At 60.1% G+C, this 50,733-nt stretch carries 44 protein-coding genes and 1 pseudogene; 17 read left to right on the top strand and 28 right to left on the bottom strand.

The annotated features are described in order from the left end of the window. Positions 1 to 313: 313 nt before the first annotated feature. A complete protein-coding gene (locus N554_RS0124840; protein ID WP_029585967.1) occupies positions 314 to 1,273 on the bottom strand; it encodes an alpha/beta fold hydrolase in 960 nt (319 codons plus the stop codon). A gap of 262 nt (positions 1,274 to 1,535) precedes the next feature. Between N554_RS0124840 and N554_RS0124835 the strand changes: the two genes are divergently transcribed. Beyond that, on the top strand, positions 1,536 to 1,718 hold the full coding sequence (locus tag N554_RS0124835; RefSeq protein WP_029585966.1) for a hypothetical protein: 183 nt from the start codon (positions 1,536 to 1,538) through the stop codon (positions 1,716 to 1,718). Here N554_RS0124835 and N554_RS42250 read toward each other — a convergent pair. The 3 genes and pseudogenes from N554_RS42250 to ykgO all read right to left on the bottom strand — a co-directional run bounded on the left by N554_RS42250 (position 1,715) and on the right by ykgO (position 2,952). Further along, positions 1,715 to 1,961, bottom strand: a pseudogene (locus N554_RS42250) (hypothetical protein). The gene N554_RS0124835 and the pseudogene N554_RS42250 overlap by 4 nt on opposite strands. Positions 1,962 to 2,063: 102 nt before the next feature. Beyond that, positions 2,064 to 2,717 carry a tetratricopeptide repeat protein gene (locus tag N554_RS0124825; protein WP_029585965.1) on the bottom strand — a complete coding sequence of 218 codons (654 nt, stop codon included), beginning with the start codon at positions 2,715 to 2,717 and terminating at the stop codon, positions 2,064 to 2,066. A gap of 109 nt (positions 2,718 to 2,826) precedes the next feature. Continuing rightward, positions 2,827 to 2,952, bottom strand: a complete 126-nt coding sequence (gene ykgO, locus N554_RS0124820; RefSeq protein WP_002718645.1) for a type B 50S ribosomal protein L36 — start codon at positions 2,950 to 2,952, stop codon at positions 2,827 to 2,829. Positions 2,953 to 3,267: 315 nt separating this feature from the next. Here ykgO and N554_RS0124815 point away from each other — a divergent pair, with 315 nt between their 5' ends. After that, entirely contained in the window at positions 3,268 to 4,299 is a 1,032-nt protein-coding gene (locus N554_RS0124815) for an acyl-CoA desaturase (RefSeq protein ID WP_081851401.1), read from the top strand. 167 nt (positions 4,300 to 4,466) lie between these two features. On the opposite strand, the gene N554_RS0124810 is transcribed toward N554_RS0124815, so the two are convergent. Continuing rightward, positions 4,467 to 5,534 carry a zinc-dependent alcohol dehydrogenase gene (locus N554_RS0124810; RefSeq protein WP_029585963.1) on the bottom strand — a complete coding sequence of 356 codons (1,068 nt, stop codon included), beginning with the start codon at positions 5,532 to 5,534 and terminating at the stop codon, positions 4,467 to 4,469. A gap of 148 nt (positions 5,535 to 5,682) precedes the next feature. On the opposite strand from N554_RS0124810, the gene N554_RS0124805 reads away from it, so the two are divergent. Together N554_RS0124805 and N554_RS0124800 are read left to right on the top strand one after the other, a co-directional pair. Then, on the top strand, positions 5,683 to 6,429 hold the full coding sequence (locus N554_RS0124805) for a haloacid dehalogenase type II (RefSeq protein ID WP_029585962.1): 747 nt from the start codon (positions 5,683 to 5,685) through the stop codon (positions 6,427 to 6,429). Continuing rightward, the gene (locus N554_RS0124800) at positions 6,419 to 6,886 is read left to right on the top strand and encodes a YbaK/EbsC family protein (RefSeq protein WP_029585961.1); all 468 of its coding nucleotides are present in this window, start codon (positions 6,419 to 6,421) and stop codon (positions 6,884 to 6,886) included. Before N554_RS0124805 ends, N554_RS0124800 begins: the two co-directional genes overlap by 11 nt. Before the next feature lie 508 nt (positions 6,887 to 7,394). Here the strand turns inward: N554_RS0124800 and N554_RS0124795 are convergent. Together N554_RS0124795 and N554_RS0124790 are read right to left on the bottom strand one after the other, a co-directional pair. Next, positions 7,395 to 8,384, bottom strand: a complete 990-nt coding sequence (locus tag N554_RS0124795; protein WP_029585960.1) for a tripartite tricarboxylate transporter substrate binding protein — start codon at positions 8,382 to 8,384, stop codon at positions 7,395 to 7,397. Positions 8,385 to 8,567: 183 nt separating this feature from the next. Further along, positions 8,568 to 9,485 (bottom strand): LysR family transcriptional regulator, encoded by a 918-nt coding sequence (locus N554_RS0124790; protein ID WP_029585959.1) that lies wholly within the window; start codon positions 9,483 to 9,485, stop codon positions 8,568 to 8,570. Between the two features lie 169 nt (positions 9,486 to 9,654). Here N554_RS0124790 and N554_RS0124785 point away from each other — a divergent pair, with 169 nt between their 5' ends. Next, positions 9,655 to 10,353: a pirin family protein gene (locus N554_RS0124785; protein ID WP_029585958.1), complete on the top strand. Its 699-nt coding sequence runs from the start codon at positions 9,655 to 9,657 to the stop codon at positions 10,351 to 10,353. A gap of 131 nt (positions 10,354 to 10,484) precedes the next feature. Next, positions 10,485 to 11,084, top strand: coding sequence for an NAD(P)H:quinone oxidoreductase (gene wrbA / locus N554_RS0124780; RefSeq protein WP_029585957.1), 600 nt, complete (start codon positions 10,485 to 10,487; stop codon positions 11,082 to 11,084). A gap of 84 nt (positions 11,085 to 11,168) precedes the next feature. Here the strand turns inward: wrbA and N554_RS40275 are convergent, their stop codons facing one another. Next, positions 11,169 to 11,363 carry a hypothetical protein gene (locus N554_RS40275; protein WP_156042085.1) on the bottom strand — a complete coding sequence of 65 codons (195 nt, stop codon included), beginning with the start codon at positions 11,361 to 11,363 and terminating at the stop codon, positions 11,169 to 11,171. Between the two features lie 2 nt (positions 11,364 to 11,365). On the opposite strand from N554_RS40275, the gene N554_RS0124775 reads away from it, so the two are divergent. Then, positions 11,366 to 12,313 carry a DUF5996 family protein gene (locus tag N554_RS0124775; protein ID WP_029585956.1) on the top strand — a complete coding sequence of 316 codons (948 nt, stop codon included), beginning with the start codon at positions 11,366 to 11,368 and terminating at the stop codon, positions 12,311 to 12,313. Between the two features lie 163 nt (positions 12,314 to 12,476). Here the strand turns inward: N554_RS0124775 and N554_RS0124770 are convergent, their stop codons facing one another. Together N554_RS0124770 and N554_RS0124765 are read right to left on the bottom strand one after the other, a co-directional pair. Further along, entirely contained in the window at positions 12,477 to 13,967 is a 1,491-nt protein-coding gene (locus N554_RS0124770) for a glucosamine inositolphosphorylceramide transferase family protein (protein ID WP_051677689.1), read from the bottom strand. Between the two features lie 30 nt (positions 13,968 to 13,997). Beyond that, complete coding sequence (locus N554_RS0124765; RefSeq protein ID WP_081851402.1) at positions 13,998 to 15,104, bottom strand: glycosyltransferase family 4 protein; 1,107 nt, start codon at positions 15,102 to 15,104, stop codon at positions 13,998 to 14,000. Between the two features lie 354 nt (positions 15,105 to 15,458). On the opposite strand from N554_RS0124765, the gene N554_RS0124760 reads away from it, so the two are divergent. Continuing rightward, the gene (locus N554_RS0124760; protein ID WP_029585953.1) at positions 15,459 to 17,573 is read left to right on the top strand and encodes a GumC family protein; all 2,115 of its coding nucleotides are present in this window, start codon (positions 15,459 to 15,461) and stop codon (positions 17,571 to 17,573) included. Between the two features lie 52 nt (positions 17,574 to 17,625). Then, complete coding sequence (locus N554_RS0124755) at positions 17,626 to 18,786, top strand: glycoside hydrolase family 5 protein (protein WP_371259518.1); 1,161 nt, start codon at positions 17,626 to 17,628, stop codon at positions 18,784 to 18,786. A 43-nt stretch (positions 18,787 to 18,829) separates the two neighbouring features. Here the strand turns inward: N554_RS0124755 and N554_RS0124750 are convergent, their stop codons facing one another. The 3 genes from N554_RS0124750 to N554_RS0124735 all read right to left on the bottom strand — a co-directional run bounded on the left by N554_RS0124750 (position 18,830) and on the right by N554_RS0124735 (position 22,975). Then, positions 18,830 to 20,203, bottom strand: coding sequence for a lipopolysaccharide biosynthesis protein (locus tag N554_RS0124750; protein ID WP_029585951.1), 1,374 nt, complete (start codon positions 20,201 to 20,203; stop codon positions 18,830 to 18,832). A gap of 202 nt (positions 20,204 to 20,405) precedes the next feature. Next, entirely contained in the window at positions 20,406 to 21,608 is a 1,203-nt protein-coding gene (locus N554_RS38755; RefSeq protein WP_197033730.1) for a GNAT family N-acetyltransferase, read from the bottom strand. Positions 21,609 to 21,853: 245 nt separating this feature from the next. Further along, positions 21,854 to 22,975: a GNAT family N-acetyltransferase gene (locus N554_RS0124735; protein ID WP_029585949.1), complete on the bottom strand. Its 1,122-nt coding sequence runs from the start codon at positions 22,973 to 22,975 to the stop codon at positions 21,854 to 21,856. A 420-nt stretch (positions 22,976 to 23,395) separates the two neighbouring features. Here N554_RS0124735 and N554_RS0124730 point away from each other — a divergent pair, with 420 nt between their 5' ends. The 3 genes from N554_RS0124730 (at position 23,396) to N554_RS0124715 (ending at position 27,773) form a co-directional block, all read left to right on the top strand. After that, complete coding sequence (locus N554_RS0124730) at positions 23,396 to 24,922, top strand: hypothetical protein (RefSeq protein WP_245283697.1); 1,527 nt, start codon at positions 23,396 to 23,398, stop codon at positions 24,920 to 24,922. Positions 24,923 to 25,279: 357 nt separating this feature from the next. Then, entirely contained in the window at positions 25,280 to 26,104 is an 825-nt protein-coding gene (locus N554_RS0124720; protein ID WP_029585946.1) for a WecB/TagA/CpsF family glycosyltransferase, read from the top strand. 136 nt (positions 26,105 to 26,240) lie between these two features. After that, positions 26,241 to 27,773 (top strand): MFS transporter, encoded by a 1,533-nt coding sequence (locus N554_RS0124715; RefSeq protein WP_051677688.1) that lies wholly within the window; start codon positions 26,241 to 26,243, stop codon positions 27,771 to 27,773. 99 nt (positions 27,774 to 27,872) lie between these two features. Here N554_RS0124715 and mctP read toward each other — a convergent pair whose 3' ends face one another. From mctP to N554_RS0124650, 12 genes are all read right to left on the bottom strand, one after another. Beyond that, complete coding sequence (gene mctP / locus N554_RS0124710; protein ID WP_029585944.1) at positions 27,873 to 29,375, bottom strand: monocarboxylate uptake permease MctP; 1,503 nt, start codon at positions 29,373 to 29,375, stop codon at positions 27,873 to 27,875. A gap of 20 nt (positions 29,376 to 29,395) precedes the next feature. Then, the gene (locus N554_RS0124705; RefSeq protein ID WP_029585943.1) at positions 29,396 to 29,575 is read right to left on the bottom strand and encodes a DUF3311 domain-containing protein; all 180 of its coding nucleotides are present in this window, start codon (positions 29,573 to 29,575) and stop codon (positions 29,396 to 29,398) included. A 153-nt stretch (positions 29,576 to 29,728) separates the two neighbouring features. After that, positions 29,729 to 30,916: an acyltransferase family protein gene (locus N554_RS0124700; RefSeq protein ID WP_029585942.1), complete on the bottom strand. Its 1,188-nt coding sequence runs from the start codon at positions 30,914 to 30,916 to the stop codon at positions 29,729 to 29,731. Between the two features lie 41 nt (positions 30,917 to 30,957). Further along, on the bottom strand, positions 30,958 to 32,220 hold the full coding sequence (locus tag N554_RS0124695; RefSeq protein ID WP_036053990.1) for a serine hydrolase domain-containing protein: 1,263 nt from the start codon (positions 32,218 to 32,220) through the stop codon (positions 30,958 to 30,960). 207 nt (positions 32,221 to 32,427) lie between these two features. Then, a complete protein-coding gene (locus N554_RS0124690; RefSeq protein ID WP_197033728.1) occupies positions 32,428 to 33,531 on the bottom strand; it encodes a TQO small subunit DoxD in 1,104 nt (367 codons plus the stop codon). A 38-nt stretch (positions 33,532 to 33,569) separates the two neighbouring features. Continuing rightward, positions 33,570 to 34,367 carry a thiosulfate dehydrogenase gene (locus N554_RS0124685; RefSeq protein ID WP_029585939.1) on the bottom strand — a complete coding sequence of 266 codons (798 nt, stop codon included), beginning with the start codon at positions 34,365 to 34,367 and terminating at the stop codon, positions 33,570 to 33,572. A gap of 305 nt (positions 34,368 to 34,672) precedes the next feature. After that, entirely contained in the window at positions 34,673 to 35,530 is an 858-nt protein-coding gene (locus N554_RS0124680) for a D-amino-acid transaminase (protein ID WP_029585938.1), read from the bottom strand. A gap of 237 nt (positions 35,531 to 35,767) precedes the next feature. Further along, the gene (locus N554_RS0124670) at positions 35,768 to 36,499 is read right to left on the bottom strand and encodes an amino acid ABC transporter ATP-binding protein (RefSeq protein WP_029585937.1); all 732 of its coding nucleotides are present in this window, start codon (positions 36,497 to 36,499) and stop codon (positions 35,768 to 35,770) included. Between the two features lie 10 nt (positions 36,500 to 36,509). Further along, entirely contained in the window at positions 36,510 to 37,202 is a 693-nt protein-coding gene (locus tag N554_RS0124665; protein ID WP_029585936.1) for an amino acid ABC transporter permease, read from the bottom strand. Between the two features lie 6 nt (positions 37,203 to 37,208). Continuing rightward, complete coding sequence (locus tag N554_RS0124660) at positions 37,209 to 37,940, bottom strand: amino acid ABC transporter permease (RefSeq protein ID WP_029585935.1); 732 nt, start codon at positions 37,938 to 37,940, stop codon at positions 37,209 to 37,211. A gap of 68 nt (positions 37,941 to 38,008) precedes the next feature. Beyond that, the gene (locus N554_RS0124655; RefSeq protein ID WP_029585934.1) at positions 38,009 to 38,917 is read right to left on the bottom strand and encodes an amino acid ABC transporter substrate-binding protein; all 909 of its coding nucleotides are present in this window, start codon (positions 38,915 to 38,917) and stop codon (positions 38,009 to 38,011) included. Positions 38,918 to 39,026: 109 nt separating this feature from the next. Then, positions 39,027 to 40,412, bottom strand: a complete 1,386-nt coding sequence (locus tag N554_RS0124650) for a M20 family metallopeptidase (RefSeq protein WP_029585933.1) — start codon at positions 40,410 to 40,412, stop codon at positions 39,027 to 39,029. A 293-nt stretch (positions 40,413 to 40,705) separates the two neighbouring features. On the opposite strand from N554_RS0124650, the gene N554_RS0124645 reads away from it, so the two are divergent. The 4 genes from N554_RS0124645 (at position 40,706) to N554_RS0124630 (ending at position 45,324) form a co-directional block, all read left to right on the top strand. After that, complete coding sequence (locus N554_RS0124645; RefSeq protein WP_029585932.1) at positions 40,706 to 41,677, top strand: Bug family tripartite tricarboxylate transporter substrate binding protein; 972 nt, start codon at positions 40,706 to 40,708, stop codon at positions 41,675 to 41,677. A 253-nt stretch (positions 41,678 to 41,930) separates the two neighbouring features. Next, positions 41,931 to 42,416: a tripartite tricarboxylate transporter TctB family protein gene (locus N554_RS0124640; protein WP_029585931.1), complete on the top strand. Its 486-nt coding sequence runs from the start codon at positions 41,931 to 41,933 to the stop codon at positions 42,414 to 42,416. A 14-nt stretch (positions 42,417 to 42,430) separates the two neighbouring features. Beyond that, positions 42,431 to 43,939: a tripartite tricarboxylate transporter permease gene (locus tag N554_RS0124635; protein ID WP_029585930.1), complete on the top strand. Its 1,509-nt coding sequence runs from the start codon at positions 42,431 to 42,433 to the stop codon at positions 43,937 to 43,939. Positions 43,940 to 43,956: 17 nt separating this feature from the next. Beyond that, entirely contained in the window at positions 43,957 to 45,324 is a 1,368-nt protein-coding gene (locus tag N554_RS0124630; RefSeq protein ID WP_029585929.1) for an LLM class flavin-dependent oxidoreductase, read from the top strand. 51 nt (positions 45,325 to 45,375) lie between these two features. On the opposite strand, the gene N554_RS0124625 is transcribed toward N554_RS0124630, so the two are convergent. From N554_RS0124625 to N554_RS0124615, 3 genes are all read right to left on the bottom strand, one after another. Continuing rightward, positions 45,376 to 47,034, bottom strand: a complete 1,659-nt coding sequence (locus N554_RS0124625) for a thiamine pyrophosphate-binding protein (protein ID WP_029585928.1) — start codon at positions 47,032 to 47,034, stop codon at positions 45,376 to 45,378. A 114-nt stretch (positions 47,035 to 47,148) separates the two neighbouring features. Next, positions 47,149 to 47,631, bottom strand: coding sequence for a GFA family protein (locus N554_RS0124620; RefSeq protein ID WP_029585927.1), 483 nt, complete (start codon positions 47,629 to 47,631; stop codon positions 47,149 to 47,151). 142 nt (positions 47,632 to 47,773) lie between these two features. After that, entirely contained in the window at positions 47,774 to 48,901 is a 1,128-nt protein-coding gene (locus N554_RS0124615; protein WP_029585926.1) for an alkene reductase, read from the bottom strand. Between the two features lie 325 nt (positions 48,902 to 49,226). On the opposite strand from N554_RS0124615, the gene N554_RS0124610 reads away from it, so the two are divergent. After that, positions 49,227 to 50,078: an SDR family NAD(P)-dependent oxidoreductase gene (locus N554_RS0124610; protein ID WP_029585925.1), complete on the top strand. Its 852-nt coding sequence runs from the start codon at positions 49,227 to 49,229 to the stop codon at positions 50,076 to 50,078. The last annotated feature ends 655 nt before the right edge of the window (positions 50,079 to 50,733 follow it).

Raw genomic sequence — 50,733 nt, 5'->3', positions numbered from 1 at the left:
CAACCAATGCGATAGGAGAAAACTCGAGTTCCACCAAGCCGTGGAACGATGTCCCTCGCGGGACGATGATGAGGTGAGTTCGTATGTCCGCTTGGACCTATCGTCTGTGAGACGGCAAGGCCGCCCCAAAGATTGTTCCACCTCGTCTTCGAATCCCATGATGGAAGGGCCTGGGTGCCGATTCCGAAGAGAAGCACGAGCCCGCGAGCGACATCGACACTGTGATGGCGGATAGTCTGAAAGTGCTTGACCCCAAACGGCCGATTAGAGAAGCGGACGTCCGCCAACTCCCAAGAATTTATGGCTTCACGCCCTAGTTCGCGGCAGCCGCAGTGCTGCGAGTCTTGTCAATCATGGCGTCGATTTCGGCGATCACGAGGTCGGGCGCGGCGTATTGCACCATGTGACCGACATTGGGCAGCACGATCAGTTTTGCGCTGGGCACCGTGCGCGCGAACGGCCTTGAATGAATGTTGGTCGACACGGTCTTGTCGATCTCACCTGCAATCACCACGGTCGGCACGCTGATATCGGCGTAGCGCGGCGCCTGCTCGGCCACTGCCGCCTTCAGCGTGACGAGATCATGGGCATTGGCGAGGAATTCGCGCGGACGCAGTAACAACGGCGTCGCGGTATTGCCGACGAAGCCGTCCGGCATCAGTTGCGGCAGGAACACACCGCGGGCGCCCGGCCCAGCCAAAAAGAAACCGAGCGGCAGCGTGATCGTATGGGCCAGCAGCGGGCCAATCACGGGGGTGCTAACCATCTTGTTGTACCATCCGACGCCGCCGCGCCACGGATAGGCCACCGGCGCCAGCATCACCAGACCCGCGACACGCTCCGGATGATCGAGCGCCATGCGCGCGCCCAGCGCGCCGCTCCAGGAATGAACCACGAAAATGGCCGTGCTGACGCCGAGTCTTTCCAGCGCCTCGTCGATCATCCCGGCTTGAACAGCCGGCGTTGAATCCTGCGCACGCACCCGGGTGCTCCAGCCATGCCCGGGACGATCGATCAGAATCACCCGATGATTTTTGGCGAGCCTGTCGCCGAGCGGTTGCCGCATGACTTCCAGATTTGAGCTGGCGCCATGGATCATCACAACAGGTGGGCCAACCGCGTCGCGCGGCCCGATATCGACGACGTTGAGTGTTGCGCCGGCAACTTCGATCATCTTGCCTTGCGCCGGATAGGCGCGCTGCAGGGCAAGGACACCGGCCTGCGTAACCAGCGCCAGAATCGCGAGCCCCGTCACGGCAAGAATTGATATCATTGGCAATGTCCGGATGAGTTTGGGCACCAATGAGCTACGGCTTTAGGGCGGCCGGGTTTCGCGGCTAACGGTTTCCCGCGAGCCATTGCGCGTGTTGTCATATAGCTACGGTCGATATTTTTTTACCAATGCCGTCCGCACTTTTGCCATGTGGCGAGTGCACAGCCGTTGCGGCTGTCCATCGACTGATCTGTCCCCATAATCCACAGGAACGCAGGTCGGACACCAAAGTTTACCCCACGGTTTAATTGGAGGATTTTGAATGATTGCCTACCGACGCGAAGCCGCCATCGACGAAATCGTGGCCAACTGCAATGGCGACATCCACGGCGCGCTGAAAGCGCTGCTGCTGGTCAACGAGCAGCTGGAGGCCGAACTGCAGCAGCTGTACGCGGCGGTGGCCTTGGGCGGGCCGTTCGAACGCGGCAGCAACGCGCTGCACTAATCGCAACGCACTCGGAAGCATCGTCCTTGGTGCGGGGCACCGATGGTCGAGCGGGCGAGCCTGGCATCGTCGAGGGATTTGTAGGGTCATCCGCGAACCAGATATCGCCGATCACGCCCGGATTGCTGGTCGCGATCTCGCATTCGTTGGTCGCGCGATTGCCGACCAACCAGTAGAGCCCGTTTGCGATGCAATCGTCCCGATCGCCGGCGTCGCTCCAGCCAAAACCGACGACTTCATCATCTTCGCTCGATGTTACCCGCGCAAGCGGGCAACTTCGCGGCAACGAAAACTCCTTCACAATGGATTGTCTGATGTTGTGGTTAATTCGCGCGGTCAGATCGATCAGATATCGCGGCCTTCGACCTTCTCGCTCAGCGTCTTGACCAGGTCGGGCACCTTCTCGAGATGCGGATTGATCGCGAGCGCCTTGCGGAAGGCGTCGAGCGCGCGCTTTTCGTCGCCGAGGTCCTGCATGATCATGCCAAGCCCCGCCAGCGCGCCGAAGTGGCGAGGTTCGCGGACCAGCACCTGCTCGATATCCTCGAGCGAATGGGCGTAATCGTTCTTCAGATAAAAGAGCGTCGCGCGCCGGTTCCATCCCTCGACATAATCGGGACGCAGCTTGACCACGGCATCCAGTAGTTTCAGGGCGATATCGATCTGCTGCGCATCCATCGCGGCCTTGGCACGCATCATCAACAGCGCCGCGGTGTCGCTCGGGGTCTGCATCCACAGCGCCCAGATCCTTGCCTCGACATGCTTGGCGCTGGCCTCATCGGGCGCCGCTTTCAGCGCGCCGAACAGGAAATCCAGCCCGCGCGTGCGATCGGCGCCGACATTCGGCAGCTTGCTCGGCGCTTCCGGCAGCTTTTTCTGCTGCTTCGGCGGGCCGACCCTTGGATCCTGCGCAAATGCGAGGGCCGGCACCGCCGAAACCATCGCGGTGAGGAGAATTGCGGTCAGGCCGTTGCGCGCGAGCCGGAATCTTAATGCCATCCCCAAAGTCTAGACGCGGAAAAACCCCCTGCAAAGCAGCAAGACCGTCAAAGACCCGTGAAGGGGGAGTTTTGGGAGCTGGGCCTAATCGGCCGAAATCAAGCCTGATTCAACCCTGGCGCGCCTTGAAGCGGCGCTGAACCTTGTTGATCACGTAAACCCGGCCCTTGCGGCGGACCAGACGGTTATTGCGGTGGCGACCACGCAGCGATTTCAGCGAGTTACGGACCTTCATGGGAACAATCCTGATGCTTTGAAAGGCCGTGTTCGACAGGCCGAAAGTGGCAAAATGAGCTTACTCCCGCTGGCGGCTGTGCCGCCCGGGATGCGCGGTTTCTAAGCCATTGCGCGGTGGAATGTCAATGCAAACAGGGGTACGACGGGTTGTCGGCTGCCACAGCCCTATGGAACCTATCCAGGTCCGATTATAAAAAATAAGCAAATCTAGTCAAAGTTTTGCACCCGTTACGTGATTGGTTCATATTTCAAGGATCAGGCTACTTGAGCTAGCGACTTGGTCTCGTGCAGAGATTGGAATCCAGACCCCGGTATGACGACAGTTAAGGTGCCAACGACAAAGCCTGCGGTACAGGCCGCTGCGGACCGTTCCGCGCCTGTTGGGGCAAACGTGCGGCTGATGCTGCCCGCAGGTGTGATGCCATTTCAGCTCAACTGGCCCTACATACTCGTCATCGGCGCCTATCACGTCGCGGCGCTGCTGGCCTTTTTACCGGGGTATTTCAGCTGGAGCGGCCTCATCGTAGCCGTGCTCGGCACACATCTGTGCGGGCTGTTTGGCATCAACCTTTGCTATCATCGGCTTCTGACCCACCGCGGCCTCAAATGTCCGAAATGGCTTGAGCACGCGATGGTGATCATCGCGATGTCCTGTCTCCAGGAAACGCCGGCGCGCTGGGTCGCGATTCACCGTCGGCATCATCAATTCGCCGACGAGCAGCCGGACCCGCATAGCCCGCTTGTCAACTTCTTCTGGGGCCACATGGGGTGGATTCTGGTCCATCAGCCGGAGCTTTCGCGCCTCGGAATCTACGAACGCTACGCCAAGGACATCCTGCGCGATCGCTTTTACGTCGCGCTCGAACGCACCTACGGTCTGGTCTGGATTAATCTCGGCCAGATGCCGCTATTCTTCGGCCTCGGATTCGCCGTGGCGTGGCTGTTCGGAGAAACGCCGGCAAATGCGGCGCAGACTGGACTCAGCATCCTCTTGTTCGGTGTCTTCGTACGCACGGTCCTGGTTTGGCATATTACGTGGGCTATCAATTCGGTGACGCACCTGTGGGGCTACCGAAACTATGAGACCGACGAGGACAGCCGCAACAACATCATTGTCGGCCTCATCTCCAACGGCGAAGGTTGGCATAATAACCATCATGCCGATCCGCGATCGGCGCGCCATGGTCATCGCTGGTGGGAAATTGACAACACCTATCTCACCATTCGCTTCCTGGCGTGGCTTGGGCTGGCCAGCGATGTGATCGTGCCAAATGCCTACCTTACAGAGCGGCCCCCGGGGAGCAGGCTGACGACCCGCGGAACAACTGACGTCCCGGCCGATTGAAGCGTTATGCGGGCGGGACGCGACGCTGGAAAGCACCATGTGGCCGGGTCGGCCTTGCACCTGGCTTGCTAGATTCGTTCGCGACGAGATCAGACCGAAAGTATTGAAGGCTAACGCGCGAAAGCTTTTGGATATTTGAGGGGCAAGAAATTCGCGGCGATGCCGCGCTACGGCTGCATCACGACACATTCGAGGTTGCCGGCGGTGGCCGCGGCTTCCATGGCCTCCGGCAGTGAAGCGAGCGGATAAACGCGCGGGCGGATCGGGCTGATGTCGAGTTGGCCGCTGCGCAACAAGTCAAGCAGCCGCCGATAGGCACCGGCCGGATACATGAATTGGCCGATGATCTCCCAGCTGTTCAGCATCAGCGTGGTGTAGGGAACAGGCAGATCGGTTGTCATACTTCCCATCAGCACCAGCCGGCCGCCGCGGCGAAGGCTGTGCAGCGCTGCCAGCGTCGCCCTGGGATCGCGCGCCTGCCCCACCATGTCGAACGCCATGTGAGCACCGCCATTAGCCGCTTCGCGGATGGCGCCGGCGTCTTTCTGCACGTTGCCCGTTAGTGTCACCGTCGAAACGCGCGGGCCGCCGGCACGTGCCACAGCTTCCAGCGCCTCTGGCTTGCGGCCGGCCGCAATTATTTGGGCCGCACCCATGGCCACCGCCACCAGCACGGCCGCCGTGCCGTAGGCGCCCGTCGCTCCGTTCACCACCAGCGTCTCACCCGCCGCCAGCCGGCCCCGAAGCAGACCGCCGAACGGAATAATGCAGCGGCCGACGGTGACAAGCTGGGTGGCATCGAAGCCGTCCAACCCTTCCGCGGGTGTGAGCGCCTCCACCGGCATCAGCGCATATTCGGCGAGGGTCCCGTCCGGCCAGTCGACCAGAACCTGCGCCGCGTCAGGACTTGACGTCAGCCCGATCAGGACTTGCGCAGGATCTTCGACATTTTCTGCTGCTACGAAATACGACGAGAGCACCACGCGCTGACCCGGCTTCAGATGCCAGACATCGCGGCCAACCGCCTCCACCACGCCGACCCCATTGGTCCCGATCGTGAACGGGCCGGGAGGCGGATTGTAAGCCGGCAATTTTCCTTCCACATAGGCCTTCAGGTACGACATCAGCGCCGACGCTTCGATTCGCACCAAAGCACTGCCGGGGCGCGGCTCCGGCGTGCGCACATCCGTGAAGCGGAGTTCTCCGCCGAGTCGTTGAAGCTGCCAAGCCTTCATGCATGCCTCCGTTGAGGGCGGCCGCCTCGGTACGGCGCCGGTATGGTGCTGCGCTATGGACGGCAGCGCTTCGCGAAACCATGATGTGTTAAGCTTCCGAAACGTCAGATGCATCCGCTTTCCGACATGCCCACCATGAGTTCCCCCTGTGACCATTAAAGCAATTGTCTTCGACGCCTATGGCACGCTCTATGATACTCAGTCGGTGGCCGCCGTCACCGAAGAGGCGTTTCCCGGCTACGGCGAGATCGTCACGCAAATTTGGCGCATCAAACAACTCGAATACACCTGGCTGCGTTCGCTGATGCGACGCTACGAGGACTTCTCTGTCATCACGCGGGATTCGCTCGCCTACACCTTGAAATGCCTTGGGCTGAAACACGATCCCGCAGCGTTCGAGCGCATCATCGACAAGTATCTGCATCTCGATCTTTATCCGGATGCGATGGCCGCGCTTGCGGCGATGAAGAACCGAAAACTTGCGATCCTTTCCAACGGCAGCCCCGGCATGCTCAATGCGCTGGTAGCCAACAGCAGTCTCGACCGCGTGCTGGATGCCACCATCAGCATCGACTCCCAAAGAATCTTCAAACCGAGTCCGGACGCCTATAGCCTGATCGAATCGAGGCTTCGCGTGCCGCCCGGCGAAGTGCTGTTCGTATCGTCGAACCCTTGGGACGCCTGCGGCGCCAAGGCTTTTGGGCTGAACGTCGCCTGGATCGAGCGGGTGACGCCGGAAGCGATGGCGCTGGCATGCGTCAACAGCGGCGTTGTCGCCCCGCTCACGATGTTCAAGGCGATCCGGACGCAGATGGACGAGCTTGGGCTCGAGCCCGACTATCGCATCCACGCGCTGCCGGAACTGGCTGACCTGGTCGCTGCCCATGAGTCTTGAGTCAGTTCGTGCCTTTTTCGCCGAAAGAGCCCCTGATATCGCTGTGATCGAATCGCCGCTTAGTTCGGCGACGGTGGCGCTGGCGGCCGAAGCCTACGGCGTCGAGCCGGCGCGGATCGCGAAAACGCTGAGCTTGCGGATTGGCGAGCGCGTGGTGCTGATAGTCGCCAGCGGCACCTCGCGGATGGACAACAAGAAGGTCAAGGCACATTTCGGCGGCAAGCCGAAGATGCTCGGCCTTGAGGACGTCGCCGAAATCACCGGCCATGAAGTCGGCGGCGTCTGTCCGTTCGGATTGAAAACGCCGCTGCCGGTCTATTGCGACCTATCGCTGCAAGCGTTCGATGAAGTGGTGCCTGCGGCAGGCTCGACCCACAGCGCCGTGCGTATCGCGCCATCGCGAATGGCTGAACTCACCGCTGCCGAATGGGTCGACGTCTGTCAGGACGGCCGGTAGCGGTTGACCCATCTATTGGTCATCGTAAGGCCTCGGCGACAGATCATCGCGCCGGCGTAGATTGTTGGGGCGCGCGAGCATTTGATTGTTGGGAGGCGCGGGCACCTGATTCAAATACCGCACGGCATGGCCCGCTGAGCTGCAGGGTATTTTGCCGGAGACACGCAACGATCCGCGTCGAGTCCGGTATCTGTTCGCCGCAAAGCCGGAAAACGTCGGGCGTGCAGGCAGCCCGCTGTTCAAATGTTCCCCGATATTCCTGCGAAGAAGCCGGGCTTTGAATGGCGATGCCGCAGCCGGCCGATATCGCAAGTCCCATGACGATTGGATGCACTCGCATGTCCGATCCCCTTTCGGATTCACACGGCGCGCGCGTTCCGCCTCGCGCCGCTGGCCTCAAAACGGGGGCAGGCTGCAAAGCAAATGAGGCGTTGGAAGGTTGACGCCGGACAACAAAATGTGAAGATCGGGCGCTTCCTCACCCCCGCGTGGAAGGGGCGCCCATCCTCTACTCCACCTTGCCGATTTTCTTCACTGCCGCGATCAGGCGCGCGCTGTCTTCAGCAACGAATTTCGCAAATTCCGGCGCGTCGAGGTAGGCCACCGGGCTGCCTGCGGTCTCGAAGGTCTTCGCCACCTCCGGACTTTTCACGGCTAGCGCCATCGCCTCGCGCAGCCGCGTCATAATCGGCGCCGGCAGCGCACTCTGCGCGAACAACCCCGCCCAGATGTAGAACTCGACATCTCTGTAGCCGAGTTCCCTGAAGGTCGGCAGGTCGGGAAAGCTCGCGATGCGCTCCGCGCCCCAGTTCGCCAGCACGCGCATCTTGCCGTCATCGACCTGCTGCTTCAGCGTACCCGGCGCCGACGCCAGTGCTTGCACCGTGCCGCTCAAGAGCGCCGTCAGCGCGGGACCGGCGCCGCGAAACGGCACATGCAGCAGTTTGATTGCGGCGCTGGCCGCAAACATTTCCATCGCCACATGCAGGGTGCCGTAAGGACCCGACGAGCCGTAAGGAATCTGGCCGGGGCGCTTCTTGGCGTCATCGACAAAATCCTGCAGCGTCTTCCAAGGCGCCGAGGCCGGCACCGCGAGCAAAGTCGGATCGGCGAGCACGCGCGCGACGGGGGCGAATTGCGAAACTTCATAGGCGACAGGGCGGTCGAACAGCCGGTCGGCTTCCGGCAATACCGCGAGCGACGACAGCGTCATCAGCAATGTGTAGCCATCGGGCTCGGCGCGCGCCGCCGCCGCATTGCCGACCGAGCCGCCACCGCCCCCCGCGCGGTTGTCGACGATCACGGGCTTGCCGAGAATTTTTTCCAGCGCCAGCGCCACCGGCCGCGCCGCGAGATCGGCCTGGCCGCCGGCCGGAAACGGCACGATCATGGTGATATTGCGCGCCGGCCACGCGGCCTGCGCGAAGGCGGAATTCGTAAGCGCGGCTTGCGCCAGCGGCAGCGCCGCGGCAGCTTTCAGAAGTTCACGTCGGTTCATCGTTTTCTCCCCGGAGATTTGTTTTATTTTCGTCACTGCGTAACGTAGGGTTTGTTTGAATGTCGGCGCGCTATAAGAGGCTTCATTCGATCCGCATCATCATCGAATGCCCAAAACCTTGTTGAGATAGAATCAGCCTAGCCGAAATAACAAGTATTGCGATAGTTGTCCGCATTGTCCGCGCTACGACTTCCGCCGTCCCTTCCCTATCGAAAAATGCTTCGCCAGAAAATCCGCCAGCACCTCGACGCGCGCGGGACGCGGGCCGCCGGGCGGCGTCACCAGATGCACGGCGCCCTCTGTCTGCTTCCAGTCTTTCAGGATCACTTCGACCTCGCCCGACGCAATGGCATCGCCGACGATAAAGTCCGGCAGATCGGCGATGCCAAGGCCTGCCAGCAGCGCCGGCACCAGCGCCTCGCCATTGTTGACGCGGAGCGATCCGGCGGGGCGCACGCTCGCCTGCTCGCCCGCTGAATTAGTGTAGTGCCAGACGCCCTGCGTGGAGAGGTAGGTGTAGCCGAGGCACTTGTGCTGGGCGAGATGCATCGGATGCGTCGGCCGGCCATGGCGCTTGAGATACGCAGGCGACGCCACCGTGTAGCGCGGCATCGCGCACAGCCGCCGCGCGATCAAAGAGGAATCCGGCAGGCTCGCGATCCGCAGGCCAGCGTCGAACCCCTCGCCGATCAGATCGACCATGGCGTCGCTCAAGTGAAGGTCGATCGCGACATCGGGATACTGCTCCAGAAAGTCCGGCAGGATCGGCGCGACCGCCTTGACGCCGAACGTCATGGGCACCGCGAGCCGCACCAGCCCGCGCGGCGCCACCGACTGCGCCAGCGCCTCGTTCTCCGCCGCTTCGCCATCGACCAGTAGGCGTGCGGCGCGCTCGGCCAGTTTTTGCCCGGCATCGGTCAAAGCAAGGCGCCGCGAGGTGCGGTTGAACAGTCGCGCGCCGAGACGTTGCTCCAGCCGGCTGACCGCCTTGGATACCGTCGCCTTGGACAGCGCGAGTTCGCTCGCGGCCGCCGCAAATGACCGTAATTCCACTACTTTTGCGAAAATCGCGAGACCTTCGAAATCGGGAAGTTTTGCCATCTGGATCACCCGACAAGCGCAAAAACAGAAACAATGCATTTCGATTGTTTCTATTTATAGCCAATCCGGCAACGCATATCCAGACGTCATCGGAATTCGAACAGAGAGAAATCACGACGCCGGGCGCATCGCGCGCCCCGCACTTTCAGAAAAATCAAAGGAATATCCCATGATCGAACTCAGACCCTTCAACAAGCTCGGCGGCGCCGACCACGGCTGGCTGAAGGCCAAGCATCACTTTTCGTTCGGCAGCCACTACGACCCCAGCAATATGGGCCATGGCTCCTTGCGCGTTTGGAACGACGACGAGATCGCGCCGAACACCGGCTTTCCCGCACATCCCCACGCCAACATGGAGATCATCACCTATGTCCGCGAAGGCGCGATCACGCATCAGGACAGTCTAGGCAACAAGGGCCGCACCGAAGCCGGCGACGTGCAGGTGATGAGCGCCGGATCCGGCGTGCGTCACTCCGAATATAATCTCGAGCCGACGAAGACGAAAATCTTCCAGATCTGGATCGAGCCGACCACGGAAGGCGGCCAGCCGACCTGGGGTGCCAAGCCGTTCCCGAAATCCGATCGCTCCGGCAACTTCGTTACCATCGCCAGCGGCTTCAAGGCCGACAAATATGCGCTGCCGATCCGCGCCGACGCGCGCGTGCTCGCCACCACGCTGAAGGCCGGCGAGAGCGCGGAATATGCGCCGGGCAAGACGCGAAATCTCTATCTGGTCCCCGCGGCGGGCGCGGTGGAGATCAACGGTGTCCGTGTCAACGCGCGCGACGGCGTCGCGATCAGCGATGAGGCGCGGCTCAGGATCACCGCTCTTGAAGACTCTGAACTGGTGCTGGTCGACGCGGCCTGACCTCACGTTTGCGTCATGCCCGGCTCGTTGTCGGGCATGACGTCTTAACTGACGAACCCACAAGACGTGAATGGCCGGAAACCTCCGGCCATGAAACTTCCCTCCGACAAACAAACTCATGGAGATCAACGATGGCAAAAGTTCTGGTGCTGTATTATTCCGCTTACGGTCACATCGAGGCGATGGCGAACGCCGTCGCCGAAGGCGCCCGCGAAGCCGGTGCGTCTGTCGATATCAAGCGGGTACCGGAACTGGTGCCGCCGGATGTAGCGAAAGCATCGTATTACAAGGTCGATCAGGCTGCGCCGGTGGCGAAAATCGACGATCTCGCGAACTACGACGCCATCATCGTCGGTACCGGCACCCGTTTCGGCCGGATGGCGTCGCAGATGGCGAATTTCCTCGACCAGGCCGGTGGCCTCTGGATGAAAGGCGCGCTGCACGGCAAGGTCGGGGGCGCCTTTTCCTCGACCGCGACCCAGCACGGCGGCCAGGAGACCACGCTGTTTTCGATCATCACTAACCTGTTGCACTTCGGCATGACCGTCGTCGGCTTGAATTACGGTTTTGCAGGCCAAATGAGGCTCGACGAAATCACCGGCGGCTCGCCCTATGGCGCGACCACGATTGCCGGAGGCGACGGCAGCCGCAAACCTAGCGAAAACGAACTCGCGGGCGCGCGCTACCAAGGACGGGTGATCGCGGAGACCGCGAAAAAACTGCATGGCTGATGCGACACGGGCGGCATTCCCTTTCGGGGATGCCGCCCCATTTGCGTCATGGCGGCGACGGATTTGCCATGATCGAAATTCTCTTTATTTATCAATTGGCACGTAATCCGCTGCGGGCGATTGCGCGGCGCTGGTGGTGCCGAAGCCTTTACCGGGCCTCACGCGGTAAGCGGCAATGTCCGGAATGCAGCAATTCGTGAAGCTGGCCCGGCGATCCGTGATAAATAATACGCCTTCACGACGTTCGTCGTTACCACGGCGCCCCGACAGAGAGTTCACGCATGAGCAACGCCCTGCAAGTCCCGTGGCCGGAACTGCCGACGGCGGCGTGGCGCGAGACCTGTGAGACACTGCATCTCTGGACCCAGATCGTCGGCAAGATCCGCCTGGCGCGCGAACCCTGGCTGAACCATTCCTGGCACGTCGCGCTGTATGTCACCGCACGCGGCCTGACGACCTCGCCTATTCCCGACGGTGCGCGCAGTTTTCAAATCGACTTCGACTTTATCGATCACGCGTTGCGGATTTCGACGAGCGACGGCGCAAAGCGGCAATTGGCTTTGGCCGGACAATCGGTGGCGAGTTTTTACGCGGCGATCATGGCTGATCTCGCGGAGCTCGGCATCAACATCAGCATCGACGAGATGCCCAACGAGTTGCCGGAGCCGATTCGGTTCTCGGCCGATCAGCAGCATTCATCCTACGATCCGGATGCAGTGCGGCGCTTCCTGCAAATTCTTGTAAATGCCGATCGCGTGTTCAAGCAATTCCGCACCGGCTTCCTCGGCAAGGCCAGTCCGGTACATTTTTTCTGGGGCAGCTTCGACCTTGCAGTCACCCGCTTTTCCGGACGCCGCGCGCCGCGCCATCCCGGCGGCGTGCCGCATTTATCCGATGCGGTAGCTTGTGAGGCCTATTCCCACGAAGTAAGCAGCGCCGGCTTCTGGCCCGGCAGCGGTGCGATCGACTATCCCGCGTTCTATTCCTATGCCTATCCTGAGCCGGCAGGCTTCCGCACCACGCGGGTGCGGCCGGAGGCAGCATTCTTCAGCGAAGCATTGGGCGAATTCATCCTGCCCTATGACGCCGTGCGCACGGCCCCGCAGCCGGAGCAAGCGCTGCTTGAATTTCTGCAAAGCACCTATGAGGCAGCGGCCAATGCCGCCAAATGGGACCGCGACGCGCTGGAATGCCCGCCGGGACAGCCGGGCGTGGTGCGGCAGATTTGATTGCGCCGTGTCAGGGGCGCGGTGCAGCGCCTCTTCAGCGGCGCACCGCAGAGCCGGGACCCATGGGATGACGATGGACCGCGCAATTGCGGGCCGCGCTGCACATGATCCGGGAAACGCAGAATTGAACGAATAATCTCTTCGCGTGACGGCTAAATTGGATTCAGATCACGTTGGCGAAAGCCTGAATTTTCGGTTGAATGCGCGCTCCATCTATCACCTCCAGGTTGCCGCAGCGGTTCAACGTATGAAGCCTTCTTCCAGGCCATAGCGGTCCGGGTCGGATATAGTGCCGGACGATTTGCTTAAAAGTCTTCGGTGTTAGTTCAACGATTTCCGCAAGACCGAGAGCACAGCCATATCCATCGGCGCTATCCTGGACTGGCCGCCACAGCTTTCCTTCCATTGTCACGAAACTTCCCGCCGGCCGTGCCGTCGTTCGATCGAGCAAAACGGGATTGCTAGCATGCGGCATCCAAGGACCAAACAAATGGTCAGCGTAAAAAATCGCCAGGGCATCCGAATATCCACCCGTCCCGTCGCGCCAGGCGCCGAACAGATAGTTCATACCGTTATGCCGGGTGATGGTAGCGTCAGCCAGTTCGAGGCCGGAAAGCAGCGTGCAGTGACGCTCCCACTTGTCTGGATATCGAATGCACTTATAGACCGCGACATCCCGATGCCCGGTACTTTCCGGAATCATCCATAGTTCGTCGTCATGCTCGATCAGAAATGGATAAGACAGGTGCCAAGCCTCTTCCAATACGGGAATAACCTTGCCCACTGGTCCGGCAGCGTCGAACTCAATTGCGGAAATGATGCCTTTTCCGACGCGATGATCAAGATCTTCAAAGAAAACGAATGTTCTTCCCTGCCATGTGATCGGAAACGGGTCGGCGAAGAAGCGATGCCCTGGATCCGCAAGAACATGCCAGCTCGGTCCGGATAAATCCCCGGTCTTCCAAACGGCCACATTCTCGCTGTATCGCCACCCCACGTGCCAATGAGGTGAATAGCAGCAGAGGCGAAATATTTGCTTCGCGATCGACAAAGCCAGCCCACGGGTAACGTAGACTGCAGGATTTCGCGGAGCAATCCCGTGGGAACGATGCCCCAACTGCGGCAGGATCCTTGGGCTTCCGGACAGAATTGCTGTCAGCAGCGTCAGGGTTCGCGCCATGACCGTATCGAGAGCACCGCTCAACCCAACTGCAATTTCCTTGGAGGGATGACCGCGATCGAGGACCGCGCCGTCGAGTTCGTTGATGATTTCGATAACCGGCAGATCACCCGCGAGAATGGCCGTCAGCGCGGCGTTTTCACCGGCTGCTCCGTTAAATAGCGGGCGTAGATACAGTTGTGCGGAGCAGGCCGGATCCCGGCTGGCGCTTGTGAAGTCGACAACCACATCGGCCTTACCGGCTTTGCACTGGAATTCTTCGCGAACAACCTTGAGCTTGTCGGCACCACAAGGCTTTCCTTTTCGCAACAACATACGCTCGAGCTCGAAGAGCGTCTCCAACCCCGCCGGCCGGGGCGCCGCTGTTCCTGTCCACGCGATTTGAACCGGGACATCCTGATTATTGACCGACAAAGTTCCGCGGCTCATCCACAGCCGCGCATGCTCACGTTCGCATCGGAACTCGACAATCATGTCCGACCCACTTCTCAAATGCACGGAAGACTAAATCGAATGGTCTAAAATTCCCACATACTCGTCCACCATCGTGCCTACCGAATAACGCGACTTTAGTCCCCTCGCATTTCGCCGCAGCTGGTCGCTCAGAGGTTTGTCTACGAGAATTCTGGAGACGGCAGCAGAGAATTTCTCATTATCGGAGGCATCGACAAAAAGCGCCGCGGGTTTTCCTTCGAACGACAATACCTCGCGCAAAACGGCCAGATCATTGACCACGGAGGGAATACCCGCGTTTGCCGCCTCAACGGCGGCCAGACCGAACGTCTCTGCTTGCGAAGGGAACACGAAAACGTCCAGGCAAGCAAGAAATTCGCCCATGCACTGCGGCGCAATCTCGCCGATGAAATGCAATCTGTCTGACACCTTCAGCTCATCGGCCAGCGACTTTAGTCGCCCCTCATCCGGCCCCTGCCCGGCCAGCGCGAGATGCCAGGATGGTTCACCCGCCAGCAGACGTATCGCGGCATCAAGCCGCTTGTGAGGATGTAGTCTCGCCGCACAACCAAGCAGAACAGAATCGAGCGGCAGATTGAACCGCTGCCGCGCAGCTTCCTTCGAGATATCCAGCGACTTGTCATCAAAGCCGTGGGCGACGTGTTTGATACGCGATCGATAGCTTGCGGGATATCGCGCATACTCGCGCTGCATATCGAGCGAGTTGACCGTTATGTATTTGAAGACCCCGAGGCTACCCATCACGATGTCCGCAGCGCGGACCGGCCAGCTCATCGACATGCCCGATGAAACCTGGTTCGCGATCACGGGCGCGGTGCTGACGAGGCGCGATACGCCTCCGCCGATTACGTTGCCGAAATGCTGAAATGTAAGGACCGCATCGGGTCGAATTTTCCTGATGTGCCGTCCCAGCTGCCACAGAAATCTCAGTAACGCCAATGGAGTTCCCGGCCGGCCGGGCGAACAATAAAGCGTATTGGGCGGCTCGTCGAAGGACTTCGACTTGCGAAAGAAAAACAGATTATAGACCTCATAACCCCGCGCGGTCAGGCCAGCACCGACAAGCCTGGAGATCTCCTGAGCACCGGCGTTCTCCGCCTGGGTCTGGACCAGAATGATTCGGCGCTTTTGATTCATCTCAACCTGCAAACCGCGCGACGCGGTCGATGATCGCGTCGAAACCTCGCAATTTGTGTCGTGGAAGAGCACGTGCTTCTTGATCAGTTCGGGGAATGGACTTCGTACCTTTGCGAGACGTACCTATCACGCGATGATTGGCCATACATCGGCTAGAGCGCGATGGGGTTAATGCATAAGTTGCGACGGCTCCCCGAGCAAATACCAGGCGTTAACCGGCGAGCCACGGTACAGCTACATTATTAACCAGTTGGTCATGCATTGCTCGGCCGGGGTAACCGTCGATTAACTATAGATATTTACGTTGTAGCGGGCCCCTGAACGGTGTTTGCCAGTTGAATTGAGTTGGAACGTATGATGTTCGGTAGCCGGGCCACCCGAGCCAATTCCGATCGGAGAGAGGATTCGGCTTCGTGGGAAGCTCCGGGCCGCCCGGCCGGAAAGATTCGTAACGGATCGCCCGACCTGCTGAAGGGCTCGCTGAGCGTTTCGGGCGCAATTACATTTTTGCGGGAAAGCGGGCGGCGCATATTGATGCTCGCGCTGGCTATCGTCGCCGTCGGTATCCTTGTTCTGTTGGTCACCCCGGTACGGTTCGCCTCGACCGCATTGGTCGTTGTCGATCCCAGAGAGCAGCGCGTGACCACCGAGCAGGATGTGCTGCCCGGCATCGGCCAGGATGCAGCCGCTCTTCAGAGCTTGATTGAGATCGCCAAATCCGATGGATTCTTGCGACCGTTGATCGAGCAACTCAGAATTCGCGACGACGAGGACATCGCCGGCGGTGAAATCGACACCTCACGCCTTCTCGAAAAATTCCGCAGCCGCCTCGATATTTCTCGCCGCGGCCTCACTTACGTCATAGCCATCACGTTCGTCTCCAATCGTCCGCAACAGGCTGCTCGCTATGCGAATGCGGTGGCTGAGGCGTTCGTCGCCAACCAGGGCCAGGTTCGCACCGCCGCGACCGACGAAGCTGCGGCCTGGCTCAGCAGTCGTCTCAAGACATTGAACGACCGCTTGCGGGCATCCGAGGATGCGGTCGCTACATTCAAGCTTGAGCATAAAATCGTCGATGCGGGCCGGGACGGCACGACGCAGCAACTCCGGGTTACCGAACTGAACCAGCAGGTTTCCGCGGCCCGTCTCCGCACCGAAGAAGCGAGGACGCGTTATCAGCAGGCGCAACGCGATCTAAAAGCGAATATCGACGGACCGGTAAAACAGGACCTGCTGAGCATTCTGCGCACTCAGCGCTCCGCGCTCAATGATCAGATTGCGCAGAAGCGTGCCGTGTTCGGCGACCGCCATCCTGATCTCGTCATATCGTACAGCCAGCTGAACGATCTCAATAAACAGATCGAGGCCGAGCGGAAGCGCAACATCGAAACTGCGAAGTCCGAGTATGAAGCCCTGCTGGAGCAGCAAAAATCCCTGGAAAGTCAGATGAAAGCTGTCGAAGCGCAGATGCTGACCGACGGCCAGGCGTTCGTGAAACTGCAGGAGCTGCAGCGTGACACGGAGGCCAACAAGAATATCTACGAACAGTTCCTGTCGCGATTCAAGACAACCAATGAGCAGCGCCTTCTGCAAAGCTCACAGACCAAGATCGCTTCTCTTGCCACACCGCCAATTCGTTCGACCCGGCCGCCGCTGGTTTTGCTCGTCGCTGCGCTCGCGATCGCCTCGATGCTGATATCGACGGCGGTAATTGCCGTGCTTGACACGAGGAGAAATTCCCCGGAGCCGGGATCGAAGGCTGGTCGTGTGGATTCACCCCCGATCCAGCCCGAGCCGCCGGAGGACCTGCCGGTCTGGGCCCGTATTCCCAACCTGCCGCCACGGGAAGGCACCAGAAGCATTTGGCAGAAACCAATTGCCGCAACGGCAGAGCTCGATCTGAGCCCCCACCTTCGCGCGCTGCTCGACAGGGTTTCCGAGGTGCCGGGCGATCGCGGCAAGGTGGTTCTCGTGACGTCGGTTGAGAATGACGCAGGCAGCAGCACCGTTGCGCGCTCACTGAATCTGTCCGCAGTGAACGGGGGAATGTTGAGTGTCATCATTCAGGTGCAATCGGAGCCCGCTCGCGCAAAGGCGGGTCCGGCCGAGATTGGCCCCGGCGACGGAGCAGGTGCATCGAAGGCCAGCCTCCACTCCGTCAATGTGCTCCTGAGCGCCGGCCAAAATGCCGGTCCGCCAGCTACCGACGATATTCGCTCAGAGTTCGACCTGATCGTCGTGGATGCACCGTCACTTGCCGAACAACCCAATATCGCGTCGCTGTCGGCTCATGCCGACATGGTAATCCTGGTACTGCGGGACGGCGCGGCCGATCCGGCTGAAATCCGCAAAGCAAGAACAGCCCTGTCGAAATTCGGCGTCGCCCCAACCGGAATTGTCCTCAATCGCGTACCCGCCAGCTCCGCCCCTCCTCAACCCCAAAGCGAGTCTTTGGGTTTGGCGAGTTGAACGCGGGCCTAGCAGCGGCAATCCCGATGGTGGCCATGAGCTAGCTCGAGATATGCCGACAATGGACACCCGGCCGAATGCCAACGCGCGGAAGATGAAACGGCTCGCAATCGCGACCGCCATATCGATTTCCATTCTCCCGCCAGCTCCCGCGAACGCTTGTGCTTCGCTGACGCACACTGTCCCGCCGGATAGAATTGGCGCGCTGTCTCGCGGCTTCAATGCCGATGGCTGGATCAACGGTTCAAAGTCTACCCCGCCAAGCGCGGGATTGCTTCGGCAGCTCCGAAAGGCCGGCATGACCCATGTTCGGCTGCCGGTGTCGGCGGAGCACATTATGCCGCGGTTCGCTGCGAAAGCAGAACGAGACGATCGGCTGCACGCAATCGATCGCGCGCTGACAGAACTCTTATCCCTCGGCTATTACATATCCGTCGATCTGCATCCCGGAGACCAATTCAATCGGTTGCACCGGCAAGACCCGGTCGCGTCGATGCAGGAGATGAAGGATGCATGGACCGATCTGGCTCAGGTCATTCGATCGCATCCGGCAGATCGGATCTTCGCCGAATTGCTCAATGAGCCCGACCTTGGTGCCGACAGATGGCAGGTGGAAGTCGAAGAGCTTGCCGCAGTTGTCCGCCGGTTGCTTCCAGGCACCACACTTATCGTCGGTCCTGTGAACTGGCAACGCGCCGACTCGTTGCCGGACTTTCGTCCCTTGAGCGATCTAAATGTCGTCTATGCGATTCACTTTTACGATCCCATGGCCTTCACCCATCAAGGACATTGGGATCCGAAGGAGCCGCTACACAGCATCAGGGGATTGCCATACCCCATTCACGCCGACGATCCCAAGGTTCAAGAAATCCGGCAGCAATTGTTGGATGAGAACAGGACGGCGGCACTCGAGATGCTGGACCGGGCTATTGCCGGATCGCGTGACAAAACTCGAATCGACAAATGGCTTGAACCTGCCGCGGCGTGGCAGCAGCGGTTCGCCCGCCCAATCATCATCAATGAATTCGGCGTGCTGAAAGCCAGCTCTCCTCCGGACAGTCGGTTACGCTGGCTTTCGTCAGTCGTGGCTTATGCCGAGCAGCATTGCTGGGGCTGGGCGCACTGGGAACTGGAGCAGGGATTCGGCTTGGTCGACGACAAGACCGGCAAGCCCGACGCCGGGGTATTGAAGGCCCTATTGGGCCGCCGCTAGAATCCGTTCGGATCGACGGCGGAGCAGCTAAAAACGGGAACCATCAGCTTCGCAGCAGGCCCAATCGATCCTCCGTCTTAGCCCTTCCCAGGAAGGCTAATATCGATGGGTCAACCTTAACTAGCTTCCGGCAAAGAAAAATCAGCGTGAAGGTAAGAAGGATCATTGCTACCGCACTTGCGGTAACCACACCGAACAATCCGAACAGAAAACCGGAACATCCGATGAACGCATATCGGAAGACGGTAAATAAGGCCAAGGTCCGAATGTATGCCGTCTCATGGCCGGTGAGCAGGAGGAGGTAAGTAGCAGGACCACCGAGGGCCACGGTAGCCGTCCCGATACAAAGGACGATGAGGATAGAATGCTGCGCTTGGTAGGTTGGGCCGAATACGCCAAGTAACAGGTCACCGGCAACCGCGACAAAAAGAAGACTGGGAACGACCAAGGCGAAAATAAGCAGCGAGAGTTGCTTCAGTAGCGACTGCAAAGAGCGGAGCTCTCCGCGGTGATACAGGAATGATATCCGCCGCGACGAATAGAGGGCGAATGCATCGTTAAGCATCAGAAAGAGAGCTGCGAGCTTCACGCAAACGAAATAATTCGCAACGTCGAGCGATGACAGAATTGCTGCGACGACGACAACGTCGAGGTACTGACTTGACGCTTCGAGAAGAGCAGCCATCCACATTCGCGATGACCTCGCTAGCCAGGAAGGCATATCGATTTCTGGCTTAGATACGATAACCTGCCGCGGCAGTGAGACGATTGTTGATCTGACTTGTAGCATTACCGCGAGCAGTAAGCCGCCTGTTGCCAGGTAAAAGAAGGTTAGCAGGGTGAATGGTGCCTCATTGTACGCAAACCACGCGACGCCCAACAAAACCATGCAACGCCAGGTGATTTCCCGGTGAATAACGCCTGATACGATTCCGGCAGTGATGCGGGCGGTTTGCGAGCTAAACAGGCATAGCGTCTGAGCGAAAAGAAAAAGAAGCACTGCGACCAGCAACTCTCGACTCGCGGCGAACCATGGCGACGCTACGTAAATGCCAACCGCAACGAGCGCCGCCCCCAGAGTAGACACTCCAATGCCAAAGAGCAGAAGTCCGCGGGCGCGAGCAAATTGCCGTTGCTGCACGAATTCGTTCCAGTGCCGCACAAATATCGTTTCCTGACCAAACACGGCAACGACTGATAAAAACAGCAGGGCGTTCATCCAGCCCGCAAGCAACCCAAAATCCGCCGTAGACATTGAGCGAGCCAGGGCGGTGAGCATGCCAAATGAAGTTATTGCGGCCGCGCCGGTGAGCATGACCGACGATGCGGCGCCCACCGTCGCTTCATTCCGGAGAATCCGGTGAAGATGAGATGACATCCGGCTCATGGATAACTGGGCCACAATTACGCGCAGCATCTAGCGTGCTTCGGCTTTGCTTTTGAGCTTCCAATTCGAATTCTGAAATGCAGTTGTATCCGTACGTTCATACAATTGAAAAATTTCTGGCGACAAGAAATTGAACGTGCGCGCAACGCCAAATTCCAATAAGTCGCCGGCGGCCGACGTCATTCTGGTGAAGGAGTCATGTCGGATCAACGAACCGCTCGGTCCATGATCCTCATGCATTTTTAAGGCGTGCACGACGTAGGCCCTTATAAGCGGTCCAAATATCGGCTGTCTTCAATCTCAGCCGCTCAAGTTCAACAGCCGGTCGGAAAAATGGATCGGCGCCCGAACCATCAATAATTCGGTTCGAGATCGATAGACTTTCACTCCAGAACTTCTTCATCAACGGGTGTCCTGGAGGAGCGCACGAATCGACCCACATCACTGACGGATCTTGTAGCAATTCCTCCGTAGCGTACATGACGAGCTGAGACCCAGGCGAATTCTTGGCTTGAGATTCGTCAAATGAAATCTTGGAGTACCATGCCATTGACGCAGAGAAGTATGTGACGGATGAAGCGATCGTCGTGCCATCCAGCTTCAGACGATGTATTTTGATTCGCCCTTGATTTGATAACGCCTTGGCAACGCCACGTAGAAATTCAGTTTCTGTCGGCGAGCAACTAACCGCCGTCCCGACACGCGCTTTCCAGCCGCGCCCTTCAAGCTGAATGTAATCTTCGATCGCATCGGCGATTGCGCCAGCTTCCGAAATAGTTTCGAACTCGACGCGTCCGTCGCGCTCAATTCTGCGCATCTCTTGTCGTAACTTGCTTCGTGTGCGCGATGAAAGATTGCTTTCGAAGTATTTCTCGCGGCTTTGCGGATCAAGCTTTGCGCGCTCATGCAAATTAAAGGCACATGATCGCAGGTCATGCTTGCTTCTGAGCGCATTTAGAAGCTCAGGAAATGGCCCTTGTTCCGGAACGTTTGGCATGAATGTGCGCGCAGGCAATCCGGGTATTAGATTGACGGCCCTCAACAGGACACTCAGCACGCTTTCAGCGTGATCACGGTCTAAAAGCGGCACACCCAAAGCGGCAAAGGGATGGGTCCATCCGGTTAACACCGGGAGCGGCACGCCCCATCGGTGCCGCGACACTCGGACCGGCCATAGTCCTAGCATCCGGGACATTGGTGACGCATCTTCAGTTACAACAAGAAGCTCGACGCCATCACCGAAGGGTATAGCCGCTGATATGGCATACTCCTCTTCATAGAAAATATTCTGGATGAGGGCACGAGATGCGAGATCCCTCCATTGCTTAGTCAATGGATTATCGCGCAGAGAAACGCGAAAAAGATGGAGGCCTGTACGCGGGCAGCGAACACCCTTGGAAAGGGGCTCGCTTCGGCTGAAATCGGCTCGTTCCATTACTCGCCTCTTTTTGTGCAGCAGGCATCGCAAGGGGGCAGCCCGCCATCTGTAGTGCATCGAGCCGCCATAAGCATCGTTTGTTCGTATGAACCTGCCCATTAGGTTAAGAGCGATGCTGTTGTGAAAGACGTGTACTTAACGGACTCCCGTTAATCTTGCCGGGCGGTTGCGGGGCCAGCAGCACTCCTGCTGACACTCTGCGCGCTCCGCAGGACTAGACACGAGATGAACAGCCCGTGTGTTCAAGCTCGCACCGGCGAGAGTCGGATATCGGCTATCTTTTTCGCGGCTTGTTTGACCCAGGGCGCCTGCTTCAGTGCAAAGTCAGCCAGGGTGCCGGCCGCGCTGCCCGTTTGAGTGAGAAGCCACATCGGCGAAGCCTTGGCTCCAAACAGTTTCTTATATGGCTCGTCGCCGATGGTGAAATCCAGGATTTGGTCGCCTCGCTCGACGCAATCCTTTGCAACCTGCTCAAACATCAGCAGACCGAGCGATTGGCTCTTGTACCCTGCAACGTCAAACGCGTTCAGGACGGTGAGGAAGGCTCCCTTGTGGTACAGCCCCAGCACCGCCGCGATCACTCGGCCGTCCATTCTGAGCGCATAGAGCCGGACGAAGGAACCAACCCCACGGAGCGCGATATCGGAATAAAAGTCGAAATATTCGGGACCCTGCAGCAGATCGCCGTCTCCACGCGCGTGAAATCGGGGGCCGCGATACTCCTTCATCATCCCCATGGTCGCGGCGATGGCCGAGGTATCTTCACAGCGTGAGAAGGAAAGCACGCCCTTCTTCTCCAATTGCCGCCACTTCCTGGCAAGGTCCTTTTGGGTAGAACGATCGAGCGCGCTCGCCCGCCATTGCTCGAACGGAGTTATCAGAGCAACCGAGTAAGCGCTCGATGGCGCGACTACCGGGGGTGGCGCTGCCAGCAGGCTCTCGATAGCAAACTTCCCGTCCGGCAGCTTCGGCATCCGCAGCATGTCGAATGGCTTGATGAGGCGTTGAATCTCCAGACAGGCCTTGGCATCCGCAAGCACTTCGGAAAACACTTCTGCGCTGCAGACCGGGGCGAGGTAGTCAGAGACGCGGAGGTCGGCAAATTCAACCATCCAGATCGGACCGCGCCGTACGCGCAGCAAGGGCAGCACCATTGCCAGCGCGCCGGTTGCCCGATACCGGACCACGATAATCAGTCGCTTCGCCGCGGCGGCGGGGGCGAGCTTGATATAGGTGCTGTCCAACCAAAGCGGATGCTGGAAGGCGGTTGCGGCCGAACCAGCAAACAGCTCGGCGTATTCTTGAGACAAGAAGTCAAATGCGTTGTCGATGCTGACGTCGAACGCTTCTCTATTCTGATTCATACTTGCAACCAAACAAACCGGAAATAATTGAGAACGCCGGTCGAGCCGGACCGATCATCCTATAGCAGAGGAAGACCTGTTCAGACACTAACGCATTGCTGTTTGTGTTAACGCATTGCCATTGGATGCTTCAGCGCATTTCTGTCGTGGATTCGTAGATTGAAACGTTTTGGTGATTTGAGAGTGCCGGCATGTTGAGCGCCGCTGTCTCGAGCGCGATGTGCTGATGTAGGCGTCAAGCTGCCGCGCCGACTTGCTCGACGAATCTGAGCGGCTTCGGATGCCGTGAAAATTGGCGACTGCCGCCGGTCGGCAATGCCCCTTGCGAGCGGCCGCGCAATCGTCCGTTATTGTTAACGAATCTTTACACATTCCGCGCTATCGCCATCCAATTGAACTGGACGACGAAAGGTGCGACGAATGCGTCGCCCGGCATTCCCCGCACTGCCAAACCCGGTGCGGCTAGACATAGCCGAGCGGCCGCCGGCCTCCGCCCGCGACGTGATTCCGGCGATTGGCCTTGCCGCCGCGTCGATTGCATTCGCTCCGCTGTTGCACGTTGCCAGCCCGATACTGGCCATCAGCGTCGAGGCGTTAGTGGGCTGCGCGATCATTCTTGTGGCTCCGGCGTATGCGCCTTCGATCGCAATCTTCATCCTGTTCTTTCAGAATCTCTTCATCTCGATCCTGTCGTCCAACATCCCGAATCCGTCTGAGCTGGAATTCATCAAAGGCTATAATTTCCTTGTCTGCTCGGTAATGTGGCTGGCGACGCTGGTACTTTACGGACTGGGGCGAAGAAATCACTCGGCTGAAATCAATCGGATCATGCTGTGGGGCATCATCGCGCTTGCCACGGTGATGTTGTACTTCGCCATTGGCTTCATTCAAGATGGCCTCGCGGCATCGATCTATCTACGCAATATCGTGCTGCCGCTGTTTTTGTTTCAGCTTTCGTTTCTGACGGCCGCGACGTATGAAGCTCGCGTCACACCGTTCCTGGTGGCGGTTGGCGTCATCCTGATCCTCTGCGGCTATATGGAGTTTGCTTTCCGAGACTTCTGGTTGGGTGTCACTAACGGCTATACATTTTGGGGCTTCGATGAGATCAAGGCCACCCGTTCGGGCGTTTGGGAAGCGCAGATGCGGGCCACCGGAAATGTACCAGTCGACCTGATAGATCGATTCAGGTTCAGCTTTTTGAACACCCCGCTACTCGAAGATTTGGGGCTATCGAAGATCCTGCGCATCTTCGGTCCGAACATGAGTCCGATCAGTTTCGGCTACGGAATAGCCTTTTTTGGTCTTTTTCTATTTTCGGTGGGGCGTCCGTTGCTGGCGCTGGCCGCGCTGCCTCTCATTATTCTCTGCAGCGTCAAGGGCGCGCTCATTCTGATCATATTTGTTTGCCTAGCCTGGGTTTCGACTCGGCTGCTTGGCGCCGTGATGACCCTGCTGTTGGGGCTAGTGGCCTTGATCGCCTATGCGGCCGCTGCGATCTACGTCGGCCTGCAAATTGGCGACTATCACGTTATCGGCTTCATGGGCGGCTGGAACGGCTTCCTTCAGATGCCGTTCGGTCGCGGTTTGGGAATTGGTGGGAATTTGTCGGAAGGCTTTTTCTCGATTGACTGGAGTGCCGCGCAGCAAGCCGGATCGATCGATGGCGCCGTCGAAAGTGCGATCGGCGTCCTCCTCTACCAGATGGGCATCGCAGCTTTGGTACCGCTCGGCTTTTATTTTGCGGTGGCACTGAAGGCGTGGCGCCTCTATGCGTCCTCCGGAATGCTTACGCAGGGTCTCGCATCGTTTGGCGTGATCGTCGTGCTGTTCAATGGCTTCTTTCAGGAAGAGGCCTTGTTCTCCCCACCCGCGCTGGGGCTGCTGTTGTGCCTGACCGGACTGGTGATCGGCAATCACATTCGGGTGCAGCCAGCCTCCAATTGAACGGAGGATCCGCGGACCCTTCGGGGCCTCTTCGTTGGTTAATCGCTGCACGGTAACCATTACCGATACAATCCATTTTCGAACCGCACGAATCTGGGGCGCTACGCGGATCTGGACCGTATATTGCAGTTCGGAACCCGTAACATTTGGAATCCCGAGAGAATATGCTGACATATGATAGAAGAGCGCCTTTGCGCCCCAACTTCCGTATTGGCGAGGCGACGGCTAAGCCATTTGCCGTTTCCAGGACCGTCGAACTGTCCTGGGCGTCCAATTTTGTGACATTAAGTAAGCTGATCGGTGTCGTTCTTAACGAACTCAACTCCGCGGCTGTCGACCGTCAGCGGGACAAGCGATATGTCTGAGCGCCGCGCAAATCCGATAGGACGGGCCGCTACTGCCAGCGTGCCCAGAATCTCGCTGGGCGGGCTGCGGCTCGCCGTGCTCGATATCGAGCAGACCGCGGATTTCATGATCGACGTGGTTTTTCCGAAACGCCGGGTCGGACGTCCGCTGTATCTGACATCCGCCAATGGCGAAGTGCTGGCGCGCTGCTCGACTGAGCCGATGACCGGGCGGCTGTTCCGCGCGGCCGACCTCATCAATGCCGACGGACAACCACTCGTCACCGTGTCGCGGCTGAAATCGCCGCTGCCGCTGCCGGAACGCGTCGCGACCACCGACCTATTTCACGTCGTCGCCCGCAAGGCCGCGGCGGCGGGGCTGACGTTCTATATGTTCGGCGCGGATGAAGCGGAAAATGCCGCCGCCGTCGCCAATGTCCAGAAAATGTACCCCGGCTTGCGGATCGTCGGGCGTTCCCATGGTTATCTCAGGGGCAAGGCATTGCGGGAGAAAATCGACGAAATCAACGCGCTGGCGCCGGACTATTTATGGTTGGCGCTCGGCGTTCCCTACGAACAAGCCTTCGTAGAGGAATTCACGCCAAGGCTGACCAATGTCGGCGTCATCAAGACATCCGGCGGTTTGTTCAACTTCCTTTCGGGAAGCCGGGCCCGCGCCCCGCAATGGATGCAGGACATGGGGCTCGAATGGGCCTGGCGAATCTGGTTGGAGCCGCGCCGGCTGCTCTGGCGTTATCTTACTACCAACCCGCGCGCGCTTTATCTGTTGTTCAACAAGGGCCAGCCCTCGAGTACCGATCGGGCGCGGCGAGGCTAGCATGAGCGGTGGTCCCGCCATCCTGGTTACCGGCGGTGCCGGCAGGAGTCCGGCCCCGTCGTCGGCACGGGAGGCGTAGTCCGCGGCGCTCATGATCGCTACACTGGTGTCGTAGGCACGCTCCTTCGAGGCCCACATGGTTGGTATCATACGGCCGCCCTGCGACGCAGGCGTCATCCGCGCGACACCGGCTTTTCCTGCAGCACTGTCACCTCAGCGCAAGCGCCTGACACTAGCGGCCACGATTCTCGGGTCGAGCATGGCGTTTATCGACGGCTCTGTGGTGAACATCGCTCTCCCTGCCATCCAGCAGGCGCTGCACGCTGACGCGGCATCGACGCAATGGATCGTCAACGCCTACCTGTTGCTGCTCGGCGCGCTGGTGCTGGTCGGGGGCTCGGCTGCCGATCTTTACGGTCGTCGACGGATTTTTCTTTTGGGCATTGCGGTGTTCACCGCGGCCTCCATCGCATGCGGACTTTCGCCTGATACTGGCGTGCTCGTGGTCAGCCGCGCGGTTCAAGGTCTCGGCGCCGCGCTGCTCACGCCGGCCAGTCTCGCAATGTTGGGCGCGACGTTCGACGAGCACGAGCGCAGTCATGCGATCGGAATATGGGCAGGTGCCGGCGCGCTGACCTCGGCGGCCGGACCCGTACTCGGCGGTTGGCTTGTTGATCAAGTATCCTGGCGCGCGATCTTCCTGCTCAACGTGCCGATCGCTATTGCCGCGGCCGGGCTCGCGATCTTCTTTGCCTGCGAGAGCCGCGATGACAAGGCGAAGCGGCTCGATGTGAATGGCGCGGTCGCGGTCGCCCTGGGCTTGGCAGCGATCACCTGGGCGCTGGGCGCGATCCCGTCGTCGGGATTTCGCGACAGAACCGTCCTCGCCGCACTGGGAGCGGGAGTCGCATGCCTCACATCGTTCGTCGCGATCGAAGCCCGATCCGGTGAACGGGCGATGATGCCGCTGTCGTTGTACCGCTCGCGAAATTTCTCCGGCACCAATGCGCTGACGCTGCTGCTCTATTTCGCGCTCGGCGGCGCGCTGTATTATTTACCGTTTGGCCTGATCCGGCTCGGCGGCTATTCCGCGACGCAAGCCGGCGCGGCGCTGCTGCCGTTTGCTCTGATCATGGGATTTGGCGCATCATTTGCAGGCACCCTCGCCGATCGTTTCGGGCCGCGGCTATCGCTCACCGCCGGACCCATTGTCGCCGCCTGCGGTTTGACGCTGCTGGCGTTCGTCGACCTCGGGGAGTCCTATTGGGCCGGCGTATTTCCAACGATCTGTGTGCTCGCCATCGGCATGACCATCACCGTTCCGCCGTTGACGTCGACGGTGATGGCGTCCGTCGGCGACGCCCGCGCCGGCATCGCTTCCGGCGTCAACAACGCGGTCGCCCGGGTAGCCGGCCTCTTTGCAGTCGCGGCGCTGGGCGCGGTGTTGTTCGCAAGCTTTTCACATCACCTTGCCGGACTTCCGGCAGCGCCCGCCAATGAGACGCTGAATGCGGTAATGGCCGGGCAGGCCGGCGTCACTGAGGCCGCAACCGCCGCCTTCGAGCGCGCGCTACGCACGGTGATGCTGGTGACAGCGTTCTGCGCCGCGCTCGGCGGCCTGGCTGGCTGGCTCTGGCTCCGGCCGATTGGCCTGGAAGCGACGCGCTGACACGGTCTGCGTATCGGTTGGCTGCAGTTCATTTGTTGTTCGGGGTAGCAATGCATCAGGGTGCAAGCGTGCAATTCGAGCGCGCAAAGGGCGGCAATATCAAAGTGGCTCAACAACGCTGCACCGGTCGGGCGCGATTCGCGCGGCAACGATAGTTGCTATTGCCGCGACCACGACGTTGAGGATCAGTGCGCCGAGCCCAACATAAAATGAATGGCTAGCGCCGCCGAGTTCGATGGTCGCGAGCGGCTTCAGTGCGTTGCTCCACGCCGTCCACGATCCCCAGATGATCCCCACGGCCCAGCCGAGCAGCAGACCTTCGGCGCGGAACCAGCGCGTGAACAATCCGAAAACCAGCGCCGGAAAGGTCTGCAGTATCCACAAGCCGCCAAGCAATTGCAGATCGATGGCATATTGCGTCGGCAAGAACAGCGTGAACGCAAGCGCGCCTAACTTGACCACCAGCGACGCGATCTTGGCGACGCTCGCTTCGCCGGCATGGCTGATGCCGGGATCGAGATAGGATTTCCATACGTTCCGGGTGAACAGGTTGGCCGCGCCGATGCTCATCACCGCGGCCGGCACCAGCGCGCCGATCGCGATGGCCGAAAACGCAAAGCCGGCGAACCATGGCGGAAACAGCGCTTTGAACAGCAACGGGACAACGTCGTTGGGCGACGACACCGTGATATTAGCGGCATGGGCCATGTAGCCGAGCAGCGCGATCAGACCCAGCAGAAGCGTGTAGGCCGGCAGCAGGATTGCGTTCTTGCGGATGGTATCGGCGGATTTCGACGCGAAAATTCCGGTCAGGGTATGCGGATACATGAAGGCGGCCAGCGCCGAACCCAGCGCCAGCGTCGCGTAACCCAACATCTGGGACGGCTGCAATATCAGGCCAGTCGCGCCACCCTTTTCGGTGAACGCGTCGTTAGCCGCGGCGAACACCGCGCCATAACCGCCGAGCTTCGCCGGCACCACGACCACCGCGACCAGCACCACGATATAGATCATGATGTCCTTGACAAAGGCGATCAGCGCCGGCGCTCGCAAACCGGAACTATAGGTGTACAACGCCAGAATGATGAAGGCGGCCACGATCGGCAACTCGCCGGTCAGGCCCATCGCCTTGATAACCACACCCATCCCTATCAGCTGCAGCGCGATATACGGCATCGTCGCGACCATGCCCGTAATGGCAACCGCGAGTTCGAGCCCGCGCGAATTGTAGGTGCCGTGGACCACATCGGCGGCGGTTACGTAGCCATTGGCATGCGCCACCTTCCACAATACCGGCATGACGGCAAACACGAAGGGATAGACGATAATGGTATAGGGCAGCGCGAAGAAACCGAAAGCGCCGACCGCGTACACCAGCGCCGGCACTGCAATCACGGTATAGGCAGTATAGAAATCGCCGCCGACCAGAAACCAGGTGATCCAGGTGCCGAACCGCCGTCCGCCCAACCCCCATTCGTCCAGATGCGCGCTCGCGCTGACCGGGCCCGATTTCCAGCGCGCGGCGAAGAATCCCATGACGCTGACAAGGATAAAGAAGAAGATAAAGATCGCGAGAGGAACCCAGTCGATGTGATCGGCCATGACGATGCTTTCCAGCGACTCTAAGCAGCTTCGTCAGGCGGCAGGCGGCGATAGACCAGCCAGATCAGCAGCGAGCTGATCGGCACCCATGCCAGCTGGTACCAATAGAAAAATGGAAACCCGAACAGCGCCGGTTCCAAAAAATTGTAGAACGGCACCCACAGCAGACCGATGAAAGGCAGCAGCAACAGGATCCACATGGGCGGACTCCCGCTTTAGGCCGGAATCACTAGCCGGCTTTTCCATTACTGGAACGACTTGGGGATCGAATCGTTGCGTTGTCCGGCGAATTTGGCATTGCTGCAACGCGGTGATGCTATATCTACCGCGTGACGACCGCCTGGGTAGCGGCTCTAAATCATCCGTGCCACGGCGGGAATTTTTCGCAAGAGCACGGTAAGCCCCCAGCTCAGCGAAAGCGTGCCGACAAACACGATGGCAAATTTGACGACCGCCGGGAGCGAATAATCGTAGACCGCGTATTGCAGCCAGATGATGAAGATGTAGTGCAGGAGATAGATGCCGTAGGCCGAGGGCTGCAGCGCATCCAGCAAACCCCAGTTGCTGCCGGCAAAGCGCAAGAAAATCGAAGACCCCGTGAATGCCATCGCGGCGCTGAACATTGCGAATGCGAGGCCATAACCCACCTTCCATAGCAGCGGCGGGGAATCGAAATCCACCATCCAGTTGTGGTGGGCATAGACCAAAACGAGGATCGCCACGTAAAACACCAGCGCGTAAGGGAGCCAGACCAGCCAGCGCTTCGCCAACTCGCCGCTTTCTGCGAGTATACCCGCCCTGAGGCTCACGGCACCGACACAGACGCCGGTGAAGAAGTAGGCGGTGTAGAGCAGTATGCGGCTGGTCTGGATCGGAAGCGGGAACCGGCCCAATTGCAGCCAGCTTACGTCACCGAATCCCAGGCGCATCGGCATATAGGCGGCGGTCGAGACGGTCAGAAACACGACGAACGCCGTCATCGGCCGATTGCGTACGGCGTAAATCAGCCTGCCCAATGTGTCGACAATTCCGGGCGCAATCCGCCACACAGCGGCGGCTACCACGTCGAGCGCCAACAGCACCCACAAAAACCAGGCCGGACCTGAAGGCCATGGCCCGACGGTGAGCGTGCGCCACCAGAAATGCAGGAAATTGAAATCCGTCGTTCCCGGCAGATGGTAGCGCAGGAATGTCGGATAGTAGGCGATCGGCATCAGCACGACGACAGATATCAAGAACGGCACGCCAAGCCGCCATGCGCGATCGCGCAGGAAAATCGCCGATCCCTTTCGCACCAGGCTGTCGCGCACGAACAGCCCGGAGATGAAAAACATGAAGGCCATGAAGAAACTGTCATTGAACAGCACGACCAAATCAAAGCCGAGCCAGCGCATCGGGTCGCCGTGGCCGAAATAGGTATAATTAATGACGGAGTGGTGCAGCAGCACCAGCAGGATGACGAAGGTTCGCGGGCGGTCAAGCGGCACAATACGTGCCCGCGCCGCCATGGCTTGAACGCTTCCGTCCGGTTTCCGCAACATCGGTTTCCGTTCCACGCAGGCCATCCCACAGGCCAGTTCGATCACTTTTCGAACGCGTCGTAAATGATCTTCTTCAGCGTTACCTGAACATGCATGCGCTCAGACGGGGAGTTCTCCATCAGGACGAAAAACATGTCCTGGGCGCGGTCGACCACGAGATAGACACCGCTGGCGCCGTCCCATTTGATCTCGCCGAGCGAGCCCGGCGGCGGCGGCACCGCATTCCCGGGATCGGTGCGGACGCCGAAGCCATAGCCAAATCCGAAACCGTCGCCGGGGTAATAGAAATAGTTGCGCGCGACGCCCGAGCCCGGCCCAATATGGTCAGTTGTCATTGCAGCAAACGTCGCGGGGCTGAGATAGGTCTTCCCATCCAGCGTCCCGCCATTGAGCAACATCTGCCCATAGCGCGCTAAGTCGGAGATGGTCGAGACCATGCCGCTGCCACCGGATTCCCATCGCGTGACGTCAAGCGAATTTCGCTCGACATGCCGGTCTTTGGTCAGCGGCCCAGCATAGCGCGCCCGCTCGGCCGGATCAGTCAGGAAGAATTTCGTGGTCGTCATGCCGAGCGGATCGAGCAGATGGGTCTTCTCGAACTGATAGAGGGATTGGCCGGACACGACTTCGATCACGCGACCGAGAACGTCAGCCGAATGGCCGTAATCCCAGAGCGTGCGCGGCTGCTCGGCCAACGGCACCTTTGCCAGCCGTTCGACGAATCCGGCATTGTCGAAATCGCCGAGATAGATGCCCTGATAGGCGGCCTTCACCAGACCTTCGCCATAGAAACCGTAAGTGATGCCGGACGTGTGCAGCAGCAAATCCTCGATATTGATAGGCCGCCGCAGCGGCACCAGATCAAGCACCGGCCGGCCGGTATCGTCTTTCCTCTCGACGCCTACCTTCATGCCACCAAAGGAGGGAATGTATTTGCTGACGGGATCATCGAGCGCCATCTTGCCCTGATCGACAAGCATCATCGCCGCAACGCTGGTGATGGTCTTGGTGAGCGAATGGATCGGGAAGATGGCATCCGCCGTCATCGGCGTTCCCTTCTCGACGTCACGCTTGCCGAAGCATTTGAAATATACCGGCTGGCCATGGCGCTGGATCAGAACGATGGCGCCGGGAATCTGGCCGGAGGCGGTTTCACCATTGAGGAAATCGTCGATGGATGAAAGCTTTTCGCGCGACAGCACCGCGTGCGGCGGCGGCCCGAGTTGGGCGGCCGCGACCGTGGTTACCATCGTGGCAAAGAAAGCGGCACAAAGGCTTGATAAAGCGAAATTGCGCGGAAGCATGGATTGACCTCGCGGGCAATGCGAGCTGGCGGAACGGAAGTTATATTGCATGACTGCAATCCGATCCAGATGATGCGTGGCAGGAGCGTCCGGCTCTATATTTGAGGCTCCGCAATACAGCCACCCTCGGGATGCCGGGCTTTTGCCATGTCCGAGAGGAAGCAGGGTGTTCCAAAGAGCGAGCGCAAGACGTCCCGCCTCTCGACCTTATTGCGGCCTGACGGCGACGGTGAATGTATTGCCGTTGACGGTGTGTAGCTGCAACGTCGCGGCGTTACGCAGGCTGCCGGTGTCCGTAGCGCCCGCGGCAGGCAATGTGATCGTCGCCATCGCCCCCATCTCCGCCCGTAGCCCGAACGGACCCGGTGCAAAGCGGTTGTAGGCGAACTCATTGGTGATCGCGGAAGCCGGCAGGTGGCTCAATGCTGTGCTGTCCCATTGCTCGATCACGGAGCCGTCATTGGACTTCAACACCGCAGTCATCAGGTTGGAAGGTGCCTCTGGTGTACCGCCATCGAGATAGGCATGGAAACGCACAACACCATTCGGGAGTACGACACCGTCCGTCAGATCAAGATGATGCTTGCTGGGGCTAACCGGGCCGCCATGAAACGGCGTGATGACCGAGCCGCGATAGTAATTGTAGGTGGCGACATTGAAGATGACAGTCGCAGCAAACACCGCCAGCGCGATTTTCTGGAAAGTATCGCTCCGCATCGGGAGCGGTAAGGCTCCGGCCATCCAGCGAAACCACCCACGGTCGGCGAGCGTCGGCTTGCGCGCCAATAGCGCGTTGTCCAGCGAGAATGCGCCGCTGCCGCCAAGCATCAGAGCGGCACCGATCGCCAGATTGCAGGCCGCCATTGTCCATTCATCTATGCACGTTGCACCCTGCCATCCGAACATCAGCATCAGTACGACCGAGAGGCCGATCGAGATTAGCGCCGCGACCCGCGTCAGAAAGCCCGTCATCAAGAACAGTCCGGCGATCAGTTCGGCCGCACTGAACAGGATCAGCGAGGCATAGAGAAGATAGAAATGATGCAGCAGGAAAGCGATAATATGGTCCGTTCCGAGCAACGCGCCCGGCATCGCCGATTGAAATTTGTTGGCCATCCAGCTTGCAGCGTTCGGATCGAGTTTGGCGGGCGCGTAAATGAAGCGGCGCGAACCGCCGCCCCAATAGATGAACCCTTGAATGAAGCGGATAGAAAGCAGAGCAAGCGCAGCGATGCGCAATACGTCTGCCGTGCTACGTTGGTCGGCTGGATCGGAGGCTGCCACCGTGCCGTCGAGCGTAAGAGTGGACACGATGATTCTCGTTTCGTGACGGGTCATAGAACTCGGTGTTACGTTGCGTAGTGAAAGCCGACCTGCTGCAACTCGGGCAGCGTGCCGACGGCACCGGGGATTAGAACGACGCCATCCACCAGATGGTTGGTCAGTTCAGCCGCAAGCGCGGCATGAGAGAGCTTGTCAGGATTGACGTCGGCCTTGATGAGGGCCGCTGCCTGCTCCCAAATCGCATTGTGGCAGGACATGAAAACAACGCCGCGCCGCATCAGCGCCGGAATCGAATTGTCCTCGCCGGAGAAGGGCCCCGCCGGGTCCTGATAGTTCGCGGGATCGGCAGCTGCTGCTTTCTGCTCGATGATCAGCGTATTGCGCTTGAACTTCTCGCCGGCCAGCCTGGTGAGCTGATACCTGTCCCACATGGTCTGATCGTAGAGCGCAAGAAGCGCCGTACCATGCGTAACCGAAACCGTGAGGAAATCCGGATGCTTGAACGACCAGATCTGCGAATTGAGTGCGTTGCGCATGAAATTTAGCCAGGGACCTCCAATGTCGGTATTGTCCCAGACCTGCTTGAGCGTGGGCCTGTAGGAGAGCACTTCGGTCAACGCTTCGTGATCCCACTGCTCTGGATTGTCTAGGATCATCGGCACGGTCTTGAAATCGCGGCGGCGAGGTGCCTGCGCGAGACGCTTCTTCAACGCGTCAAGATGCGTGGCACCGGGAGGCGTCAGCGCGGACTCCACGGTCGCTGCCGCCGGCTTGGCCGCTGCTGCTGCTATACCGATCGCTCCTGACGCCATGGTCAAAGCGAATGTTCCCAATACCTCCCTTCTTCCGGTGATAATCTTCATGGCCGTGATCTCGTGATCGCTTTTGTCAGTAGATAGGCAGCGGGCGCTTTCAAGACCAATAAATTTTTTGATAAGATCAATCGCGCATCGCGATGGAAAAATCTACGCGACGCCTCTCGTGATCTTTTCACAATCTGCCACTTTGGGTATTTCGTGTGGTCAGAGTGACCACGGGCGATTTCTTTCCAAATGATCTTCCGTGAGATCCAGGGCGGAAAATCGCTTTGGTTTCTGGCGTGCCCCTCAAGTATGCGCTGGTAAACTAGTCTAGAAACAAACATCGCGTTTGCATGTTGGCGGCGAATTCACTGCGCTGTGGCGCGGGCGAAATCGACGTAGATCTCGCGCAACCGGTCCGTCATCGGCCCCGGTTTGCCGTTGGCGACAGCCTTGCCGTCGATCGTCACCACCCCCTGTACGAACACAGTAGCGCTGGTGATGAAGGCTTCCTTCGCCTTGAGCGCCTCCTCGACGGTGAACGGCCGCTCCTCGACGCGTAGTTGACGCTCCTCGGCGAGCGCGACCACCGCCCTGCGGGTGCAGCCCGGCAGGATCGTGCTGGAATTCTGCCGCGTCACCAGCACATCGTCCTGGGTCAGGATGAAGGCCGAGGACGAGCCGCCTTCGGTTATCTTGCCGTCCTCGATCATCCAGGCCTCGCCGGCGCCGGCTTCGGCTGCCGCCTGTTTTGCCAACACCTGCGCCAAGAGCGCCACGCTCTTGATGTCGCGCCGGGCCCAGCGGATATCAGGCACCGTGATCACGCCGATGCCTGTTTTCGCCGACGGCGCATTGATGATGTCCTTTACTGACGTGAACATGACCAGCGTCGGCTTGACGCCCTTCGGAAATGCGAAATCGCGACCCGAGTCGGCGCCGCGCGTCACCTCCAGATAGACCATGCCGTTGACCAGATTGTTGCGCGCGATGAGCTCTTTCTGGATCTCCTGAATGCGGTCGATCGTCTCCGGCAAAGCAAGCGCGATCTCGCCGACCGAACGCTCCAGACGCGCCAGATGCGAGGCATTGTCGATCAGTTTGCCCTCCAGCACGGCGGCGACTTCGTAGATGCCGTCGGCGAACAGAAAACCGCGGTCCAGTATCGAGACCTTGGCCTCGGACATCGGCACGAACGATCCGTTGACGTAAGCGATCTGATCCAAACGAGTTCTCCTGTAGGGCTTGCGAAGCGGCTGTGCCTGCATCGTATATGAGAATTCTTAAAGCCTGATCTCGCGAATTGGAAACGGAATTCGCGAGATGGCCTTTGTAAGGTCCTTCCGCGGCGCGTCGAAGGCGCGAAATTCGGAATCTCCGTGCCCGGCATCTCGGGATTTCCCGATCTGCAATTGCACATCTGAGGTCTGGTCCTGCGGACCATCCCGGAATGACAGTCAGTCTCAATGCGAGAGAATCTTGGACAGGAATTTTTGCGCGCGGTCGCTGCGCGGACTGCCGAAAAAATCGGACTTCAGCGCGTCTTCGACGATTTCGCCCCCATCCATGAAGATGACGCGATGCGCGACCTTGCTGGCGAAACCCATTTCATGGGTGACCACCATCATGGTCATCCCCTCGCGGGCGAGGTCGACCATCACGTCGAGCACTTCGCTGATCATTTCGGGATCGAGCGCCGAGGTCGGCTCGTCGAACAGCATCGCGATCGGATCCATCGCCAGGGCCCGGGCGATCGCGACGCGCTGCTGCTGGCCGCCGGACAATTCGGCCGGGTATTTGCGCGCCTGCTCCTTCAGCCCGACCCGGTCGAGCAGTTTTGTGCCTTTCACCATCGCCTCATCATGCGATCGGCCGAGCACTTTTTCCTGCGCCAGGCAAAGGTTCTCGATGATCTTGAGATGCGGGAATAGTTCGAAATGCTGGAACACCATGCCGACACGGGCGCGCAGTTTTGGCAGATCGGTCTTGGGATCGTTGACCTTGATGCCATCGAGAATGATTTGCCCGCTCTGGAACGGCTCCAGCGCGTTGACGCATTTGATCAGGGTCGATTTTCCCGAACCCGAGGGGCCACAAACGACTACCACCTCGCCCTTGGCTACGCTGGTGGTGCAATCCTTCAGCGCCTGAAAATTCGGCCCGTACCATTTGTCGACGTGACTGATTTCGATCATGCGCCCTTCCCTAACGGACAATACTGATACGCGCCTGCAGGCGCCGGACGCCGAACGAGGCGGTACAGGAAATCACGAAGTAGACGATGGCGGCGAACAGGTACATTTCGACCAGCCGGCCGTCACGCTGCGCCACCTTGCTCGCCGCGCCGAGGAAATCCGGCATCGAGAGCACGTAGACCAGCGAGGTGTCCTGGAACAGCACGATGGTCTGGGTCAGGAGCACCGGCAGCATGTTGCGGAACGCCTGCGGCAGCACGACGTAGCGCATGGTCTGGGCGTAGGTCAGGCCGAGCGCATTGGCCGCGGCGGGCTGGCCCTTGGAGATCGACTGGATGCCGGCGCGCATGATCTCGGAAAAGTACGCCGCCTCGAACATGATGAAGGTGACGAGCGCGGAGGTGAATGCGCCGACGCTGATCGGGCGCGAGGCGCCAGTTACCCATTGCCCGACATAGGGCATCAGGAAATAGAACCAGAAGATCACCAGCACCAGCGGCAATGACCGCATGAGGTCGACGTAAAGCCCGGCGATGTGGCCGAGCAGCTTGTAACCGGACAGCCGCATCAGGGCGATCAGCGTGCCGAAGATGATCCCGCCGAGGGCGGAGAGGCCGGTCAGGGTTAGCGTGAACGCCATGCCGTCGAGGAAGAGGTAGCCGAGCGAACGGCGGATAACGTCGAAATCGAAACTGGCGAACATGGCTTGCTATTTCCCCGTGATGTAGCCGGGGATCGCCAGACTACGTTCGAGGAATCGCATGCCGGTGACGACGATGATGTTGATCAACAGATACATCACCGTCGCGGCGGTGAAGGCCTCAAACACCTGGAACGAGAATTCCTGCATCGACCGCGCCTGGCCGGTCAGTTCGATCAGGCCGATGGTGATCGCGACCGCGGTGTTCTTGATGGTGTTGAGGAACTCCGAGGTCAGCGGCGGCAGGATGATGCGAAATGCTATCGGCAACAGCACGTAACGATAGCTCTGCACCGTGGTCAGCCCAAGCGCGGTCGCAGCCTGTTTTTGCCCGCGCGGCAGCGAGGCGATGCCGGCAGCCAATTGCACCGCGACACGCGCCGACATGAACAGCCCGACCCCAATCGCGGCCGTGTAGAACGGCGCGTTCGGAAGTTGCTTTAGCCATAGTCCCCACGATCGCGGCACGAGTTCCGGCAGCACGAAGAACCAGAGGAAGAGCTGTACCAGCAGCGGCATGTTGCGGAAGAATTCGACATAAGCGAAACCGACCCAGTAGGCGGTCTTCGACGGCAGCGTCCGCAGCACGCCGATAATCGAGCCGAACACCAGCGCGATGATCCAGGCGAAGACTCCGGTCTGGATGGTAAGCCACAGGCCCGACAGCAGCATATTGAAATAGGTGCCGGTCCCGCCCGGGGCCGGCTCGAAGAAGATGCTCCAGTTCCAGTTATAATTCACAGGGCTTTCCGTTCACTACGCGGACAAAACCCATGCAATGGCAGGGCCATTGCATGGGTTTACAGCTCTTACATCGCGTAGGCGTCGGGATCTGGCGAGTCCGAAGGCTTGGCGAAGGACTTCTTCTGCTCCGGACCGATCGGCACGTTCAGGTTCAGGCCCTTCGGCGGAATTTTCGCCATGAACCATTTCTCGTAGATCTTGGTGCCCTCCGGGCTCTGGTAGAGCGCGGCGGTCGCGGCATCGGCCACCTTTTTGAAGGCCGGATCGTCCTTGCGCAGCATGATCCCGTAAGGCTCAGGCTTGGAGAACGCGTCCTTGGAGATGACGTAGTCAGCAGGCGCTTTCGATCCAGCGACAAGGCTCGCGAGCAGAATGTCGTCCATCACGAACGCCACCGCGCGGTCGGTCTCGACCATCAGGAAGGCTTCGGCGTGATCCTTAGCGGGGATGATGTTGATGTTGAGGTTGCGGGCGGCATTGGCTTCGGTGAGCTGCTTGATGTTGGTGGTGCCCGAGGTCGAGACCACCGACTTGCCCTTGAGATCGTCGATCGAGTTGATCTTGCTGGATTTCTTGGAGACGAAGCGGCTCGCGGTCAGGAAATGGGTGTTGGTATAGGCAATCTGCTTCTGGCGATCGGTATTGTTGGTGGTCGAGCCGCATTCGAGATCGATAGTGCCGTTGGCGAGCAACGGAATGCGGGTCGATGACGTCACCGGCGTAAGTTTGACCTCGAGCTTGTCGAGCTTGAGCTCCTTCTTCACGGCCTCGACGATCTTGTAGCAGATGTCCATGGCATAGCCGATCGGCTTCTGGTTGTCGTCGAGGTAAGAGAAGGGAATCGAGGAATCGCGGTGGCCGAGCGTGATGACGCCGGTCTCCTTGATGTTCTTCAGTGTCCCCGTGAGCTCCTGGGCATTCGCCTGCCCCGCACAGAACGCGGCGGCGAGCGCAAGGCCAATCATACGTTTCATTCGTCTTCTCCTCCATTGAATGACTTCTACAATGCTTGCATAATCCGGGCCGGAATAGAAACTAACTTTCGGCGGCCATACGACCCCGGAGAGGCCAATAGCCCCGACGTCAAGGGCGCGGCCGCGGCATCTCGCCCAAATCCCAGAACAAACCCGCCATGATGCCAAGCGCTTCTTCGGTCACCGAGAGAAGAATGTGCTCGTCGGGCGCGTGCTGGGAGCAGCCCGGATAGGAGTGCGGCACCCAAATTGTGGGCAAGCCCAGCCCTTCGGAAAATACGTCGTTGGGCAGCGAGCCGCCAAAATTCGGCAAAACCGCCGGCGCTTTTCCGGTCGTCTGCCGGATCGAATCGGCGGCCCAGTTGACCCAGGGACTGTCGAAATCGGTACGCGAGGCGGCAAAGCTCTGCGTCATCCGCACCTCGACCATCGGAAAACCCTTGTCGTGCAAGTGCGCCCTGATCACATCGACGATTTTGTCGACCTTGGTCCCCACGACGAAGCGCAATTGCAGGACGGCTTGCGCCCTTCCCGGAATGGCGTTGGCCGGCTTCTCGATATTTCCCGATGACATCGCCAACACTTCAAGCGTGTTCCAGGCATAAAGCCTTTCGGAGGCCGAGAGGCCCTCCTCGCCCCAATTCGCAGAGAGGGCCGGTTCGTCGGACAAAGGCTCGATCTTCACATCGGCTAGCGCCGCGCGAATCTGGTTCGAAAGTCGCGGCGGCTTCAATTCGTCTAGCAACAGACGCCCCTGGCCATCGACCAGGGTTGCGATCGCGCTGGCCAGGATGATCGCAGGATTGCCAAGGATACCGCCCCAATTGCCGGAATGATGCGCACCGTCGCGCAAGTTCACGTCCAGGTGAATCCGTATTCCGCCACGGCAGCCGAGGAATATCGTGGGGCGATCCGCAGAAAGCCGCGGCCCATCGGATGCAAGAAACAGATCAGCCGCCAGCTCATCGCGCAAGGACTCGCAAACCTGGCGTAAATCCGGCGACCCTATCTCCTCGCCGGTCTCAACGATGAATTTGGCATTAAAGCCGAGCCGGCCGCCGCGTGCCTCGCGCACGGCGCGAAGTGCCGACAGATTGATGCTGTGCTGTCCTTTATTGTCGGCGGTACCGCGGCCGTAGACGCGGTTACCGATGGTCGTCGTCCGCCACGGGTTCAGATTGTCCAGCCACTCTCCCGCCATGCCGTCGACGACATCGCCGTGGCCGTAAATCAGAACAGTCGGCGCCGATTCCGACTCGCGATATTCCGCGAGCAGGTAAGGATTCTTTCCGGTCGGCGATTCGATCACTCTGGTCGAGAAATCGAGCTGCGAAAATGCCGGCTGCAATTCCTCTTCGAGGTAGCCGCGCAGCGCATCGCGCCGCTCGGGATTCTGGCTCTCCGTGGGATAGGCGACCCTGCGGCCGAGTTCGGCGAGAAATTCCCCGGAGTGAAGCTGTTGGCGCGCCCGGGCGATGGCATCAGTTCTGGTCATGGTCTTTCTTTTCGGTCGCGAACCTGTTCGAATTCCGTCAACGTACCGGGATACGACACCGTCCGCGATATGAAAATGCGAGGCCCGCATCAGGACCGGCGTCCGCGCCAAGTCGCCATCTCCGCAGGCCGCCGCAGACTAATTGTCGCACGCACCGATTTCAACCGAATTGCCAGACGCCGCGAGCACTGGCCTGATTTACGTCTTTTCATCGCAATCGTTTTCAGGGAAGATTGGACTTATGATCAAAAAAGCCGGTCCTGACATGAGGGGGCCCGCAAGGGAGAGATGAGATGTTTTTAGGTAGTCGTCTGATGATCGCGGTTGCTGCAATCGGCGCGCTGGTTTCTGCCGGCGCCGGCGCGCAGGAATATCCCACCAAGCCGATCACTTTGATCGTGCCCTGGCCCGCGGGAGGATCGACCGACATCGCGATGCGAGCAATTGCCGACAGCGCATCGAAACATCTGGGTCAGCCGGTCACGATCGACAACAAGGCCGGCGGCGGAGGCACGGTCGGCCCGGCGACCATGGCGGCTGCCGCCAAGCCCGATGGCTACACCATCGCGCAGCTTCCCATCACCGTGTTTCGCCTGCCGCTGATGCAGGAGGTGTCGTGGGATCCCGCCAAGGACTTCAGCTACATCGTTCACCTCACCGGCTACACGTTCGGTGTCACCACCAGCGCCGAGTCGCCGTTCAAGAGCTGGAAAGACGTGGTCGATTACGCCAAGCAAAATCCCGGCAAGGTGACCTACGCGACTCCGGGGGCCGGAACGTCGCTGCATATCGGCATGGAGCAGATGGCAAGTATGGCGGGGATCAAGCTGACGCAGGTGCCGTTCAAGGGCGGCGCGGAAACCAACGCCGCGGTGCTTGGCCAGCACACCATGCTGCAGGCTGATTCGACCGGCTGGCGCCCGCTGGTCGATGCCGGCAAACTTCGGCTGCTGATGGTGTGGACCTCGGCGCGGTCGCCGAATTTCCCCGATGTGCCGACGCTCAAGGAACTCGGCTATCCCATGGTCTACGATTCGCCGTTCGGTATCGGCGGACCGAAGGGCATGGACCCGAAGATCGTCGCCAAGCTGCACGATGCGTTCAAGAAGGCGATCGAGGATCCGGCCGTGATCGCGACGCTCGCCAAATACGACATGGTGCCGAACTACAAGAGCACCGAAGATTACAAGAAGTTCGTCGCCGAGGTCACCGAGTCCGAACGCAAGGTGATCGATACCCTTGGGCTCGCGAAGAAGACGAACTAGTGAATTGGACGGAGTTGTGAGTTCATCTTCACCTCTCCCATAGGGAGAGGTCGGATCGCATCGGCGATGCGATCCGGGTGAAGGGTTAAAATCTATCGATAGACCGTAACCCCTCACCCCCGCCCTCTCCCCAAGGGAGAGGGTGGGCATCTACGTTGCCGGGATACCGAAGCAACATCTCAAATCGGAGTAGATCACTCTGGAAGCCTGCGTCGCGATGTGCGACATCAGACGAATGACGGGGAGCGTGGCGATGAACGGCCAAACGAAAGCGCCAAGCAAACTGAACAATTCCGAACTGTGGGGCGGGCTGATCGGGCTGGCGCTCGGCGTGTTCGTCATCTGGTCCGGACTCAAGCTCAAGCTTGGCACGATTAACGATCCCGGGTCCGGTTACGTGCTGTTCTACACCGGCATCCTGATGTGTGTATTTGCGGCTACGATTATTGCCGCAGCAATCACGGAAGGCGGTCCGACCTTCGCTTCGCGCTGGCAAGACGCACGCTGGACCAAACCTCTGCTGGTCATTTTGTGCCTCATTGCGTTTTCGTTCGCGCTCGAGCCGCTCGGATTCTTGCTGTCCGCGATTCCCTTAATGGTGCTGCTATTGCGCGCGATCGATCCGGTGCGCTGGTCGCTGACCATTCCGCTGGCCGTCCTCACCCCGCTCGGCGTGTGGTGGGTCCTCAAGCGCCTGCTCCTGATCCAGTTGCCCTCGGGCATCTTCGAAATCGGCTGACCGGATTTTAGACCATGGACGTACTTCTTAATGTCGCGCAGGGTTTTGGCGTCGCCCTGCAGCCGATCAACCTGCTGTATTGTTTCCTCGGTGTCTTTATCGGTACGCTGGTCGGGGTGTTGCCCGGCATCGGCCCGATTTCCGCGATGTCGCTCTTGCTTCCGGTTACGCTGTCGGGAACACCGGAGTCCGGCATCATCATGATGGCGGGCATCTACTACGGCTCGATGTATGGCGGCTCGACCACTTCGATCCTCGTCAACATCCCCGGCGAGGCCGCCTCGGTAGTGACCTGCATCGACGGCCATCAGATGGCGAAACAGGGCCGCGCGGGGCCGGCGCTCGGCATCTCGGCCCTGGGATCCTTTATCGCCGGCACGTTTTCGCTGCTCGCGCTGATGCTGATCGCGCCGTCGCTGGCCAGCGTCGCCATCGCGTTCGGCCCAGCCGAGTATTTCAGCCTGATGGTTCTTGGGCTGGTGGTTTTGACGTTCCTTACGCAGGGGTCGATGGCAAAAGCGCTATTGATGGCCTGCATCGGCATCGTGCTCGGCCTGGTCGGGCTGGACAGCATTACGGCGATGCCGCGCCTGACTTTCGGTCGCCTGGAACTGATCGATGGCATCGGGCTGGTCCCCGTCGTGATGGGGCTGTTCGGCGTCGCCGAGGTCCTGATCAATACCGAGCAGGTCATAAAACGCGACATCATCAACACCAAAATCACGCAGCTTCTGCCCAACAGGGCCGACTGGAAAGCCAGCGCCGGACCGGTCGGGCGCGGCACGCTGCTTGGCTTCTTTCTCGGCATTCTTCCCGGCGGCGGCGCTGTGGTCTCTTCTTTCGCATCCTATGCGCTGGAGAAGCGGCTATCCAAAACACCGGAGCGGTTCGGCAAGGGCGCGATCGAGGGCGTCGCGGGACCGGAAGCCGCGAACAACGCCGCTGCGGGCGGCGCGTTCATTCCGCTGATGACGCTCGGCATTCCGCCGAACGTGGTGATGGCGCTCTTGCTCGGCGCATTCGTCATCCACGGGCTGCAGCCCGGCCCGCTATTGATCACGCAAAACCCTGGTTTGTTCTGGGGCATCGTCGCCAGCATGTATATCGGCAATGTGATGCTGCTGGTTCTGAATTTGCCGCTGATCGGAATGTGGGTTCAGCTTTTGAAGCTGCCCTACAATATCCTCTTCCCGCTGATAATCCTGTTCACCATCACCGGAGTCTATTGCAGCAGCAACAACGTGTTCGATGTCTACGTCATGATCGCATTCGGCGTGATCGGCTATTTCATGCGCAAGCTTGGCTACGAGCCCGCCCCGCTGGTGCTGGCTTTCGTGCTGGGGCCGCTGCTCGAGAACAACCTGCGCAAGTCGCTGATCCTGTCGCAGGGCGATCTCCTGACCTTCGTGCAACGTCCGATCTCGGCGGCATGCCTGGCGCTGGCGGTCGTGCTTCTGGTCGGTCCGCTGCTGCCCTCGCTGCGCAAGAAGCGCGAACTGGTGGCGCTCGATGAAGGAGCGTAGATTGTCGCGGGATGATCATGAAAAAAGAAATCCGACTCAACGCCTTTGCCATGAACTGCGTCGCGCATCAATCGCCGGGGCTGTGGACCCATCCGCGCGACCGCACGGCCGAATATAACCGGCTGCCGTACTGGACCCATTTGGCAAGGACGCTGGAGCGCGGCCGGTTCGATGGCCTGTTTCTCGCTGACGTGCTCGGCGTCTACGACGTGTTCGGCGGCAGTCCGGACGCGGCGTTACGCAACGCCACGCAAACTCCGGCCAACGATCCGCTGCTGCTGATCCCGGCGATGGCGGCTGTGACCGAAAATCTCGGCTTCGGCGTAACCTCCAATCTGTCCTACGAGCCGCCCTATCCGTTCGCGCGGCGGATGTCGACGCTTGATCATCTCACAGAGGGGCGGATCGGCTGGAACGTGGTGACCGGCTATCTCGACAGCGCGGCGCGCGCCGCCGGCAAGGACAAGCAGACCGCGCATGACGACCGTTACGAGGTTGCCGACGAATATATGGAGGTGGTTTACAAACTCTGGGAAGGCAGTTGGGAAGACGACGCGGCGCTGCGCGATCGCGCGCGAGGAATCTTCACCGATGCTGCGAAGGTGCATCGCGTCCAGCACGCCGGAAACAACTATCGGGTCGACGCCATCCATTTGAGCGAGCCGTCGCCGCAACGCACGCCCGTGCTTTATCAGGCCGGGACCTCGCCGCGCGGACGGCAGTTCGCCGCCCAACACGCCGAATGCGTATTCATGTCGGGACCATCGGCCAAGATCATCGCCCCGCGCGTCGCAGCCATCCGTGCGCTTGCTGCGGAAGCCGGCCGTAACCCGGCTGAAATCCTGATGTTCAGCATGATGACCATTATTCTCGGCCGAACCGAAGCCGAGGCATCGGCAAAATACGCTGAATATCGCCGCCACATCAGCCCCGAGGGCGCACTGACGCTGATGTCGGGCTGGACCGGCGTCGATTTCTCGACTTACGATCTCGACCAGCAGGTTCGCCATGTCCAGAACGACGCCGGGCGCACCGCGATGGACAACATCACCCGCGCCGATCCGGATCGGGTCTGGACCGTGCGCGAGGTCGCCGAGCATGTCGGCATCGGCGGCATCGGACCCGTAGTGGTCGGCACGCCCGAAAAAGTCGCCGACGACATCGAAGCGTGGTTCGATCAGACCGATGTCGATGGCCTGAACGTCGCGTTCGCAATTTCGCCGGGCGATTTCGAGGACATCGCCGACATGCTGGTGTCGGAATTGACCCGGCGCGGGCGTTACAAGGACGCCTACAGAAAAGGAACGCTGCGGGAAAAACTGTTCGGCTCGGGGCGCGCACGTCTCGCCACGCCGCATCCCGCCGCCCGGTATCGCACCCCATGACGGCGAAGACTGCGGAGTAAGCCGCTGCTGGCGAAAAAAGCGGCGTCAGTGTCAAACGGTGCCGTCGACCACCACCTCGATCAATTTCGCGCCAGGCCGGCTAAATGCCGACGCCAGCGCGGCCTTCAAATCCTTCGCTTCCGTGATCCGCACCGCCTCGAGCCCGAGTGCCTTTGCCACACCCGCAAAATCCACCTTGGGGTCGATGAAATCCATACCGACGTAGTGATCGTCGTTGTGAAACGCCAGCAGCCGCTGCTTTATGATGCGGTAGCCGCCATTGTTGACGATGACCACCGTCAGCGGCAGCTTGTGATGCGCCGCGGTCCACAGCGCCTGGATCGAATACATCGCGCTGCCGTCACCGGAGAAACACACCACCGGCCGGTCGGGATTTGCCAGGCTGACGCCGACGGAAGCCGGCAGGCCCCAGCCGATGCCGCCGGAAGCCAGCGCATGGTAGCCGTAGCGATCGCGGTGCGGGCGCAGCGCAAGCATCTGGCGTGACGAAGTCAGCCCCTCATCGACCAGGATGGCGTTTTCCGGCATCGCTTCGACCACCTGCAGCGCCAGCCAGTCCGGATCGATCGGCGAACGGCCTTTGCTCCGGGAGATTTGCTCGACCAGCGTGGCGCGCCGCGCGGTCCAATTCTTTGACTTGAGCGCGGCGATGCCCTGCTCGGCACGTGCCGCGAGCACCGCGCCGCCGGCGGCTTTCAACGCCGGTATCAACACGCGCAGGGTTTCCTTCACATCGGCTTTCAGCGCAATCTCGGCGCCGTAATTCTTGGCGAGGTCCCATTCGACCAGGCCGATCTGCACGATCGGCATGCCCTCGGGCAGCGGATCGACCTCGCTGTAGACTGACATTCGCAGCGGATCGGAGCCGACCACGATCATCAGATCGTAGGGCGACAAGACCTCGCGAACCTGCTTCTGCAGACGCGACAGCGCGCCCATGAAGCACGGGCTTTCCGACAGGAATTGCGCGCCATAGGGCGTCGACTGCTGATAGGCGGGACAGCCGAGCGTTTCCGCCAGCGATGCAGCTTCCTGCAACGCATCGCTCTTGACGACTTCATCACCGGTGATGATGACGGGACGCTCGGCTTTGAGGATGCGCTGCGCCAGCGCCTGCAAGGCCTCGTCGGAGGGCTTTACCCGCGTATCGACGCGGGTCGAACGTCCGAGCTCAATGCCGGCTTCCGAGTTGAGGATATCGCCAGGCAACGAAATGAACACCGGCCCGGTCGGCGGCGTGGTCGCGATTTTCGCCGCGCGGCGCACGATCCGCGGCAGGTCTTCCAGTCGCGTCACCTCGACCGCCCACTTGACCAGCGGCTCCGCCATCTGGACCAGCGGCCCGTAAAGCACCGGCTCCATCAGGCCATGGCCCTGCTCCTGCTGGCCCGCGGTCAGGATCAACGGCGTGCCCGTAAAACTCGCGTTGTAGAGCGACCCCATCGCATTGCCGAGCCCGGGCGCGACATGGACGTTGCAGGCGACGAGGTGGCCCGACGCCCGGCTGAAGCCGTCGGCGATCGCGACGACAAGGCTTTCCTGCATCGCCATTACGTAAGTGAGGTCGGGATGCTCCTTCAGCGCATGCATGATCGGCAGCTCGGTGGTGCCCGGATTGCCGAACAGATGCGTGATGCCCTCGTCCTTCAGTAGTGCGAGGAAAGCCGAGCGTCCGGTGATACGATTCATGAAGTCCTCCCGTTCCCGCGGCCGTTACCGTCGGGATTGCGAACAACATGGCCGATCTTGCATGACGAGATCAATGGAGCGCGGTCATGGCTGGCCTGCGCGGGCACCGAGGCATCAAAACATCCCGCCATGATCGATGGGTTTTTTCCTCTTCGAGCGCTGCCAGACCACGCCGGGAAAGCCCTTCAGCGGCACCAGCGGCTCGCCGGTATAGGCCCACTCCTGCAATTCCTCGATCGCGATGTGGTACAGCGGTTGCCGGCCGGTACGGCCGGTGAAAAGCGCGCGCGGAATGTTCACCATGTGCGGCGAACGCGCCCGCTCATAAAACAGCGGCGTGCCGCATCGCCCGCAGAAGCTGCGCACGGTTTTCGTGGCCTTGTCCTCGAAGCGCGTGATCTCGGCCTTGCCCTGGGTGATCCGCAAGCGCTTGCGCCAGCTTCCGACATAGGTCGCGTAGGCCGCGCCATGCGCGCGCCGGCTTGCGGCCGAATGATCGTGCCAGGCCCAGCGCGCGGGCGTGTCGATTTCGAAGCAGACCGTGCCGCACAGGCATCTGCCAATCGCTATTCCGACCGCTTTCGCCGCTTTTGCCATTTGCGCCTGCCATCTCGATCGTCATTGCGGGGAGCGAAAGCGACGAGACGCCGTCATTCCGGGATGGTGCTTTAGCACCAGACCCGGAATCTCGAGATTCCGGGTTCGATGCTTCGCATCGCCCCGGAATGACGATCGTGTATCAAGCCCGCTCCAGCTCGCCATAGGCGGGATAATCGGTATATCCCATCTCCTCGCCGCCATAGAAGGTCGCCCGGTTGTAGGGCGTCAGCGGATATCCGTGCTGCAGGCGGAGCGGCAGGTCCGGATTGGAAATGAAGATGCGGCCGAACGCGATGGCGTCGGCATGGCCGGCGGCAATCGCCGCCTCAGCCGTCTCGCCGGTGAAACCGCCGGCTGAAATCAACACCCCGCTCCAGATCGGCCGAAACAGCACCATCGCCGACGGCACGTTCTGGTGGTTGACCTCGGCGCGGCCGGCACCGCTCGAGCGCGGCTCGACGAAATGCAAGTAGGCAAGGCCGAGCGGACCGAGCGATTTGACGACGTGGCTGTAGAGCGGCATCGGATCGGTCTCGCCGCTGTCATTGGCGACGCCATAGGGTGACAATCGCACGCCGACGCGGTCGGCGCCCCAGACCTCGATGACGGCTTCCGTGACTTCCATCAACAAGCGCGCCCGGTTGGCGATCGAACCGCCATATCGGTCGGTCCGCAGATTGGTGTGTGATTGCAGGAATTGCTCGATCAGATAGCCGTTGGCGCCGTGGATCTCGACGCCGTCGAAGCCGGCCTCGCGCGCGTTTCGCGCAGCTTGCCGGAAACTATCGACCACATCGGCGATCTCACCGGTCTCGAGCGCGCGCGGCGTCTCATACGGCGCGGGCTTTCCGTCAGCCGTCATTGTCTTAAGTGCTGCCGAGATCGGAACTGCGGAAGACGAAACCGGCAGTACGCCGCCAGGCTGGAACGAGGAGTGCGAGACGCGCCCGACATGCCAGAGCTGAAGAAAGATCAATCCGCCCCTGGCGTGAACCGCGTCGACGACGCCACGCCAACCCGTGACCTGTTGCTCCGAATAGATGCCCGGTGTGCCCGGACTCCCGTGTCCCGTCGCCACCACGGGCGAGGCTTCCGCGATAATCAATCCGCCTGGCGTAGCGCGTTGCCCATAATATTCCACGTTCAGCGGCCGGGGCGCGAGGCTCGGCCTTTCCGCCCGCATCCGCGTCAGCGGCGCCATCACGACGCGATGCTTGAGCTTATACGGTCCGACCTGCAGCGGCGAAAACAACGAAGGAAATTTCATCTCAGCCCCGGAGAATATCTGTTAAGTTTGAGCACGAAGAAGGAGCGGCAATCGAGTTCTGCCGCTCCCGAATGACGAAAATCCGAAAAGGTCTAGCCTGTCTTGATCCAGACGGCCATGTCTGCACTCCCTTGATGTCGATCGCTGTTCGGACCGTTCTGCCGGGAAATCTACGGCGGCCACGCGGACCCGTAAAGCGGCCCTGCAGCGAGCAAGATCGCATTGAATGAAGACCTCCCATGCCATTTCGTGGCTGGTAGACAGGCCGCCTCGGGATAATTCCATTGTTCGACAGGACGGTCCCTTCACACGTCAGGAGAAACGCGTGCCCCACGCAGCCATGTCCCCGGATAACGTAGCCGTCATCACCGGAGGGGCGTCCGGTATCGGCCTTGCCGCCGCTACGAGGTTCGCTGGCGTTGGCATGAAAGTCTGCATCGCCGATCTCGGCACCAATCGCCTCGCCGAAGCAGAAGCGAAGATAGCCTCGGCAGCCACCGGTGGTGCCGCCAATGTCATGGTGATGCCCGTTGACGTCAGCCGCTTTGAAGATGTGTCGGCACTGGAACTCGCCGTGCGCAAGCGGTTCGGCGGTACCGATATCCTCATGAACAATGCCGGCATCCAGCCGGGCAGCCAGATATTTGGTCCGCCGGAAAACTGGCAACGCATTCTGGGCGTCAATCTCTGGGGCGTGATTAACGGCTCGCAGGCTTTTGCGCCTCGCATGATCGAGCGTGGTCGCCCCGGTCTCATTATCAACACCGGCTCGAAGCAGGGCATCACCACGCCGCCCGGCGATCCCGCTTACAACGTTTCCAAGGCGGGCGTGAAAGCTTTTACCGAAGCGCTTCAGCACGAGTTGCGAAACGCGGCCGGGGGTAAGATCAGCGCACATCTCTTCATCCCCGGGTTTGTCTTTACGGGCCTGACCGCACGAGGCCGCGCCGAGAAGCCGGCCGGCGCCTGGACACCGGAGCAAACCGTCGACTTCATGATCGAACGCGTCAGCGCCGGCGACTTTTATGTCCTGTGTCCTGACAACGATGTGCCGCGCAGCCTCGACGAGCGGCGGATTCTCTGGGCGGCGGGCGACATCGTCGAAAACCGCCCCGCGCTGTCGCGATGGCATCCCGATTACGCCGACGCCTTCGCGGCGTTCGTGAAGGGTTCATAAGCTGGCTCCGTCATTGCGAGCCAACGGGTTCGCGCAAATGCGCGCCCGATGACAGGCTCCGCGAAGCAATCCGGGAGCGAAATGAGGGGTTGGGCTTGAGAGCATAACCGCGACGTCGTCCCCGCGGACGCGGGGACCCATAACCACCATCGTTTGTTGGAGCAGAAACCGTTAGAGCGTTTTCAAGCGAAGTGGAGACTAGGTGCCAAAACGCGAGGCCGCCGCGTATGGGTCCCCGCGTTCGCGGGGACGACGCATGGATGGCGCCTTCGCTGTCGATGCTTTGCTGCAGATTCAATTGTCAAACAGCCAACGACCGTTGTGGAGCTGTCATTGCGAGCCACCGGGTCTCGCCTTCGACGAGCCCGATGATAGGCTCCGCGAAGCAATCCATCGTCACCGCGAATTGGAAGCTGGATTGCTTCGTCGCTTCCGCTGCTCGCAATGACGTCAATGCCAGACACAGCTTCGCGATCTCGCCGCGCGTGCGCGCGAGTTTTGCTGTGAACGTCCCGCTCTCTGAACATCAGAGGGCGCAGGGAATGCCGGGCGCCCGGTGCGCCCGCAGCCCGTGTGCAATGGTAGTAAGCACACGGTAGTCACCACGGTCACGCCGGAAATCACCCGGCATTCCCTGCGCAATGGTTTTAACGGC

The organism is Bradyrhizobium sp. URHD0069, assembly GCF_000701345.1.
Taxonomy (GTDB): Bacteria; Pseudomonadota; Alphaproteobacteria; order Rhizobiales; family Xanthobacteraceae; genus Bradyrhizobium.
The sequence above is the reverse complement of the archived record's forward strand: the minus strand, read 5'-3'. Positions and strand labels throughout refer to the sequence as shown.

Bases quoted from the DNA above. Each gene is read 5' to 3' on its own strand.
- N554_RS0124840 (WP_029585967.1), bottom strand. From the start codon at position 1,273: ATGATATCAATTCTTGCCGTGACGGGGCTCGCGATTCTGGCGCTGGTT.
- N554_RS0124835 (WP_029585966.1), top strand. From the start codon at position 1,536: ATGATTGCCTACCGACGCGAAGCCGCCATCGACGAAATCGTGGCCAAC.
- N554_RS0124825 (WP_029585965.1), bottom strand. From the start codon at position 2,717: ATGGCATTAAGATTCCGGCTCGCGCGCAACGGCCTGACCGCAATTCTC.
- ykgO (WP_002718645.1), bottom strand. From the start codon at position 2,952: ATGAAGGTCCGTAACTCGCTGAAATCGCTGCGTGGTCGCCACCGCAAT.
- N554_RS0124815 (WP_081851401.1), top strand. From the start codon at position 3,268: ATGACGACAGTTAAGGTGCCAACGACAAAGCCTGCGGTACAGGCCGCT.
- N554_RS0124810 (WP_029585963.1), bottom strand. From the start codon at position 5,534: ATGAAGGCTTGGCAGCTTCAACGACTCGGCGGAGAACTCCGCTTCACG.
- N554_RS0124800 (WP_029585961.1), top strand. From the start codon at position 6,419: ATGAGTCTTGAGTCAGTTCGTGCCTTTTTCGCCGAAAGAGCCCCTGAT.
- N554_RS0124795 (WP_029585960.1), bottom strand. From the start codon at position 8,384: ATGAACCGACGTGAACTTCTGAAAGCTGCCGCGGCGCTGCCGCTGGCG.
- N554_RS0124790 (WP_029585959.1), bottom strand. From the start codon at position 9,485: ATGGCAAAACTTCCCGATTTCGAAGGTCTCGCGATTTTCGCAAAAGTA.
- N554_RS0124785 (WP_029585958.1), top strand. From the start codon at position 9,655: ATGATCGAACTCAGACCCTTCAACAAGCTCGGCGGCGCCGACCACGGC.
- wrbA (WP_029585957.1), top strand. From the start codon at position 10,485: ATGGCAAAAGTTCTGGTGCTGTATTATTCCGCTTACGGTCACATCGAG.
- N554_RS0124775 (WP_029585956.1), top strand. From the start codon at position 11,366: ATGAGCAACGCCCTGCAAGTCCCGTGGCCGGAACTGCCGACGGCGGCG.
- N554_RS0124770 (WP_051677689.1), bottom strand. From the start codon at position 13,967: ATGATTGTCGAGTTCCGATGCGAACGTGAGCATGCGCGGCTGTGGATG.
- N554_RS0124765 (WP_081851402.1), bottom strand. From the start codon at position 15,104: ATGAATCAAAAGCGCCGAATCATTCTGGTCCAGACCCAGGCGGAGAAC.
- N554_RS0124760 (WP_029585953.1), top strand. From the start codon at position 15,459: ATGATGTTCGGTAGCCGGGCCACCCGAGCCAATTCCGATCGGAGAGAG.
- N554_RS0124755 (WP_371259518.1), top strand. From the start codon at position 17,626: ATGCCGACAATGGACACCCGGCCGAATGCCAACGCGCGGAAGATGAAA.
- N554_RS0124750 (WP_029585951.1), bottom strand. From the start codon at position 20,203: ATGCTGCGCGTAATTGTGGCCCAGTTATCCATGAGCCGGATGTCATCT.
- N554_RS38755 (WP_197033730.1), bottom strand. From the start codon at position 21,608: ATGGAACGAGCCGATTTCAGCCGAAGCGAGCCCCTTTCCAAGGGTGTT.
- N554_RS0124735 (WP_029585949.1), bottom strand. From the start codon at position 22,975: ATGAATCAGAATAGAGAAGCGTTCGACGTCAGCATCGACAACGCATTT.
- N554_RS0124730 (WP_245283697.1), top strand. From the start codon at position 23,396: ATGCGTCGCCCGGCATTCCCCGCACTGCCAAACCCGGTGCGGCTAGAC.
- N554_RS0124720 (WP_029585946.1), top strand. From the start codon at position 25,280: ATGTCTGAGCGCCGCGCAAATCCGATAGGACGGGCCGCTACTGCCAGC.
- N554_RS0124715 (WP_051677688.1), top strand. From the start codon at position 26,241: ATGGTTGGTATCATACGGCCGCCCTGCGACGCAGGCGTCATCCGCGCG.
- mctP (WP_029585944.1), bottom strand. From the start codon at position 29,375: ATGGCCGATCACATCGACTGGGTTCCTCTCGCGATCTTTATCTTCTTC.
- N554_RS0124705 (WP_029585943.1), bottom strand. From the start codon at position 29,575: ATGTGGATCCTGTTGCTGCTGCCTTTCATCGGTCTGCTGTGGGTGCCG.
- N554_RS0124700 (WP_029585942.1), bottom strand. From the start codon at position 30,916: ATGTTGCGGAAACCGGACGGAAGCGTTCAAGCCATGGCGGCGCGGGCA.
- N554_RS0124695 (WP_036053990.1), bottom strand. From the start codon at position 32,220: ATGCTTCCGCGCAATTTCGCTTTATCAAGCCTTTGTGCCGCTTTCTTT.
- N554_RS0124685 (WP_029585939.1), bottom strand. From the start codon at position 34,367: ATGAAGATTATCACCGGAAGAAGGGAGGTATTGGGAACATTCGCTTTG.
- N554_RS0124670 (WP_029585937.1), bottom strand. From the start codon at position 36,499: ATGATCGAAATCAGTCACGTCGACAAATGGTACGGGCCGAATTTTCAG.
- N554_RS0124665 (WP_029585936.1), bottom strand. From the start codon at position 37,202: ATGTTCGCCAGTTTCGATTTCGACGTTATCCGCCGTTCGCTCGGCTAC.
- N554_RS0124655 (WP_029585934.1), bottom strand. From the start codon at position 38,917: ATGAAACGTATGATTGGCCTTGCGCTCGCCGCCGCGTTCTGTGCGGGG.
- N554_RS0124650 (WP_029585933.1), bottom strand. From the start codon at position 40,412: ATGACCAGAACTGATGCCATCGCCCGGGCGCGCCAACAGCTTCACTCC.
- N554_RS0124645 (WP_029585932.1), top strand. From the start codon at position 40,706: ATGTTTTTAGGTAGTCGTCTGATGATCGCGGTTGCTGCAATCGGCGCG.
- N554_RS0124640 (WP_029585931.1), top strand. From the start codon at position 41,931: ATGAACGGCCAAACGAAAGCGCCAAGCAAACTGAACAATTCCGAACTG.
- N554_RS0124635 (WP_029585930.1), top strand. From the start codon at position 42,431: ATGGACGTACTTCTTAATGTCGCGCAGGGTTTTGGCGTCGCCCTGCAG.
- N554_RS0124630 (WP_029585929.1), top strand. From the start codon at position 43,957: ATGAAAAAAGAAATCCGACTCAACGCCTTTGCCATGAACTGCGTCGCG.
- N554_RS0124625 (WP_029585928.1), bottom strand. From the start codon at position 47,034: ATGAATCGTATCACCGGACGCTCGGCTTTCCTCGCACTACTGAAGGAC.
- N554_RS0124620 (WP_029585927.1), bottom strand. From the start codon at position 47,631: ATGGCAAAAGCGGCGAAAGCGGTCGGAATAGCGATTGGCAGATGCCTG.
- N554_RS0124615 (WP_029585926.1), bottom strand. From the start codon at position 48,901: ATGAAATTTCCTTCGTTGTTTTCGCCGCTGCAGGTCGGACCGTATAAG.